At 44.6% G+C, this 57,671-nt stretch carries 44 protein-coding genes and 1 tRNA gene (2 of these 45 only partly in view); 22 read left to right on the forward strand and 23 right to left on the reverse strand.

Annotation, left to right across the window (positions count from 1 at the left end):
• The 8 genes from JZY04_RS07330 to JZY04_RS07365 all read left to right on the forward strand — a co-directional run.
• Window positions 1–325 carry the final stretch of a multidrug effflux MFS transporter gene (locus JZY04_RS07330; protein WP_122141580.1) on the forward strand. 869 nt of this gene lie to the left of the window's left edge, so 325 of the gene's 1,194 nt are visible here — the last part of the coding sequence; its start codon lies beyond the left edge, outside the window; the stop codon is at window positions 323–325.
• Between the two features lie 502 nt (window positions 326–827).
• On the forward strand, window positions 828–3,029 hold the full coding sequence (locus tag JZY04_RS07335; RefSeq protein WP_122141579.1) for a GH92 family glycosyl hydrolase: 2,202 nt from the start codon (window positions 828–830) through the stop codon (window positions 3,027–3,029).
• 14 nt (window positions 3,030–3,043) lie between these two features.
• Window positions 3,044–3,598, forward strand: coding sequence for an RNA polymerase sigma-70 factor (locus tag JZY04_RS07340; RefSeq protein ID WP_005775460.1), 555 nt, complete (start codon window positions 3,044–3,046; stop codon window positions 3,596–3,598).
• Between the two features lie 52 nt (window positions 3,599–3,650).
• A complete protein-coding gene (locus JZY04_RS07345) occupies window positions 3,651–4,649 on the forward strand; it encodes a FecR family protein (RefSeq protein WP_122141578.1) in 999 nt (332 codons plus the stop codon).
• Window positions 4,650–4,678: 29 nt separating this feature from the next.
• Window positions 4,679–6,946, forward strand: a complete 2,268-nt coding sequence (locus JZY04_RS07350; protein ID WP_005775458.1) for a GH92 family glycosyl hydrolase — start codon at window positions 4,679–4,681, stop codon at window positions 6,944–6,946.
• Window positions 6,947–7,283: 337 nt separating this feature from the next.
• Window positions 7,284–9,554, forward strand: coding sequence for a GH92 family glycosyl hydrolase (locus tag JZY04_RS07355; protein WP_122141577.1), 2,271 nt, complete (start codon window positions 7,284–7,286; stop codon window positions 9,552–9,554).
• 329 nt (window positions 9,555–9,883) lie between these two features.
• The gene (locus JZY04_RS07360; RefSeq protein ID WP_122141576.1) at window positions 9,884–13,300 is read left to right on the forward strand and encodes a SusC/RagA family TonB-linked outer membrane protein; all 3,417 of its coding nucleotides are present in this window, start codon (window positions 9,884–9,886) and stop codon (window positions 13,298–13,300) included.
• 21 nt (window positions 13,301–13,321) lie between these two features.
• The gene (locus JZY04_RS07365) at window positions 13,322–15,055 is read left to right on the forward strand and encodes a SusD/RagB family nutrient-binding outer membrane lipoprotein (protein ID WP_122141575.1); all 1,734 of its coding nucleotides are present in this window, start codon (window positions 13,322–13,324) and stop codon (window positions 15,053–15,055) included.
• 96 nt (window positions 15,056–15,151) lie between these two features.
• Here the strand turns inward: JZY04_RS07365 and JZY04_RS07370 are convergent, their stop codons facing one another.
• Window positions 15,152–16,570: an ATP-dependent RecD-like DNA helicase gene (locus tag JZY04_RS07370; protein WP_122141574.1), complete on the reverse strand. Its 1,419-nt coding sequence runs from the start codon at window positions 16,568–16,570 to the stop codon at window positions 15,152–15,154.
• 96 nt (window positions 16,571–16,666) lie between these two features.
• Between JZY04_RS07370 and JZY04_RS07375 the strand changes: the two genes are divergently transcribed.
• The 3 genes from JZY04_RS07375 to JZY04_RS07385 are packed head-to-tail and all read left to right on the forward strand — an operon-like array spanning window position 16,667 to window position 18,676.
• On the forward strand, window positions 16,667–17,350 hold the full coding sequence (locus JZY04_RS07375) for a hypothetical protein (RefSeq protein ID WP_122141573.1): 684 nt from the start codon (window positions 16,667–16,669) through the stop codon (window positions 17,348–17,350).
• A 7-nt stretch (window positions 17,351–17,357) separates the two neighbouring features.
• Complete coding sequence (locus JZY04_RS07380) at window positions 17,358–18,152, forward strand: DUF3822 family protein (RefSeq protein ID WP_122141572.1); 795 nt, start codon at window positions 17,358–17,360, stop codon at window positions 18,150–18,152.
• A complete protein-coding gene (locus tag JZY04_RS07385) occupies window positions 18,143–18,676 on the forward strand; it encodes an RsmD family RNA methyltransferase (RefSeq protein ID WP_122141571.1) in 534 nt (177 codons plus the stop codon). Before JZY04_RS07380 ends, JZY04_RS07385 begins: the two co-directional genes overlap by 10 nt.
• 17 nt (window positions 18,677–18,693) lie before the next feature.
• On the opposite strand, the gene cls is transcribed toward JZY04_RS07385, so the two are convergent.
• The 3 genes from cls to JZY04_RS07400 form a co-directional block, all read right to left on the reverse strand.
• Window positions 18,694–20,133: a cardiolipin synthase gene (cls, locus tag JZY04_RS07390; RefSeq protein WP_005810475.1), complete on the reverse strand. Its 1,440-nt coding sequence runs from the start codon at window positions 20,131–20,133 to the stop codon at window positions 18,694–18,696.
• Window positions 20,134–20,289: 156 nt separating this feature from the next.
• Entirely contained in the window at window positions 20,290–23,202 is a 2,913-nt protein-coding gene (locus JZY04_RS07395) for a TonB-dependent receptor (RefSeq protein WP_032529910.1), read from the reverse strand.
• A 72-nt stretch (window positions 23,203–23,274) separates the two neighbouring features.
• Entirely contained in the window at window positions 23,275–23,679 is a 405-nt protein-coding gene (locus JZY04_RS07400) for a hypothetical protein (protein WP_005810481.1), read from the reverse strand.
• Between the two features lie 136 nt (window positions 23,680–23,815).
• Here JZY04_RS07400 and aroB point away from each other — a divergent pair, with 136 nt between their 5' ends.
• The 3 genes from aroB to JZY04_RS07415 all read left to right on the forward strand — a co-directional run bounded on the left by aroB (window position 23,816) and on the right by JZY04_RS07415 (window position 26,790).
• Window positions 23,816–24,877 (forward strand): 3-dehydroquinate synthase, encoded by a 1,062-nt coding sequence (aroB, locus tag JZY04_RS07405; RefSeq protein ID WP_032537234.1) that lies wholly within the window; start codon window positions 23,816–23,818, stop codon window positions 24,875–24,877.
• A 445-nt stretch (window positions 24,878–25,322) separates the two neighbouring features.
• Window positions 25,323–25,396: transfer RNA gene (locus tag JZY04_RS07410), tRNA-Pro, on the forward strand.
• A gap of 305 nt (window positions 25,397–25,701) precedes the next feature.
• Window positions 25,702–26,790: an acyltransferase gene (locus tag JZY04_RS07415; protein ID WP_005775445.1), complete on the forward strand. Its 1,089-nt coding sequence runs from the start codon at window positions 25,702–25,704 to the stop codon at window positions 26,788–26,790.
• A 203-nt stretch (window positions 26,791–26,993) separates the two neighbouring features.
• Here JZY04_RS07415 and JZY04_RS07420 read toward each other — a convergent pair whose 3' ends face one another.
• From JZY04_RS07420 to JZY04_RS07445, 6 genes are all read right to left on the reverse strand, one after another.
• Window positions 26,994–28,574, reverse strand: a complete 1,581-nt coding sequence (locus tag JZY04_RS07420) for a hypothetical protein (RefSeq protein WP_122141570.1) — start codon at window positions 28,572–28,574, stop codon at window positions 26,994–26,996.
• Window positions 28,575–28,577: 3 nt separating this feature from the next.
• On the reverse strand, window positions 28,578–29,612 hold the full coding sequence (locus JZY04_RS07425; RefSeq protein ID WP_122141569.1) for an HlyD family secretion protein: 1,035 nt from the start codon (window positions 29,610–29,612) through the stop codon (window positions 28,578–28,580).
• 11 nt (window positions 29,613–29,623) lie between these two features.
• On the reverse strand, window positions 29,624–30,943 hold the full coding sequence (locus JZY04_RS07430; protein ID WP_122141568.1) for a TolC family protein: 1,320 nt from the start codon (window positions 30,941–30,943) through the stop codon (window positions 29,624–29,626).
• Window positions 30,944–31,272: 329 nt separating this feature from the next.
• Window positions 31,273–33,234: a family 20 glycosylhydrolase gene (locus JZY04_RS07435; protein ID WP_122141567.1), complete on the reverse strand. Its 1,962-nt coding sequence runs from the start codon at window positions 33,232–33,234 to the stop codon at window positions 31,273–31,275.
• A 277-nt stretch (window positions 33,235–33,511) separates the two neighbouring features.
• Window positions 33,512–34,681 carry a HAMP domain-containing sensor histidine kinase gene (locus tag JZY04_RS07440; RefSeq protein WP_122141566.1) on the reverse strand — a complete coding sequence of 390 codons (1,170 nt, stop codon included), beginning with the start codon at window positions 34,679–34,681 and terminating at the stop codon, window positions 33,512–33,514.
• Between the two features lie 11 nt (window positions 34,682–34,692).
• Window positions 34,693–35,568 carry an AraC family transcriptional regulator gene (locus JZY04_RS07445; RefSeq protein ID WP_122141565.1) on the reverse strand — a complete coding sequence of 292 codons (876 nt, stop codon included), beginning with the start codon at window positions 35,566–35,568 and terminating at the stop codon, window positions 34,693–34,695.
• 284 nt (window positions 35,569–35,852) lie between these two features.
• Between JZY04_RS07445 and aroA the strand changes: the two genes are divergently transcribed.
• Window positions 35,853–37,088, forward strand: coding sequence for a 3-phosphoshikimate 1-carboxyvinyltransferase (gene aroA, locus JZY04_RS07450; RefSeq protein WP_122141564.1), 1,236 nt, complete (start codon window positions 35,853–35,855; stop codon window positions 37,086–37,088).
• Between the two features lie 337 nt (window positions 37,089–37,425).
• Window positions 37,426–37,686 carry a hypothetical protein gene (locus JZY04_RS07455; RefSeq protein WP_122141562.1) on the forward strand — a complete coding sequence of 87 codons (261 nt, stop codon included), beginning with the start codon at window positions 37,426–37,428 and terminating at the stop codon, window positions 37,684–37,686.
• A gap of 54 nt (window positions 37,687–37,740) precedes the next feature.
• On the opposite strand, the gene JZY04_RS07460 is transcribed toward JZY04_RS07455, so the two are convergent.
• The 4 genes from JZY04_RS07460 to JZY04_RS07475 all read right to left on the reverse strand — a co-directional run bounded on the left by JZY04_RS07460 (window position 37,741) and on the right by JZY04_RS07475 (window position 43,100).
• Window positions 37,741–40,407: a kelch repeat-containing protein gene (locus JZY04_RS07460; RefSeq protein ID WP_181996235.1), complete on the reverse strand. Its 2,667-nt coding sequence runs from the start codon at window positions 40,405–40,407 to the stop codon at window positions 37,741–37,743.
• A gap of 80 nt (window positions 40,408–40,487) precedes the next feature.
• Window positions 40,488–40,679: a hypothetical protein gene (locus JZY04_RS07465; protein WP_122141560.1), complete on the reverse strand. Its 192-nt coding sequence runs from the start codon at window positions 40,677–40,679 to the stop codon at window positions 40,488–40,490.
• Window positions 40,680–40,918: 239 nt separating this feature from the next.
• The gene (locus JZY04_RS07470; RefSeq protein WP_122141682.1) at window positions 40,919–42,091 is read right to left on the reverse strand and encodes a hypothetical protein; all 1,173 of its coding nucleotides are present in this window, start codon (window positions 42,089–42,091) and stop codon (window positions 40,919–40,921) included.
• A gap of 7 nt (window positions 42,092–42,098) precedes the next feature.
• Entirely contained in the window at window positions 42,099–43,100 is a 1,002-nt protein-coding gene (locus JZY04_RS07475; protein WP_005775424.1) for a M28 family metallopeptidase, read from the reverse strand.
• A gap of 102 nt (window positions 43,101–43,202) precedes the next feature.
• On the opposite strand from JZY04_RS07475, the gene JZY04_RS07480 reads away from it, so the two are divergent.
• From JZY04_RS07480 to JZY04_RS07495, 4 genes are read left to right on the forward strand one after another with little or no spacing between them, the layout of a single operon-like run.
• Window positions 43,203–43,625 (forward strand): hypothetical protein, encoded by a 423-nt coding sequence (locus JZY04_RS07480; protein WP_005775423.1) that lies wholly within the window; start codon window positions 43,203–43,205, stop codon window positions 43,623–43,625.
• 38 nt (window positions 43,626–43,663) lie between these two features.
• Window positions 43,664–44,473, forward strand: coding sequence for a metal ABC transporter permease (locus JZY04_RS07485; protein WP_005810522.1), 810 nt, complete (start codon window positions 43,664–43,666; stop codon window positions 44,471–44,473).
• A gap of 15 nt (window positions 44,474–44,488) precedes the next feature.
• A complete protein-coding gene (gene tsaE / locus JZY04_RS07490) occupies window positions 44,489–44,908 on the forward strand; it encodes a tRNA (adenosine(37)-N6)-threonylcarbamoyltransferase complex ATPase subunit type 1 TsaE (protein ID WP_005775421.1) in 420 nt (139 codons plus the stop codon).
• Between the two features lie 11 nt (window positions 44,909–44,919).
• The gene (locus JZY04_RS07495) at window positions 44,920–45,144 is read left to right on the forward strand and encodes an immunity 17 family protein (protein ID WP_005775420.1); all 225 of its coding nucleotides are present in this window, start codon (window positions 44,920–44,922) and stop codon (window positions 45,142–45,144) included.
• Here JZY04_RS07495 and JZY04_RS07500 read toward each other — a convergent pair.
• The 6 genes from JZY04_RS07500 to JZY04_RS07525 all read right to left on the reverse strand — a co-directional run bounded on the left by JZY04_RS07500 (window position 45,136) and on the right by JZY04_RS07525 (window position 51,264).
• Entirely contained in the window at window positions 45,136–46,446 is a 1,311-nt protein-coding gene (locus JZY04_RS07500) for a DUF58 domain-containing protein (RefSeq protein ID WP_122141559.1), read from the reverse strand. The two genes, JZY04_RS07495 and JZY04_RS07500, sit on opposite strands and share 9 nt — an antisense overlap.
• Before the next feature lie 2 nt (window positions 46,447–46,448).
• The gene (locus tag JZY04_RS07505; RefSeq protein ID WP_122141681.1) at window positions 46,449–47,444 is read right to left on the reverse strand and encodes a MoxR family ATPase; all 996 of its coding nucleotides are present in this window, start codon (window positions 47,442–47,444) and stop codon (window positions 46,449–46,451) included.
• Between the two features lie 63 nt (window positions 47,445–47,507).
• Window positions 47,508–48,755, reverse strand: a complete 1,248-nt coding sequence (locus tag JZY04_RS07510; protein ID WP_122141558.1) for a DUF4350 domain-containing protein — start codon at window positions 48,753–48,755, stop codon at window positions 47,508–47,510.
• Window positions 48,752–49,375: a DUF4129 domain-containing protein gene (locus JZY04_RS07515; protein WP_022011034.1), complete on the reverse strand. Its 624-nt coding sequence runs from the start codon at window positions 49,373–49,375 to the stop codon at window positions 48,752–48,754. Before JZY04_RS07515 ends, JZY04_RS07510 begins: the two co-directional genes overlap by 4 nt.
• A gap of 13 nt (window positions 49,376–49,388) precedes the next feature.
• Window positions 49,389–50,321: a hypothetical protein gene (locus tag JZY04_RS07520; protein WP_032539599.1), complete on the reverse strand. Its 933-nt coding sequence runs from the start codon at window positions 50,319–50,321 to the stop codon at window positions 49,389–49,391.
• Entirely contained in the window at window positions 50,302–51,264 is a 963-nt protein-coding gene (locus JZY04_RS07525; RefSeq protein ID WP_005810533.1) for a stage II sporulation protein M, read from the reverse strand. Before JZY04_RS07525 ends, JZY04_RS07520 begins: the two co-directional genes overlap by 20 nt.
• Before the next feature lie 101 nt (window positions 51,265–51,365).
• Between JZY04_RS07525 and JZY04_RS07530 the strand changes: the two genes are divergently transcribed.
• Window positions 51,366–52,097: an RDD family protein gene (locus tag JZY04_RS07530; RefSeq protein ID WP_005775397.1), complete on the forward strand. Its 732-nt coding sequence runs from the start codon at window positions 51,366–51,368 to the stop codon at window positions 52,095–52,097.
• Window positions 52,098–52,327: 230 nt separating this feature from the next.
• Here JZY04_RS07530 and JZY04_RS07535 read toward each other — a convergent pair whose 3' ends face one another.
• From JZY04_RS07535 to dnaE, 3 genes are read right to left on the reverse strand one after another with little or no spacing between them, the layout of a single operon-like run.
• Window positions 52,328–52,663: a hypothetical protein gene (locus JZY04_RS07535; protein WP_005810535.1), complete on the reverse strand. Its 336-nt coding sequence runs from the start codon at window positions 52,661–52,663 to the stop codon at window positions 52,328–52,330.
• A 26-nt stretch (window positions 52,664–52,689) separates the two neighbouring features.
• Window positions 52,690–53,004 (reverse strand): thioredoxin, encoded by a 315-nt coding sequence (gene trxA / locus JZY04_RS07540; RefSeq protein WP_005775395.1) that lies wholly within the window; start codon window positions 53,002–53,004, stop codon window positions 52,690–52,692.
• 59 nt (window positions 53,005–53,063) lie between these two features.
• Window positions 53,064–56,858 carry a DNA polymerase III subunit alpha gene (gene dnaE / locus JZY04_RS07545; RefSeq protein ID WP_032530229.1) on the reverse strand — a complete coding sequence of 1,265 codons (3,795 nt, stop codon included), beginning with the start codon at window positions 56,856–56,858 and terminating at the stop codon, window positions 53,064–53,066.
• Between the two features lie 163 nt (window positions 56,859–57,021).
• On the opposite strand from dnaE, the gene JZY04_RS07550 reads away from it, so the two are divergent.
• On the forward strand, window positions 57,022–57,671 hold the 5' portion of the coding sequence (locus JZY04_RS07550) for a phosphatidylserine decarboxylase family protein (protein WP_122141557.1). Its footprint extends 37 nt past the window's final position; the window shows 650 of its 687 coding nt (coding positions 1–650); the start codon lies at window positions 57,022–57,024; the stop codon falls past the right edge of the window.

Below are 57,671 nucleotides of genomic sequence, written 5' to 3' on the forward strand. Positions count from 1 at the left end.
GCTGTCAATGGTGCTCTTGCCTCTGGGTTGTGATTTTTGGATCTACGAGTTATTGATCTTCGCTCTACTCTCCATGATTGGCATGACTTTTACGGCATCCAACACATTAGCTATGGAGTGTGAGCGACGGAATGCAGGCATTGCTTCGGCACTTTTGGGAGCCACCGGGTTTGCATTCGGAGGTATCGTATCGCCCCTGGTAAGTTTAGGAGATATGATGACCTCTACCGGAATATTGTTTTTAGCAGGTTCTGTTTGTACCTATGCGTGCACGCGATATGTATTGTCACGATCCGCTCAGCCCTCCGGACTGCTATATCATTGAAAGCTTTCACATTCAAATATCTCTTCCTGACAAACGTCAAAAGGAAGTTCCAAATCCAATACGACTTACAGAAGATAAAGTCGAAGCGTAGCATAAATTACAATTCACCTATAAACAGACCTTTAACTGCCCAAACATTAGTTTAAAAGCAAAAGGTCCTTCCTTTAAAACCAATGCCCCTTCGGTTTTAAACCAATGATTCCCTTCCTTTAAACCACCTATAGGAACTCTGCACAAATCACACTTATACATTCGATCGCCCAGGGGGAAGAAGTACTTTATCTATACATATCTATTTTCAAAACACAAAGAAGAGATAACCGAAACGGAAAATGTATTGTCTACACTCAGCAGTTTAAAATAGCAGTCCTCCTACCCCGTAATAACGAACCGAAAAACAAAAAGACGAATCAATCCACACACAAGTTCTTTCGTTTTACATTTATATTCTCTACCTTTGTACACTGAATCAATCAATTACTAAAATTCTAACCCAAGCCGCATGAAAGCATTTTTTCATTTATCATTTATTCTTTTATTCGTATTCACAGCCTGTACGTCTGCCCCCAAGCAGACAACCACTGATTACACACAATATGTAAACCCATTTATCGGAACAGACTTCACCGGTAACACATATCCCGGAGCGCAAGCACCCTTCGGCATGGTTCAGCTTAGTCCGGACAACGGACTGCCCGGCTGGGACCGCATTTCAGGATATTTCTATCCCGACAGCACAATTGCCGGGTTCGGCCATACCCATCTTTCGGGTACGGGAGCCGGAGACTTATATGACATTTCGTTTATGCCTGTCACCTTGCCCTACAAAGAAGCAGAAGCTCCGTTGGGCGTCTACTCCAAATTTTCCCATCAGGACGAAAGCGCCACGGCAGGATATTATCAGGTACTGCTGAAAGATTATGGAATCAATGTAGAATTGACAGCCACCGAACGGTGTGGCATTCAGCGTTACACTTTTCCCGAAGCGAAAGCCGCTATCTTCCTCAACCTGAAAAAGGCTATGAACTGGGACTTCACCAACGACTCTCACATAGAAGTAATAGATTCGGTGACTATTCAGGGATATCGCTTTTCCGACGGATGGGCACGAAATCAACACGTATACTTCCGCACCCGCTTCTCCAAGCCTTTTGCTGCCGTACAGATGGATACTACCGCCATTATGAAAGACGGTAAACGAATAGGTACCGCTACTGTAGCCCGTTTCGATTTTGACACGAAAGACGGTGAACAGATTCTTGTCAATACAGCACTGTCAGGCGTAAGCATGGAAGGTGCCGCCAAGAACCTGACAGCTGAAGTGCCTGAAAATGATTTTGAAAAATACCGTGAGGCTGCCCGTGACAACTGGAACAGGCAGCTCTCTAAAATAGAAATCAAAGGTGGCAACAAAGACGACCGGGTAAACTTCTACACTGCGATGTACCACAGTATGCTTGCCCCCACCATCTACAGCGATGTGGACGGTGCTTACTACGGACCGGATAAAAAGATACATCAAGCAGACGGATGGGTGAACTACAGCACTTTCTCACTGTGGGATACATATCGTGCCGCACATCCTCTGTTTACATATACCGAACCGGAACGAGTGAACGACATGGTGAAATCATTTCTTGCATTCTACGAACAGAACGGGCGTTTACCGGTCTGGAACTTTTATGGAAGTGAAACCGACATGATGATCGGTTATCATGCCGTTCCCGTAATTGTGGATGCTTATTTAAAAGGTATAGGCAATTTCGATCCCGAAAAAGCACTGGAAGCCTGTGTAGTTACCGCCAATCTGGACAACTATCGCGGAATAGGTGCTTACAAAAAACTGGGCTATGTCCCCTTCAATGAAAAAGACAGTTATAATGCCGAAAACTGGTCATTGTCTAAAACACTGGAATATGCCTACGATGATCACTGCATAGCCCGTATGGCAGAAAAACTGGGAAAGAAAGAGATTGCGGACGAATTTTATAAGCGGTCGCAGAATTATCGCAATGTGTATAACCCTGCCACCTCGTTTATGCAGCCACGTGATGACAAAGGAGAATTCCAGAAAGACTTTGAAGCAGACGCTTATACTCCTCACATCTGTGAAAGCAACGGCTGGCAATACTTCTGGTCAGTACAACACGATGTAGACGGACTGATCAGCCTGGTCGGAGGAAAAGAACGCTTTACCCAAAAGCTGGACAGCATGTTCACCTTCCATCCCTCGGCTGATGACGAACTTCCTCTGTTCAGCACCGGAATGATCGGACAATACGCACACGGCAATGAACCCAGCCACCACGTCATCTACTTATACAATGCAGTAGGTCAGCCTTGGAAGACTCAGGAGTATGTAGCCAAAGTGATGAACGAACTTTACCAGAACACTCCTGCCGGACTTTGTGGTAATGAAGACTGCGGGCAAATGTCTGCCTGGTATGTATTCAGCGCTATGGGATTCTATCCCGTCGATCCGATAAGCGGTAAATATGAGATAGGCACTCCCCTTTTCCCGGAAATACAAATGCACCTCGGCAACGGAAAAACATTCACTGTCAAAGCTCCCGCAGTCAACAAGGAAAACATTTATATCCTGTCAACCAAGTTGAATGGGAAGCCCTATGATAAGAGTTATATTACACATGAACAGATCATGAGTGGTGCAACCCTTGAATTTGAGATGGGAAAAAAGAGGTAATATGTACTAAAAAGATGGACGATACATTTGACATAACCTACAAAGCACTGTTTCGCAAATACTATCCGAACCTGATATTCTACGCCACCCGCCTGGTGGGTGACGAAGAAGCAGAAGACGTGGTTCAAGACGTATTTGTGGAACTGTGGAGACGAAAAGACTCCATGGTGATAGGTGACCAAATCCAGGCCTTCCTTTACCGGGCGGTATATACCCGGGCGCTGAATGTGCTGAAACATCGCAGTATAGAGGATGGATACTGCGCCGCTGTGGAAGAAATCAACCAGAAACGGGCTGAATTCTACCAACCGGACAACAACGAAGTTATTCGGCGAATAGAAGACCGTGAATTGCGGAACGAAATCTACGAAGCCATCAATGAACTGCCGGACAAATGTAAGGAGGTATTCAAACTGAGCTACCTGCACGAAATGAAAAATAAAGAGATAGCTGACGTAATGGGAGTATCTTTACGCACGGTAGAAGCCCACATGTACAAGGCGCTGAAGTTCTTACGCAGCCGTCTTAGCCATTTATGGCTTTTATTCCTATTATTTTTTATCAAATAGATAAGTGTTTTTAAAGAATTAGTTGTTTCTATTATATAATGAAAAAGAAAAGATGAATAATCTGAGCGAAGAAATATTGATGAGATATCTGACGGGCGAATGTTCTGACGAAGATTTTGCCAGAGTAAACGCTTGGATCAAGGAATCAGATGACAATGCCCGCCGACTTTTCCGGATGGAGGAGGTATATCATTTGGGCAGACACGACAGCTTCCCGGATCAGAAAAGAACAGCCCGGGCAGAAGCACGACTATGCAAAAAGCTGGCTCAGGAGGAGGCACATAGCCGCAAGGTTATCAGAATGCACCAATGGATGCGATATGCAGCCATCATCATACTGGCTTTGATGGTCGGTGCCGGAGGCGGATATTTATATTACCAGGCTGACCCCACCCGGGATATGATAACAGCTTCATCTACGGACGGAAAAGTAAAGGAAATAGTACTGCCCGATGGTAGTAAGGTATGGCTGAATCAGTCGGCAACGCTGAGATATCCACGGGAGTTCTCCGATACCGAAAGAGATGTATTCCTTGACGGAGAAGCCTACTTTGAAGTCACTAAAAACCGCCAATGTCCTTTCATCGTAGAAAGTGAAGCGATGCGCGTCAAAGTATTGGGCACAACTTTCAACTTCAAGTGTGACAAAAGCCACAAACTGGCGGAAGCGACATTAATCGAAGGAGAAATAGAGGTTAAAGGCAACAATGAGGAAGGAATGATCATCCTTTCGCCGGGACAAAAAGCCGAACTGAATAAAACAACCCGCCGACTGGTAGTGAAGCAGGTAGATGCCAAACTGGATGCCGTATGGCACAACGACCTGATTCCGTTTGAACAAGCCGATATCTTTGCTATCACCCGGACACTGGAACGTTTTTATGATGTGAAGATCATTCTCTCACCCGATATAAAGTCAGACAAAACTTATTCGGGTGTACTGAAAAAGAAAGATAATATAGAGTCTGTACTCCAATCGCTGGACAACTCTATACCAATCAGTTATAAGATCGTGGGAGATAATATTTTTATTTCTTCACGTAACAAGTGAACAACTAATTAAAATAAACATATAGTACCATGAGATTTAGAACATTCCTGGCGGGATGTTTAGGAGGCTTATTGTCTCTGAACTCCTGCACAAACTCGCCGGACATGACTGATTATGCAGCCTATGTCAACCCATTTATCGGTACCGGCGGACACGGCCACACTTTTCCGGGCGCTATCCTGCCCCATGGCATGATTTCACCCAGCCCCGACACCCGTATAGATGGGTGGGACGCTTGTTCGGGCTATTACTATGCAGACTCTACCATCAACGGATTTTCACACACCCACCTGAGCGGAACCGGTTGTTGTGACTATGGGGATGTGCTGCTGATGCCTACGGTAGGCGAACAAAAATATCTCCCAACAGGTTCACAGAGCCAGAAGATGGCTTATGCTTCCAGCTTTTCACACCAGAACGAGACTGCTGAACCGGGCTATTACTCCGTTTTCCTGGACACCTATCAGGTAAAGGCCGAACTAACTGCAACCAAACGGGCAGCCATCCACAGATACACTTTCCCAGAAAGTAGAGAAGCCGGATTCATCCTCGATTTTGACTATAGCCTGCAACGACAGACCAATAAAGAGATGGAGATAGAAGTCATCAGCCCTACCGAAATTTGTGGACGAAAGAAAACAATGTACTGGGCCTTCGACCAATACATCAACTTTTATGCAAAATTCTCAAAACCTTTCACTTACACACTGGTAACCGACTCGATGGCGCTTGACGAAGGAGGTAAATTACTGCCGACCTGCAAAGCACTGCTACACTTTAACACGGCAAAAGACGAACAAGTATTTGTAAAAGTCGGAATATCCGCCGTGGATATAGAAGGCGCACGCAAAAATGTGGAAGCAGAAATACCCGATTGGGACTTTGACGGAGTACGTAAGGAAGCACGCAAAGCATGGAACAAAACTTTGTCGAAGATAGATATCACCACGAATGACAAGGATGATAAGACCATTTTCTACACCGCACTTTATCACACTGCCGTCAGCCCAAACCTGTTTACAGATGTAGACGGACGCTATCTGGGCATGGACCTACAAGTACATCAAGGTGACACGCTTAATCCGATGTATACCATCTTCTCACTGTGGGATACTTTCCGTGCACTTCATCCGTTAATGACCATTATCGATCCGGACCTGAACAATGACTTTATACGTTCTCTGATCAAAAAGCAACAGGAAGGTGGGATTTTCCCGATGTGGGACATGGCTTCCAATTATACCGGTACAATGATTGGCTACCATGCTGTTCCTGTTATTGTAGATGCGTATATGAAAGGTGACCGCAACTTCGATATTCAGGAGGCTTATCGTGCGTGTGTGCGTGCGGCTGAATATGATACGACAGGAATCAAATGTCCTGCTCTGGTGCTGCCTCACTTGATGCCGAAAGCAAAATATTATAAAAACTCGATCGGTTACGTGCCATGCGACCGCGAAAACGAATCGGTTGCCAAAGCATTGGAATATGCTTATGATGACTGGTGCATTTCAATCTTTGCCGATGCACTGAATGACTATGACACCCGGGATAAATATGCCCGCTTTGCGAAAGCTTACGAATTCTACTTCGACCCGGAAACCCGTTTTATGCGGGGACTGGACAGTAAGGGGGAATGGCGCACTCCGTTCAATCCACGTTCATCTACTCACCGCAACGACGACTATTGCGAAGGAACTGCCTGGCAGTGGACCTGGTTTGTCCCCCACGATATCGAAGGTTTGGTGAAACTGATGGGAGGTGAAGATGCCTTTGTCGGCAAACTGGATTCTCTGTTTACCGCCGACTCCTCACTGGAGGGCGAAACGATCTCTTCGGATATCAGCGGACTGATCGGCCAATATGCACATGGAAATGAACCAAGCCATCACGTGATTCACATGTACAACTACGTGAACCGTCCATGGCGAACTCAGGAATTGGTGGACAGTGTATACCGCAGTCAATATGCCAATACCGTAGACGGACTATCGGGTAATGAAGATTGCGGCCAAATGTCCGCTTGGTATGTACTGAACTCCATGGGATTCTATCAAGTATGCCCCGGTAAACCGGTTTATTCCATAGGACGCCCTGCATTTGACAAAGCTGTAGTCAATCTGCCTGATGGAAAGAAATTTATAGTAATAGCCAAGAATAACTCTAAAAAGAATAAGTATATCAAAAGCATGAAGCTGAACGGGGAACCGCTGGAAAAGCCTTTCTTCACACATGATGACATTGTGGCGGGAAGTACACTGGAAATTGAGATGACAGATCGGCGACCGCAACCCTAATCTCTCTCAGGAAGAGGGAACAGAGAGGGTGTGTCAAAACTCACCACAGAGAACACAGAGTAGCACAGAGGTGATTTAAGTTACTGATTATTAGCAAAAAGACTCTGCGATACTCTGTGTTACTCCGTGGTGAAAAGAGTTTTAACACAGCCCCATGTAATCATAGTAGATAGAAATTACATAATATTCATTTAATAAAAAAGGTCCGGGGCTATATCAAAAGCCTTTTCACCACAGGGTCGCACGGAGTGTTCATATGAATCATCCATGACTTTGCTTTTGCTCTGTGTCTTCTGTGGCAAGATTTGACACGTCTCCGGGACCTCTTATTCACACCATGAAAAAAATTCTTTTGACCGCTTGCCTTGTAGCTTGCTCATTGATGGCTAAGGCCAAAGACTGGACCCAATATGTTAACCCCTTGATGGGAACACAGTCCTCTTTCGAGTTATCAACCGGGAACACTTATCCCGCCATTGCCCGCCCATGGGGAATGAATTTCTGGACACCACAAACCGGTAAGATGGGAGACGGATGGCAATATACGTACACAGCCAACAAAATCAAGGGATTCAAACAAACCCATCAGCCCAGTCCTTGGATCAACGATTACGGGCAGTTCTCCATCATGCCCATAACAGGCAAACCGGAGTTTGACGAAGAAAAACGTGCCAGTTGGTTCAGTCACAAAGGCGAGGTTGCCACTCCGGCCTATTATAAAGTATACTTGGCCGAACATGATGTCGTGACCGAAATGACCCCGACGGAGCGTGCAGTCCTGTTCCGCTTCACTTTCCCCGAAAACGAGCATTCGTACGTTGTTGTAGATGCGTTCGACAAGGGTTCTTACGTAAAAGTAATTCCGGAAGAAAATAAAATTATCGGCTATACCACCCGTAACAGTGGCGGAGTACCCGAGAACTTCAAAAATTACTTTGTCATCGAGTTCGATAAGCCTTTCTCTTACAAAGGCACTTTCGCTGATAAAAAACTGGAAGAAGGCAGTCTGGAACAGAAAGCCGATCATACCGGAGCTGTCATCGGTTTCCGCACCCGGAAAGGCGAGATCGTACATGCCCGCATAGCCTCTTCGTTCATCAGTTTCGAACAAGCTACTCAGAATCTGCAAGAGTTAGGCAACGACTCCTTTGAACAACTGGTACAGAAAGGGAATGATGCCTGGAATCATGTATTGGGCAAAATAGAAGTAGAAGGCGGCAATCTGGATCAGTACCGTACATTCTACTCCTGTCTTTACCGTTCTCTCCTATTTCCCCGTAAATTCTATGAACTGACAGCGGACGGTCAACCGATTCATTATAGTCCCTACAACGGTCAGGTGCTTCCCGGATATATGTACACCGATACCGGATTTTGGGATACATTCCGTTGTTTGTTCCCATTCCTGAACCTGATGTATCCTTCGGTAAACAAAGAGATACAGGAGGGACTCATCAACACGTACAAAGAAAGCGGCTTCTTCCCGGAATGGGCAAGTCCCGGACATAGAGGCTGCATGGTTGGCAATAATTCGGCATCAGTACTGGCAGATGCTTATCTGAAAGGAGTGAAGGTAGATGATGTGAAGACCCTGTACGAGGGATTGATTCACGGTACGAAAAACGTGCATCCGGAGGTCTCTTCTACCGGACGTCTGGGCTATCAATATTACAACAAACTGGGGTATGTCCCTTATGATGTGAAAATCAATGAGAACACCGCCCGTACATTGGAGTATGCCTATGATGACTGGTGTATCTATCAATTGGGTAAAGCATTGAACCGCCCCCAAAAAGAAATCGAACAGTTTGCCAAACGTGCCATGAATTACCGGAATGTATTCGACAAAGAAAGCAAACTGATGCGTGGCCGCAATGAAAACGGACAGTTCCAGTCACCGTTCTCTCCGCTGAAATGGGGTGATGCTTTTACAGAAGGCAACAGTTGGCATTATTCCTGGTCGGTATTTCATGACCCGCAAGGCCTGATCGATCTGATGGGAGGTAAAAAGATGTTTATCACAATGCTCGATTCCGTATTTGCCGTTCCGCCGGTGTTCGATGACAGTTATTACGGACAGGTGATTCATGAGATTCGTGAAATGACAGTGATGAATATGGGCAACTATGCGCATGGCAACCAACCGATACAACACATGATTTACCTGTATAACTATGCCGGACAACCTTGGAAAGCACAATACTGGCTTCGTCAGGTGATGGACCGCATGTATACTCCGGGACCTGACGGCTATTGTGGTGACGAGGACAACGGACAGACGTCTGCCTGGTACGTATTCTCCGCACTCGGATTTTATCCCGTATGTCCGGGTACAGACGAGTATGTCTTAGGAGCTCCCCTTTTTAAAAAGGCAACTCTGCATTTTGAGAACGGCAATAATCTCGTGATAGATGCACCGGATAACAGTAAAGAAAACCTGTACATTGAATCGCTCCATATGAATGGAAAGGAATCATCACGGAACTATTTGAAGCACGACGATTTGCTGAAAGGTGGAATCCTTGAGTTCAAGATGGGATCACAGCCTAATCTCAACAGAGGTATTAGCGAAGAAGACGCTCCGTATTCATTCTCAAAAGAGAAATAAGCAACTCCACTTGTCTTAGAGGCAGTCGATCCACCTCCATTTAAATGGTGGATCGACTCAACCCAATGGGAATGCCCCTACTCATTAGGCTGAATATCCTCCTACTCATTAAACTGAGTCGCCCCATCCCATAATAAAGGGGAGAAAAGCCCCCTTCGAAAGTCCCTCCTAAATAAATCTCAAAAAAGTTAGCAACTGAAGTAAGTGTTTCTTTCGGGATACTTGTTTTATTAACATCAAGGGCACAAAAGCCACTTGATTTATATTATAAATACCATGCTTAAACCTTGTATGTTTTTAAAGTTAACTAATTAACTTAATTATAGTCAATGAAAAACAAAACTCTGTTTCAAAGACCCAAGCTGCTCAAAGCATCGCTGGTTATTCTTTTGGCTGCTGCTCCTATTCAGTGGTCATTCGCACAATTCACATTTTCGACTCCCCGTACTACATTGGGGCAAGTGATCAAGACAGTGCAATCCCAATCTAAGTATCAATTCTTTTATGACGATCAATCGTCGAACATGCCGATTGAGAATCTGGAAGTAAAGAATGTAAGTCTGGAACAACTGCTGAACGCTGCACTTAAAGGCAAAAACCTGACATACAAAATCGAAGATAACATTGTTTATCTGTCTCAGGCTGCCAAACAGCAGGATCCGGCACAAACCCCGGTCAAACGGCAGGTCAGTGGTACAGTTGTAGATGCCAACGGCGAAGCACTGATCGGTGTAAACGTATCCGTAAAAGGTACCAGCACAGGAGCCATTACCGATTTGGAAGGTAAATACACCCTGACGGTCAACGATCCGAAAGCTGAAATCGTATTCTCCTATATCGGATACAAACAACAAGTACTGCCTGCAAAGGAAAGCATCCTGAACGTAACCATGAGTGAAGATACCCAGATGATCAGTGAAGTGGTTGTGACAGCTTTAGGTATCAAACGTGAAAAGAAAATGTTGGGATACGCCGTACAGGAAATCAAAGGTGACCAACTGAACCAGACCGGAGACCCTTCGGTTACCAGTGCATTGCAAGGTAAAGTAGCCGGTCTGCAAATGAACACGGCCGGTACAGGTCTTGGCGGTTCTACCAAGATCACGATTCGTGGTAACTCTTCTCTGGCTGACAACAACCAACCACTCTGGATTGTAGACGGTGTGCCGTTTAGCGATAACAATAACTCGGATGCTACTTACTACGGCGGTGTTGACCGCGGTGGTTCTTCCGTCGATATCAACCCCGAAGACATCGAATCGATTTCTGTACTGAAAGGTCCGAATGCCGCCGCTCTTTACGGTTCACGTGCCGGTAACGGTGTTATCTTGGTTACTACTAAGAAAGGCAGCAAGAAAGACGGTTTCGGAGTGCGCTATAGTGGTAACTTCACTTGGAGTCAAGTAGCCGAAACCCTCGAGATGCAGGATCGCTATGGACAGGGACACATTGTGACCCAGGACGAGAACAAGAATCCGCTATCTCAATATTACGCGAAATACGATCCGACAGACTCCTCAAGCTGGGGACCGGTATTGGACGGAAGCATGCAGAAAGCCTGGAACGGCGACACATACGCTTTCTCCAAATACGGAAACAAACTGAAAGATTATTTTGATACCGGCTTCGCACAGAACCACAATGTATCTGTAAGTAACGTTACAGACAAATCACATTTCCGCGCTTCTTTTGGTAGTTCAAACAACAAAGGCGTATTCCCGAACGAAAAACTGAACCGAATCAACCTTGACCTGAATGCCGGAATGGAAATGAACAAGTATCTTTCTATGGATGGAAAGATTTCACTTTCACGCACCAAAGCAGAAGACCGCCCCTATTTCGGTACATACGGAGCCATCGCTCAATTGATGGGTATTCCTAACAATATCCGTCTGGACGATCTGAAACAATACTCCACAGCCGACAATGCACACGTGAACTGGACAGGGCCTACTGCCGGTATCCGCAATCCTTATTACGTTCTGAACCAACGCCACAACTCTGACGAACGTTGGAGAGCCTTCGGTTACTATGGAATGAAAATCAACTTTACCGACTGGTTGCACCTATCCGCCAAGTATGCATTCGACTATTATCGTACCCGAATCGAAGAAACTAACGCAGGTGACGGTATCAACGGCGAAAGCAGTATCAAAGATATCACGGATGATGAAATGAACCGTGAAGAACAGAACTTCTTCGAATCGAACGCGGAAATTGTATTGATGGGTGACAAACAGTTGACGGACAATTTCCGTCTGGGCTTCACTGTAGGCGGTAACTTCATGTACCAGAACTACGAGTCACTGAATGCCGGTGTACGCAATATGCTAGATAAAGGACAGTGGATTTTCAATGCAGCCAATATGCTGAACACAGCGGGAGAAACGGGCCATGAACGTGCTACTAACTCTGTTTTCGGATCTCTACAACTCTCCTGGAAAGAGTATCTGTCACTGGACCTGACCGCCCGCAACGACTGGTCGTCCACACTGCCAAAGAAGAACAACTCTTTCTTCTATCCGTCTGCCAATTTGAGTTTCGTCGTGTCTGATTTTGTTCGTTCACTGGACAAGACATTACCAAGCTGGTTAACTTTTGCCAAAGTACGTCTGTCGGCAGCACAAGTAGGTAAGGATACAGATCCGTATCAATTGTACAACACCTACGGATTCAAGTTCGAAAAGGGTGAACTGATCCCAAGCAAATCGAACGTGAAGATGAACGACCAACTGAAACCGGAAATCTCTTCATCCTACGAAGCAGGTCTGGATATGAAGTTCCTCAACAACCGTCTGGGATTTGACTTTACCTATTATTACAGCCGTACAAAAAACCAGATCATGAAAGTACCTGCCGCAGCTCCTTGGAGTGGTGGGAAATGGGTAAACGCAGGTTTAATTACCAACAAAGGTTTCGAAATGATGATTTACTCGACACCGATACAACTGAAAGACTTCTCTTTCGACTTGAATGTCAATCTGGCCAAAAACGTATCGAACGTAGAGAAACTGGCTGAAGGTGTAGATTACATCTACTTCAACGGTGACTCAAACTTCCCGATCAACGTAGGTGCACGTCCGGGTCATAAACTGGGTGAAATTTATGCTAAGACCCTTTACAAACGTGACGAACAGGGCAACATCATCATCAACAAAGAAAACGGTCTGCCTATGACTACTACTGACGCTGACGAACGCCTGGCAAAACCCATCGGAAATATCCAACCCAACTTGCTGATGTCCGTATCTCCGTCATTCACCTACAAAGGCTTTACACTATCGGCCATGTTCGATATGAAGTTCGGCGGTGATATCATCTCTATTTCTGAAATGAACGCTACAGGCTCAGGTATGGCCAAACGTACCATGAATCGTGGTGAAAGCGACAACTTCATGATGATATTCCCCGGAGTATATGAAGACGGAACACCGAATACCCAAAAGATTTCAGCTTCCAACTATTACGGTGCTTTGAACGCGGAAGACTTTATCTATGACGCTTCTTTCATCAAACTGAAAGAATTGGCTATCGGCTATACATTCCCTAAAAGCATGTTGAAAAAGACACCGATCAACTCGCTGAATGTATCATTCGTGGCACGCAACCTGGCTTATCTGTTGAAACACACTCCGGGAACAAGTCCTGAAGGTGGTTACGATACGACCATGTTCTCACAGGCCATCGACTTCATGGCCGTACCTTATACCCGTACATTCGGATTCTCAGTTAACCTTGGTTTCTAATTTTATAAATAAAGATATAGTATGAAATTCAAAATATATAAATCACTTGCCATGTGCACCCTCCTCTTAGGACTGGCTGCATGTAATGATTTCGAAGAAATGAATACCGACCCCTATGCGCCGGTATACGATCCGGAAATAATCGGTGCCACCCCCGACGGAATCGATATTGACTACGAACTGACACCAAGCGCGCTGAAGAGCCTTCAAGGAACGGAAAGTGCCATCGGTTCAGTATTTGCCAACCTGACTTACGAAGGAGTGTATAACGACTACCAGGTTACTACCAATCTGACCCATGACATCTACGCCGCTTACTTTGCCAACAATGTCAGCGGATTCGTAACCAACTCACCTACCTACGGATATAACGACGGATGGTCCAAAAAACGTTGGGAACACTTCTACGATAATCGTACAGTAGAAGAGTACAGCCAGTTGATCAAAACATTCTGGTTCTGCGGAAAGGAACGCTATCATAACGCATTCTATATCACCCGCATCTACTACGCATTCTTGATCTCTATGCAAACAGACACTTATGGAGCCATTCCATTGGAATACTACGTAAAGGGTGCAATGCCTACAGACGAAAATGTGAAGTATATGGATCAGAAAGATGTATATGACGTTATCTTTAAGATGCTCGACCAAGCCATCACTGCACTCCATAACACCCCATCTGCCGCACAATACAGCTTGGGTGAAAACGATAAGTGCTTTGGAGGTGACAAAGACAAATGGCTTCGTTTTGCCAATACCCTTCGCTTACGATTGGCACTGCGTGTATCGAATGTAGATCCTCAACTGGCTAAAGAACAGGGTGAGAAAGCAATGACTGATCCTGCCGGATTGATGCAAAACGATGACGACAACATGAAGCAGACTCCCAAGTATTCATACATAACGGGTGGCAACGAAAACATCTACACACTTCTGTACAACTGGAGTGCCAACGTAGTGTTATCCAAAGAAATGGAAAGAGCTTACAAAGAACAATCCACCATTCTCGACCCGCGTTGCGAAATCTTGTGGTGGAGGCCGACTGCCCTTGAAAATCTTAATCTAACCGAACCCAAAGAGGATATGACGAAAGATTTCAATGGTTGTGAAAATGGTGAAACTTCATTGGGAGGTAGCTATACAACCACTTATTCTCCGAGTCGCGTATTCATCAAGCAAGACCAGAAGAAACTCGACCGTAAACATTGGTGGTGCTACGCACGTGAAATTGTATGGCTGGGTTACTCCGAGAGTTTATTCCTTCGGGCAGAAGCCGCTCTCCGCGGATGGGCAGGTGCAAATAGAACAGCTGAACAATTATATAAGGAAGGCATCGAAGCTTCCTTCAACTACTATCAGATTGGCGCTGACGAAGAAGGTCAGGAGAAGATCAACAAGTATATGGAAGGACTGAAAGGATTACAAGCTTTCAAGAGTGGTGACAGAGAAGCACAACTGGAGCAGATCATCACTCAGAAATGGATTGCCGTATATCCGAATGGTAATGAAGGGTGGGCAGAGTTCCGCCGTACAGACTATCCCCGCTACATGAAAACACCTAAAGGAGGCAACAACTCAGGGGGTGAAGTCGCAAACGGCAAGTTCATCAAACGCCTGAGATACCCGGACAGTGAAGTGTCCAACCCGAACCGTCCGAAAGATGTAGATACACAAGGAACTCGTTTATGGTGGGACGTAGCCGACACCAATGATGATGGAGGCAATTACGTTACTCCAAACAATTTCCGCTAAACAACGAGATTAATATTCATGCACTGACAATAGATTAGGTTACACAAGAGAAACAGGGAGCCCGAGATGGGTTCCCTGTTTTTATGTATACTCCTGTCACTCTATTTGTTCTTTCGGATAATTCACCAAATAGAGTGTCTTCGATGCACGTGTGAAAGCCGTATATAACCAGCGGAAATAATCCGGCGTCAGATATTCATCCGACATATACCCCTGATCGAGAAAAACATTCAGCCACTGCCCGCCCTGTGCCTTATGGCAAGTCACTGCATAAGCATACTTTACCTGCAAAGCATTGTAATGCGGATCTGCTTTCATCTTTTTCATTCGCTCCCGCTTGACAGTAATATCCGCATAGTCCTCAAGTACGGAATAAAAAAGCCGGTCATTTTCTGTTTTGGGCAAGGCAGGGGCATCCGAATGGAGTGTATCCAGCAACAAGTTTGCTTCAATTTCAAAATCATTATAATCCGGAAATGAAAGAACCACTTCGGCAAACCGAAAACCATACAGTTCACGAGTACGTCTCACCCGGCGAACCACGGCAATCTCTCCGTTCGCTATGAAATCCATTTCTTTATACCTCTCAGTCCAGTAATAATTATTCTTCGCTATCATTAGCAAATCACCCGTATTCAGTTCATCTTCCCGGTAAAGAATCTGGGCACGTATACCTTTATTATATATATTGGCCCGCTTATTGGAACGACATACCACAATCGTCTCGTCCATGCCATCTTTTTCGTAACATCCGGTCAGGGTCTCAATCAGCTCGTCACCGGGCACTACCTTTATATCCGGAAATCCACTCACTTTTATCTTAGGCAACGAGTAACACTCCTCTTCAGCAATTAACCGGCGTATTTGGGTTGCATTCCATAATATACCAGATGCCTGTACCTGACGCACCACTTGTGTCAGATCGACCTCTGTCACATTCAGTCCGTATCCTTTCAATGCCTCTGTAACAAGTGCAGGACTTTGCTCTTCCCCTACCGGAGGCAGCTGGGCTGTATCTCCCATCAACAGCAAACGGCATCCTGCACCGGAATAAACAAACTCGACCAGATCATCTAAAAGCCGCCCCGTACCAAACATAGATCCCGACAAGCCTTCATTCGAAATCATGGAAGCTTCATCTACAATATATAATGTATGAGTGGTAAGATTATCATTGATTGAAAAATTACTTACTTCATTCGAAAATGCCTGCTGTCTGTATATCTTTTTATGAATGGTAAAAGCCGGATGTCCCGCGTAAGCAGAAAATACCTTAGCTGCCCTCCCCGTAGGCGCCAGCAATACCGATTTCTGTTGTAACTTATCCATCGCTTTCACCAAGGCTCCGACAAGAGAAGTCTTTCCGGTTCCTGCATATCCACGAAGCACAAAAACCGTCTCATTAGCCGTAGAAAGTAGAAACTCTGAAAGAGATTTTACAGCTATTTCTTGCTCAAAAGTTGGCTGATAAGAAAAATTTTCCTTAATTTGCCGCTCTAAATAGTTATTTATCATTTTTGTACGAGAAAAAAGTTACAAGAACTATCGTTAATTAGATTTATTTATTTTATTTTTGCGCTACGAATATAAACTAAAAAAAACATATTTATCATGAAAACAGTATTTAATATCGTACTAGGTCTATGCGTAATTGCTTTGGTTTACATTTGCTATGCCAGCATCATGGGTCCTATCAACTTCGAAAATGCTAAAAAGCACAGAGACAAAGCAGTTGTTGCCCGCTTGATCGATATTCGTAAAGCTCAGGCAGAATATCGTAATATCTACAAGCAGTACACTGCAAGCTTTGACACACTGATCGATTTCGTTAAGACACAAAAAATACCTTTCGTATCTAAAGAAGGTGTATTGAGCGACAAACAACTGGAAGACGGTATGACTGAAAAGAAAGCTATGGCTATAATCAACAAGGCTAAAAAGACTAACAACTGGAAAGAAGTTGAAGCTGCCGGTTTGATGGGCTTTAAACGTGATACAATATGGGTTGCCGTAACAGATACCATTTATGATAAATCATTCAATGCAGACTCTTTGAGATACGTTCCGTTTGGTGGCGGTGCACAGTTTGAAATGTACACCAGAAACGATACAACTAAATCAGGAGCTCCTATCTTCCTGTTCCAGGCTAACACTCCGTATGATGTATACCTCAACGGACTTGACAAGCAACAAATTGCAAACTTGAAAGACGTTCAGGTTAAACTGGGTAAATATCCAGGCTTGATGGTAGGTTCTATTGACACTCCGAACAACGGCGCAGGTAACTGGGAATAATCCGAATATGCCCGATAGAGCAATTGCAGAAACGATTGACTTTAGTAAATCGGAACAATATACATTGTCCATCCGTCTTAGTACGGATGGATTTTCTTTTTCTATCTACAATCCGATTCACGATAGTTCGCTCTCTTTCTTTGAGAAAGAGGTCGAGCCTTCATTATCTCTTACAGCCAACCTAAAAAAGGCTTTTCGTGAATTGAACTTTCTGAATCATACTTACAAACGGGTAAACATCCTGATAGCGGACAAACGTTTCACACTAATCCCCCTTGAACTGTTTGAGGATGATCAGTCCGAAATGGTATTCTACCACAACCACACTCCCAAAGAAAATGAAACGGTAAAATACAATATTTTAAAAAAGAATAATGCCGTAGTCATCTTCGGTATGGACAAAAGCACTTATCAATTCTTGTCCGATCACTACCCTGAGGCAAGATTTTATTCACAGGCAGCCCCATTAGCAGAATATTTTTCAGCAAAAAGCAGATTAGGCAACAGTAAAAAGATATATGCCTCTATCCGCCACAATGCCATCGACTTTTTCTGTTACGAACGCGGACATCTGCTTCTTGCCAATTCATTTGAATGTCGCAAAACAGATGACCGAATCTACTATCTCCTCTATCTTTGGAAACAACTGAATTTCGACCAGGAGCGAGACGAACTTCACCTGACAGGTGTATTTGACGATAAAGAAAAACTGACGCAGGAGTTACGTAAATACATTCAACAAGTATTCATAATGAACCCTGCAAGCAATATTGACATGCAAGCCTTATTAACATGCGAGTAATCAGCGGAATATATAAAAGAAGAAGATTTGATGTGCCCAGAACATTCAAAGCACGTCCCACAACAGATTTTGCCAAAGAAAATCTGTTTAACGTTTTATCCAACTACATGGACTTCGAAGACGGCATTGTTGCCCTTGACCTCTTTGCCGGTACAGGCAGCATCAGCATTGAACTGGTGTCGCGCGGTTGCGACCGTGTCATCAGTGTAGAGAAAGATGGTGCCCATCATGCTTTTATCAGTAAAATAATGGAGGAAGTGCAGACGGATAAATGCCTGCCTATACGTGGAGATGTATTCAAATTCATTAATGGCAGTCATGAGCAATTCGACTTTATTTTTGCCGACCCTCCTTATGAACTGAAAGAACTGGAAACAATCCCGGATCTGGTTTTCGAAAACAATATGTTGAAAGAAAACGGACTTTTTGTCCTGGAGCATGGCAAAAAGAATAACTTTGAGGATAATCCCCATTTCATTGAAAGAAGAGTATACGGTAGTGTAAACTTCTCTTTTTTCAGATAAACTGCAGAAGATACACTTTACAGCAAAGGAGCGAGCAAACGGACTACAGACTCCATCGCTTTCTGCCTCCAGGAACGCTTCTCCCAGTTCTTCAAGAAGATCTGGGTACTTTCCCGTTGATCCTGTAAAAAGATCTCCCGCATTTGTAGGGCAGTCTCCATATCGTACATAAAGGCATTTACTTCAAAATTGTGTTCGAAACTGCGAAAATCGAGATTGGTAGACCCCACGGTTGAAAGCATATCATCTGAAACCATCAATTTGGAATGCAGGAATCCCTTTTTATAAAAATAGACCTTGACTCCTGCCCGCAAAGCATCTGCCAGATAAGAACAGGAACCTAAGTGCGTCACTCGGTTGTCTGCATGTTCAGGCAACATCAACCGAACATCTACCCCGGCTAATGCCGCAGTCTGCATAGCAACCAGTATCTGTTCGGTAGGCAGGAAGTAAGGAGTCTGCATATAGAAATATTTCTTGGCACCGGATATGGCAACCGTCAATCCCTGCATGATTTCTTTCCAAGGTCCAATCGGTTCACTCGTTACAATCTGTACCAAAGAGTTGCCACAGGCCTCTATCTTAGGAAAATAACGTGAAGCCGTAATCAAGGTACGATCTACAAAATACCAATCCAGCAAAAAGGCAGTCTGCAGACCATGTACGGCCTTTCCTTCAAGCATTATATGCGTATCCCGCCAAATTCCCCAAGAGAAACCGCGCATATAACGTTCGGCAAGATTCATTCCTCCTACAAATCCGATACGACCGTCTATCACTACAATCTTTCGGTGATTACGATAGTTGACCTTACTCGTAAATAGGGGAAAACGTACTTTCAGAAAACTCCGCACCTCAATTCCGGCATCACGCATCTCTTCAAAAAATCTATGAGGAACGTGCCAGCACCCTACATCATCATAAATCACACGTACCTCAACTCCCTCGCGTGCCTTCTCTATCAATACATCACGCACCAGACGCCCCACCGGATCATCTTCAAAGATATAATATTCCATATGAATATGGAATCTGGCCTTTTGCAGCTCTCGCAATAAAGCCTGAAGTTTAGAATATCCGCCAGTATAAATATCCACCCGGTTTCCTTCGAACGGAAAGGCCTGGTTCGTGTTCTGAAACAGTTGTATCAGACGGGCATATTCTTTCGGCGTTTCACAGCAGTTCTGTGCCAGATACTCTGCCATCGGCTTTTTGAGCAATCGATTGTAACTTTTCTTACCGATAATCTTCTCACGCCGCTGGCTACGCCCGAAAAAGAAATAGAAAACCAACCCTACAACCGGAAGGAACATAAGGATCAGAATCCATGCCATTGTCTTTACCGGATTACGATTGTCGAGAATCACGATGACAATCGTACCGATAATAGCCCCGAAATAAATAATATCAAAAGCAACGGTAGCTATTACGCTTGCTATGTAGTTCCAATCTATCATATTCACCCTCCGCGTATTATACAAACAACAAATGTATGGAAAATATCGGATACGAACAACAACTGTCCCGATTCAAAACGACAATCCCTCCGAACAGATGCAAAATTAAAGAGATTTTGCAATCTATCCGGAGGGAGTTATCAGGTCAGTCTTTTATTAAAAATGAGGACGTCCGCCTCCAAAACCGCCGGGACCTCTGCCGGGTCCGCCAAATCCTCTACGTCCGCCGCTATTCATCATCTTTTCACGGGCCGCTTTACTACCAAAGATATTCAGCCGATAAATGAAGTGTACCATACAGTAACTATTGATACCATTATATTCGGATACCGAACGCATATCGGCTGTCAACGAACGGCTGATGTTGCTCTGCTGCCTAAGGATATCATATACTTCAAAACTGATAGTACCTGCACCTTTCAGCAACGACTGCGCAAGTTGTGCATTCCAGATCAGTTCATTACGATTCATACTCGAATCACGATAACCACGACGGCTTTGATTAGTGATGTTAGTAGCCAAGGTCATCTTCCAGGGCATCGTTATATTGGTACTTGCTCCATAAGAATATGTATAAGGTTCCTGATTATTCTCCGGACGGAGTTTATTACGTTCTGCTGTATAATTGATTGAACCATTCAACGAAAACTCGAACCAGTCATTACGATAAGAGCCTGTAACCCTCTCGCCCAACATCAAACCGGTACTTGTATTTCTATCATTGTTTTTCGTATCCTGATTGTAGAGGAACGCTACATTATTCTGATAGTTGATGTTGGTAAAAGTATTAATCGTATACTTCTTATTCCTCAAAGCTGTATTGAAACCGAACAAACCAAAAGCATTCCAGTTACCGTTAATATTTTCCGGACGCGTAATCAAACCACCGGTTTCTTCATTATAACGAGTACTATTGCTGATACTGTTCTGTGTAGCAGTAAAGCTGAAATGGGTCATAATTCCACGCTGTTTCTCTGCATTGTATGTATTGTAGAATAAACGCATCGTATGTGCAAAAGAAGGTTTCAACCCGGGATTACCCATACGGATATTCAATGGGTTTGAGTTGTCGGTTATAGGTAACAGATTCTCCATAGTAGGTTGACTGCTACGTCCCCGGTAGGTAAAGCGCAACTGACTCACCTTTGAGAAACGGAAGCGCAAATCCATATTCGGTGCAAAGTTAAACACAGTACGTGTCGTATCAATCATATAGTCTCCCTTTTTATAGGACAAAGTGGAATTCTGCGGCTGGAAAGACATACCTACATTCAACTGATACTTCTGACGAATGAAGCGTAAACCCACTGAAGCATCATGGTTATAGTAACGATATTCGGCATTCTTACTCAAGCTGTCCACTGCATGAGCTTCGTATCCGGAAGGAAGAGTCCCCCCGATAGTCCAATCGGGATAATCCAGTAAATCGAACGTGGTCTTGTCACTTTTACTGTATTTGTACTGGAACTGGTAGCTGAATTGTAAGAAAGTAGCCTTTGCAATCGGTTCGCTATAAGTCACTTGTGCCGTATAGTTATAATTGTGTGTAGGAGTTGTAATATACTGATTACGATACAAGATGGAGTCACCCCCCAAATGATTCAACAATTGGTAATAACGTGTTTCGGATTGCGTATATTGGTCGTTATCATTATCACCATAACCGAAAACCCCACGGAAAGTCAGGTTACGTCCTTTATTATTCAATTTCCGGTTAACCTGCAAAGTGGCATTTCCCGACAGACTATTCCCCTTGGACAGCGAAGCACTGTTGGTAGCATTTACACGGATATCTTTCAGCGGATCATCGGAAAGATTGTCAAAATTCAGATAATCATTCGGATTTGCCACCAGATTGAAAGGATCTTCATTAAAGGTTCCCGACTCCGAGAGAGAAGCATTGTTGGTTCTTCCATAAGAAAAATTCGGGCGAAAAATAATATTTGTCAGCGTATCCGGTTTCCACTCCATACGGAAGTCGGCATTCACGTTTGTCCCCTTATTCCGGTTCTTATTATTCGAATTAGAATATGAATTGCCATTCTGAAGGAAGCGTTCGGAAGAGTTGATACTCGAAATATCTCCATCCTGGAAATTATAACGTACACTACCTCCCAGTTCAATCTTGTTGGTCTGAGTGGCAAAGGTAGCTCCTAACATTTTAGTGGCATTCAAGCCATTGTTGCTCCGCCAGCGCGGCCCTCCACCTCCACCGGAGAAACCCTGGTCGTTTACATTGTTTGCCGAACCAATAATCGAAAACTGAGTATTATCAATAAAGCGGTTCAGCATCATTCGTCCGGTATAACGGTCCTTAGTACCGGCTCCCAGATCTGCATTGCCAAACCATCCCTGATTCATTCCTTTCTTCACGGTCAGGTCAAGCACCGTTTCCTCTTCGCCATCGTCAATACCCGTCACACGTGCCAAATCTGATTTTTTATCATAAGTTTTCAACTTATCGACCATGTCTACAGGAAGATTCTTTAAACCGGTTTTTACGTCTCCACCAAAGAATTCCTTACCGTCGACCATAATTTTTTTCAGTTCTTTCCCATTGATTTTGACATTACCATCATCATCTATTTCAGCACCCGGAAGCTTCTTAACCAACTCCTCCAACATAGCACCCTCAGGCGTACGATAAGCACTGGAATTATACATCAACGTATCTTCTACTACCGTCACCTGCGGAGCTTCGGCCACCACAACTGCTTCTTTAAGCATAACAGCATCGGTTGCCAATTCGATATTTCCCATCTTTTTGGCAGGAACATTAGCCGTTAACTGAACGGGGATAACTTTTGTGATGTATCCGATAAAAGATACTTTAAGCAGATATTTTCCCGGTTTCTGCTTGGATAAAGAGAAGTAGCCTTGTGCTGAAGTGGTCATACCCGCTACCTGAGCACTGTCGGGGAGAGATAATAACTGCACGGCAGCGAGTTCGACCGGTTCTTTCGTACCGGCCTCTATTACACGGCCCGATACGGTTACAATTTTGTTTTGCGCATAAGTGGATAGGGTAACTGTCAGCAGCAACACCATCCAGATCAATAGTTTCTTCATTTGCCTGTAGGTTGAATAATAACAATCGTTTGTTTGACAACCTTTAAGGCAAAAGGTTTAATTTAAACACGATTATCTTTTAAAGATTTTATCGACTTGTGCCTTTTTCATACCAAACTCAAGACAGAGCACATTGATAATGAGGAAAATAAGAAAGGAAGAAGTATCAACTGTCATGATATCTCCCGTTGCTACCCGATAAAGCATCCCCCCAAATAAAAAAAGTACTGTCAAAAAGATGGCGTTACGAGTCGCCTTGTTCCGTATAATCTCCGTTTCACGCCCTTCATTACGCGATAAAGCAAAGAGAATCATCACTGCTCCCAACATCATCAGCAGCTTGGTGCATTCCTTATAGAATAACAGGTTACTGTCTGTCACCATTCCTTGCATCACTAACAGGAACGGAATGAATAACGATACAAAAAGAATCACATATCCTAACGGACGGCAGAATACAGGTAATAATGCTTTCATTTTATCTAAAATTAATGTCACAAAGATAGCTTTTTCTCATAAACGAAACTCTATGTTTTACATTTTTAAGTGCTAAGTTTCAATATTTATCTCCGAACCCCTATCTTTGCAGTATATAAAAAAACATCGAACCATTATGAGTAAACAAGAAGTCATTCTTTGCGAGAATCTGGAAAGCAGTATAGGACGTGCCGTCGAAAACTGCCCACACGACCGCCTGTTCATTCTCACCGACGATCATACTCACCGTCTCTGTCTGTCACAACTGATGAATCTGCCGTTCCTGAAAGATGCGGTTGAAATCACTATCGGAGCCGAAGACGTTCATAAAACACTTGAAACACTGGCCTCCGTTTGGCAAGTGTTAAGTGAAAAAGGTGCTACCCGCCACTCACTCCTTATCAATCTCGGAGGTGGAATGGTGACTGACTTAGGCGGATTTGCCGCTGCCACATTCAAACGCGGCATCGCTTACATCAATATTCCCACTACCCTGCTGGCGATGGTAGACGCTTCTGTAGGCGGAAAAACCGGAATCAATTTTAACGGGTTGAAAAACGAGATAGGTGCCTTTGCACCGGCATCCAGTGTATTAATCGAAACAGAGTTCCTCCGTACACTCGATGCACACAATTTCTTTTCCGGCTATGCCGAAATGCTGAAACACGGACTGATCAGTAACACTGCTCACTGGGCGGAACTACTCGCATTCGATACGGAAAAGATGGACTATGGATACCTGAAAGAGTTGGTGGGACGTTCCGTACAAGTAAAAGAAGATATAGTAGAGCAAGACCCGTTTGAACACGGTATCCGCAAAGCGTTGAATTTGGGACATACCGTAGGACATGCTTTTGAAAGCCTGGCTCTTGCCGAGAACCGTCCGGTCCTCCACGGGTACGCCGTAGCCTGGGGAATTGTTTGCGAACTCTATCTGTCACATTTAAAAACCGGTTTTCCGAAAGACAAGATGCGTCAGACCATCCAATTCATAAAAGATAATTATGGCGCTTTCACATTCGACTGCAAACAGTACGAACGTCTATACGGATTCATGCAACATGATAAGAAAAACAATGCAGGTGTCATAAACTTCACGCTTCTGAAAGAAATCGGCGATATCAGTATCAACCAGACAACGGACAAAGATACTATTTTCGAAATGTTCGACTTCTATCGGGAGTGCATGGGTATGTAAAGCAGGCATCGTGACAGAGGTATCCACTTCCGAGCATGAATAAATGAAGTACCACATAAGAAGCATAAGACGAATCGGCAGGTTGCGAAAATCACAACTAATACGAATGACCACCCGCCTTAACAATCCCAAGGGGTATCAGGACATGTTAGTATAATGCATTATTAACTAATCATTTAAATGGATAGTGATCTGTTCCCCAAACCTTTGTTTTAACACAATGTTAAAACAAAGGTTTGGTTGATAAAAGACTTGTTCTCTAACGTCAAGGAACAAATCTTTTGCAAAGAAGAGTTTTATTATCTCATATTCAGATTAACAATGTTAATGGATCGTTTCACCCAAAGACTCTACTCTCTGAGCATGAAAAATGCTATAAAGGAGAAATAAATCATCCGAATATTTTGCTTATTAAAAATAAAATTCTACTTTTGCACTCGCAATTCGGGATGTAGCTCAGCCCGGTAGAGTACGCGTCTGGGGGGCGTGTGGTCGCAAGTTCGAATCTTGTCATCCCGACGAATTGAATGAAATAAGGAGTTAAGAATCAAACTTAACTCCTTTTCTTTTTATCTGATAGTTTGATTCCCATTTTCACCGTTACAACACCTACACTGCAAATAGAGAAAAAGCAGAACGTTGAATATTCAATGCAATTCCCCTGATTATTTCCACATATTACTCAGTATCTCAAGTTTTTTTCTATCTTTGCCCCAAATAAAACAGCATCCGGAAAATAAACGGGGTATGTCCACTATAAATGGATACTTCGCATAAAAACACAAAATAAAAATCGTCTTATTAACAAGAAAACTCAAACAAAAATGAAACGCATTGTTTTTTTAGATTATGTACGCGTATTCGCGTGCTTCCTCGTTATGATCGTACACGCCAGTGAAAATTTCTACGGTGCCGCCGGATCCACAGATATGGCCGGACCACAGTCTTATCTACCCAGTGAAGCAGACCGGCTATGGGTAGCTGTCTACGATGGCTTTTCACGCATGGCCGTGCCGCTGTTCATGATTGTCTCAGCCTTTCTTCTTGCGCCGATGAAAGAAGGACAGACCACATGGCAATTCTACCGCCAACGCTTCATCCGCATCGTACCACCATTTTTCATCTTCATGATACTATACAGTACCCTGCCAATGTTATGGGGGCAGCTAAATGAAGAAACCTCCTTAAAAGATCTGTCACGGATATTCCTGAACTTCCCGACACTGGCCGGACACCTGTGGTTCATGTACCCTCTGATCAGCCTTTACTTATTCATACCCATAATATCGCCATGGCTGAAAAAAGCCACGGCAAAAGAAGAACGTTTCTTCATCGGATTGTTCTTATTATCAACATGTATACCCTATCTAAACCGTTGGTGCGGTGAAGTATGGGGACAATGTTTTTGGAACGAATACCACATGTTGTGGTACTTCTCAGGTTACTTGGGCTATCTTGTACTGGCACATTACATACATGTCCATCTCACTTGGAACCGTTCCAAACGTCTCACTGTAGGAATTATTTCAATGGTCGCCGGAGCAATATTAACCATCTACTCTTTCTATGTCCAAGCCATACCCGGAGAAATTCTCCCTACACCCGAAATAGAAATAGGATGGGCTTTCTGCACAATCAACTGTGTACTTCTCACAGCGGGTACATTCCTTCTTTTTACATGTATAAACAGTCAAAAAGCCCCACGGCTCATTACAGAAATATCGAAACTCAGCTATGGCATGTATCTTATGCACATATTCTGGCTCGGGTTATGGGCTACAGTGTTCAAACATACACTGGCACTTCCTACTGTCGCTGCCATACCATGTATCGCTGTCAGTACATTCATCTGCTGCTTCGTAACTGCAAAGATCATCTCATTCATCCCGGGCAGTAAATGGATAATAGGATAAATATCCGCTATCGGAACTGTTATAAAATGGAATATTGCAAATACCATAGGATACTGAATCAGATAACTAATAATCAGAGATATACGATCCTCTGAATCAGATCAGATTTTTAATATAGAAACAAATAACAGTGAGCCCCTGTCCAGTATATTCCGGACAGGGGCTCAACTCTGAATATATAAAGATAAAAAGTATAAATGCCCCTATCGTTTAACAGCCCTCAATTCGTGCTTGATATAACGACGTATCACCCGGTATCTGGGATGCAAGGCATGGAGCGGACGAACAGAATTATGACTGATCCAAAACAGCATCAGGCAAAACAGACTGATCAGCGTAAGCCATCCGTACAGCTCTTTCATGGAAACCATCAGGGCCTGTTGTTGTAAGATCCCGGATAGTTGCCCTAAAGGGATGTGGCTTGCCTGTGGATGAACTGCATCCAGTTCACTGCCCAGCAACATCGTATTCTTCTTCATCACCACACTCAAGGCTCGCTCGAGAACGGCCGCACCGAGTGCTCCACCAAAACTGGCACTGACAAACGCCTGGACAGACACCGCTTCAAAAAAGTTCTGAAACGGCACACGTGAAAGTGCTGTAATAAAACAAATGGCAATGATCACATATCCGAAACTACGCAAAAAAAGAGGAAGCATCAAAACCTCCTTGGACAAGCCGTAGTCGATAGTAAAATAAAACATCATCAAATAACCGGTGATAGCAAGAAATGCAATGACGGTCATCGTCCGATAACACCATTTGCGGCGGGAAAAGGAATAAAACGTAAAAACACTGCCTACAACCGTTCCCAATAATAACATCCAATTGAGCGAAATCACATTCAAAGAATCATAACCAAGCACAACTTCCATATAGATATGTTCAAACAAATGCGAAGGTGCCAATAAGATATCGACAACAATGTAAAGCAGAAATGTGAGATAAACCGCTTTAAACCGCCAGGTAGCCAACGCAATGAACGGATGACGAATGAAAGAAGCCCGCCACAGGTTCAATAACAGGACTGTTATTCCTCCCACGGTTGCCACCCGAATGTAGACTGACTCATACCAATCGTAATGTTCGCCATACACACAGACAAAGATTATGCATAAAATCACAATCCCCCACATCAAAGCGCCCAGCCAGTCAATGCCGAAGAGAGGTAACTTTGGCATCGAACGGTAATTGCGGAACAGAATCATAGTCGCTATCATCACAAGCAGCAATAAAGCAATAATCAACCAATGCATATATTCCCATTTAATCCAGAAAGCAGTATAAACGGTTATCAGTCCTGACAGTTGAAGACAGCCCTGCACCAACAGATAGATATAACAGAAGAAGACAGAAAGATCTCTCTGAGGGGTAAGCCAAAGCTGGATGGTAGAGTTACATTCAAAGGTAGCCCACATCCTGAAAATTCCACCAAAGAAACAAACCGTCACCAATAGCGGTACACTGCGGGTATACATACATATCAGATTACACAAAATAATGGCAATACCACATGTCAGGAAAGTGGTTTTCGAGGGAAAACGGAACTTCAGACGGAACATGATGGCAAACGTCAGCGACATCCCTACCAGAGAAGCATAACCCGCCATCATAATATCTTCCTGCATCAATGCCGTCGAGCCGACCATCTCACTGACTGCGGCCAGATAGACACCTCCGGAGAACTGGAAGATGATAACAAAGAGGATTACAATCCACGGCCTCAGCTTCTCCGGTACAAAATCACGCATTGCCGGAATGGCAAAAGGAGTTATTTCATGCATACTTTAATAGTTTACCACACATTCCACATTCATTCCGGCACGCAGGCGCTTCATATCTTCGGGTTTGTTTCCGTCCGAAAACTCGATACGTACGGGAATACGCTGCTCTACCTTCACAAAATTGCCTGCAGAATTATCCTGCGGAAGAAGAGAGAAACTTGCCCCCGTTGCCTGCGAAACAGATTTTACCACCCCTTTAAACACGACTCCGGGAATAGCATCTACTTCAATATCGACCGGATAACCTTCATCAATATGGGTTGTTTGGGTTTCCTTATAGTTAGCAACCACCCATTTATCGTTTTCGTCTACCAGATTGACCAATGTTTGTCCGGGCTGTACCAATACACCTTCCCGAATCTCTTTTCGTCCGGTAGTTCCGTCGCAAGGAGCCGTAATCACTGTATACGAAAGGTTTAACCTGGCTATTTCCAGAGCTGCTTCTGCCAGTTTTATACCGGCTTCGGTCTGTTCCAGACGTTCCGTCTGCTCCTGCTTGACGAGTGCTGTCGACTTTTTCTGACGAAGTAACAGTTCGTAACGTGCTTTCGATGCTTCAAAATTTGTTTTCACCGCATCGTATTGCTGACGGGTAACGGCATCTCGTTCCAACAAGTTCTGATAACGTTTATATTCGCGTCCGGCATTATCCATACGTATTTTAGCCTCCTGAATGCTGGCATCGGATACGGAAATATTGTTCTGGATGGTATGGATGGACGAAGTCATCACGGTCTTACCCGATAAGGCATTCTGATAATCAGCCTCTGCCTGTGCCAGTCTGAAACGAAACTCGGCATCTTCTATCAAGGCCAGTGTATCACCTTTATGCACCGTCTGATACTCCGTAAAATAGATTTTCCTGATGAAACCCTGTACCCGGCAGTTGACAGGTACGATGTGTTGACGCACCTGTGCATTGTCCGTAAACTCCACGTTTCCCCAATGGATAAAACGAGAGCAGACCCAACCGAGAGCCAGAAGCAACACGATAATAACAGAGATATTAAACGCCAGTTTTTTAGTTTTCTTATTCATAACGATTGATTTTAGATAGTTCCGGAGATATACAGAAGTTTATAATAATTAAATACAATATTGATCTGTGCATTTACCAGTTGCACCTCGGCAGCAAGTTTTGAGTTACTGGCATCCAGCATATCGGTGATCAGTGCCATATCATTTTTATAACGGTCACGGATAACGGCATAGTTCAGATTGGCGAGTTCCACACTTTTCCGCTGGGTATTCAGTTCCACATAAGTTTCCAGATATTTCACCTGTCCTGCATTGACGGCCAGTTCGGTTTGCTCTTTGGCATCTTCATACTGCTCTGTACTCCGCCGGATGGCAAACTTATCCCGGGCAACGGCCTTGTCAGCCTTAAACAGAGAAGAGAAATTATACTTCAACCCCACTCCTACATACCAATAGTTAAGGTTCTTATTGATGGGAGGCACTTCGATGGTAATAGGTCCATCCAGTTTGTTACCGGCAAACAGAGCAACCTTCGGGATCCGTTCCGATCGGGTAATCTTCTGCTGATGCCTGCTCATTTGCACTGCAAGCGACATCTGTTTCAATACGGGAGAGTTCGCGTAAGCGGCAGTAGTCCAGTTCTCTTTAGCTTCAACAGGCAGAGCTTTCGAAAGAATGGTAGTGTCCGGCTGTATACTGACATTTTCCGGCAGCCCCAGGCTGGTGGTCAAATTGTTATTCAGGATGGAGATTGTATTTTCAATCTGTGTACGGGTCAATTCCAGATTGGCCAACAACAACTCGTACCGGGTGATGTCGTTTTTCAGAACGACTCCTTCAGCCTCCTTCGCGTGGAGTTCCCCGATGACCTGTTTAGTCTGTTCAATGTTCTTCTCATATACCTGTAACATGTTCTGTTGTTTGAACAGGTCGAGATAATACCCAATCAGCAGAAAGCGCACCTTATCGCGGCTTGTATCCAGATTCAGACGGGCCATCTCTTCCTGCAAACGGGCAATGGCAATACTATTTGTGATGGCTCCTCCCGCATATACCACTTGCGTGGCTTCTATTGCAAAATTATTGCCATAATGCGGCATTGACGCATTGGACCCATTCGAAAAATTACGGTCTGTCAGCAATGCATCTCCCAGATAGCTGAATGACAAAGAAGCCTCAATCTCGGGCAGACGGGCATTTTTAGCAACCCTCACGCCTTCGTGTGCTTCACTGATACCGGTTGCGCACGGACGCAACGATTTACTGTTCTGGTCGGCAAGCGAAAACATCTCTTCAATGGACATGGTTTGTCGTGCCGCTTCCTGAGCATACACGCTCAAGGGACATAATGACGCATAGAGCATCATTATGAACAAAGTGAATTTGTTCATACGTTGTTACTTATGAATTTTAAGAAATAATAAAATGTAAAGAGGAAAAATCAGGTAAAGGGACTTACCTAATCCGAATTTTCTCTTCCCCACTGATGGAAGAGTGCAAGTTTGGTTAGTATACCTTGAAAGGACTCAAAACGGGGCTTTCTGTGTTTCTGTTTCATTCGTCTCGTGGAACTTTATGCTCCATCCGGGGGACAAAGTTACAAAAAAACAAGATTCAGGTGGCAACGGAAGAGGTTATTTTTTTCATACAGCCTCTCCGAAAACCAAGAGAGGGAGCCAAGCACGCAGCCAAACTCCCTCTCTTTATTCAGATTAATGTCTTATTTCTTATAGACTTTCAGATTCGTAATCTTGCTATCAAACTTCCCGGCTTTCTCTAATGGGAAAACCAAAGTACGGACATAATTCATAGAATCCTTTCCGGCATTATAGTAAAGTTTCTGAGTATTCATTTCCTCTACCACCTGACCGTTGATAAGCAAGCGGGTCGACTTATTATCACCACTGATACCGATGGTTGCTTTCTCACCTTTGTGAATACGGTGACTAAATGTATTCAAATAACCGTCACGGGCAAAACCTAACATACCACGGATCGGATCGGAAAGATAAAATACGGCATCGGGCGAACGGAACAGTTCTGTACCCTTTGCTTCGTCGGCTCCGTCAATATCGAATGTCACCAGATAGTCGTATCCGATTTCGCGATGGGGTGTCTTGCTACCCGGAGCAACAGAGGCCTGCTCGTATACCAACCCTGGTGCTGTACCGATACGCCCGAGTTGGTTCACACCCGGAGCCTCACTGATGGCATTACGTTGTTTGTCGAAGTCGGCATAAGGAACAGACGTATCTTTTCCTGTCCACATCTTCACAGCCAAAGTCTGCAAAGCCGGATAAACGCGGTGGTGAATATCTTTTGTCGAGATACCGTTGCCTACATGGTCGTTCCATACGGCAAACATACCACCCAGGACAGAAGGATCTTTCTCCGGGAAAACTGCTTTGCCGATGTGTACAGGAGTCCAGTTCTCATACAGATACTTCGTGTTCAGGTAGTCATAATAGTATCCGGCAGCCGGAACGATGTATACCAGCCCATCAGGAATACTGATCAGCTTATATCCCTGTTCGATCATATCTTTCGGATTGGCATAGCCATTGTACCAGGCACTCATGATCACATTCTCCGATTTCACCGGTGTATCACCTTTGGCATGTGTCAGCGCTCCCCATACGCAAGCCTGTTTGCCAAAACTCTCTACATAACGGATATAGTGGTCGGTGAAAGCACGGAACTTCTCTACCACATCTTTCTTTTTATTAGAATATTCGTCAGTACCGATATGCACTTTCTTTCCACGGAATACCGGTTCGTCTCCTTCCAGATACTCCTTAAAGAGACCATCCATAAACTTATAAGTTTTAGGATTGAACAAGTCGAGGTGATCCATGCCATATTCTTTGCTGCCGATCTCCGGTTTATAATGTGTAAAGGCAAGAGTATGTGCCGGAGCATCGATCTCGGGAATGATCTCTACATAAAGATTCTCGGCCAGCTTTTGCAAGTCGATAAATTCACGTTTGGTGTAATATCCGTCTTCGGCAGTCAGTCCGGGATACGTATCCGACTCCAGACGGAACGCAGCATAAGTCTTCGACCAATCATGTTCAAAGTACTGTTTAAAGCCATTATCATTCAGGTGAATCTGCAAAGTATTCATCTTGTAATAAGCCATGATCTTCACATAGTCCTGAAGGAAAGCAAGAGGAATAAACTTACGTCCGCAGTCTATCATGAAGCCACGCACGGCATAGTCGGGAAAATCGCGCAAAGTTCCTTTCGGGAACCGGTGGTTTTCACTTTGTTCCGCAATCTGGAGCAAAGTACGGGTTCCCCAATATACGCCTATGCTTTCGGGAGCAGTCAGCAAGATCCGGTCGGTTACTTTTACCGTATAACCTTCTTTACCCAACTTTTTATCTGCGCGGATGGCAAGGATCACGTCGCCGGCTCCGCCTTTGCCCTGTACCACTTCGGGTTTATAGCCAAACATTGTTTCACAATCATCGGCCAGCATACGGGCTATGCGCAACAGTTCCGGCTGATTGGCGGGACAGACAATCTTTGTAGCTTCGGTAGGCACAAACGCTCCTTCGGCACCTTTCCACTCTTTCAGTTCGGGAATCACAAAAGGTTTGGGATTAACAACTGCACTGATGCCGGGACAAACCAGGCATAGTGCCACAAGAATCATAAAGAATCGGTTAACAAGTTTCATATCGTGTCGTTATAAAAGGGTTAATTCAACCGGACATCCGATTGCGGAACCAAAAGTAATGTAAATCTATCGATTGTACAACATTCTGTTCAAAATAAAAGAAAGTTGGCACCCCGGCAGACAAAATTACATATCCGCTGAAGTGCCAACGCGGGGTCTTTGTTTCCGCTGAAACGGTGACCTCATCACAAACAAAACAAACATCAAGCTGATGGCAAACACCAACTTGCTACAGAAGTCCTTTTCAGGGAACCTCACGGTCTCTCATCCGTAGATCTTAAATAAGTTTACCGGACAAATCGGGGAGAGTAAACCAGAAAGTCGATCCTTCTCCGACCTTTGAGTCCACCCCAATTGTTCCGTGCAATCGGTCGACAATGATTTTACAAAGGGGCAATCCGAGTCCCAGCCCCTGCACAAAGTCGTCAAGTTTCACAAAACGTTCAAATATAAATTCCTTTTTCTCTTCGGGAATACCACATCCGGTATCCGTCACGTAAAACCAGATCCGTCCTTCCTCTTTCTTCCGATAACCTAAGCGGACCGTTCCTTTCAACGTGAACTTTATGGCGTTACACAGCAGATGCTCCAATATCTGTATCAACCGGCCCCGGTCTGTGTAAATATGCCCTCCGAGTTGCTCTCCGTCCCAAGCCAACACGAGGTTACGTGATTCCGCCTTGGGCCTGTATATCTGTTCAATCTCCTCCATCAACGGGTCGAGGAGAACATCCGAACCGGCCATATTCATCACACCCGACTCAATGTTAGAGAGGTCGATCACATCGTTCATCAACCGCAAAAGATGTTCCGTATTGCTTTGTATCAAGCCGATATATTCCTGCCGCTCCTTCTCATCGTCCACAATGGAAAGAAGGGATGCAAAACCGACAATCGCATTCAAGGGAGTACGTATCTCGTGGTTCATGTTCGCAATCAATGCCGACTTCAGCCGATTTGCTTCTTCCGCCCTTTCCTTGGCGGCTGTCAGCTCTTCTTCCAAGGCCTTCCGTTTGGAAATCGACATCAGCGAGCCTTCTACCGTCAGCAACTTGCCATTCCCGTCGTACTTACCGGGGATGGCATGCATCTCCAACCACTCCAACACCAGTCCTTCTTTCTTTTTGGCCCAGAAACGGAGTTCAATAACTACTTTCTTGGCTTTGCCATCCAGCAATTCGCGACAGGCCCTGACCACACGGGGGCGGTCTTCCTTGTATATGCCCTCGTAAACACGCGTAATAGAAACCGGGAACAAATCATTATGAATAATCTCCCACCCTTCGGGATCGTCCGACGGACGGGCATCAAACCAGACCATACGTTCCGCCAGTTCCCATTTCCATGGGAAAACCTCTGCAACCCCAAGCGTCATCAGCAGCTTGCGGTTCACTTCATTCAGCATCTGCTGAGTCCGCAACAGTTCGGTTTGTTCTTTTTGTTTCATTTATGCGTTATTTATTGATACATACGATATTCTGTGAGTGTCATCCCGGTATGCTTCCTGAAAAAGCGTCCCAATGACGACTGGTTCGCAAAATTTGTCTTGATGGATATCTCCTGTATATTCATGGTAGAGTTCTTCAGCATGGCTTTGATCTCTAAAATGGTATACTCTACAATCCAGTCTTTCGCCGTCTTTCCGCTTGCTTCTTTTATCACCATCGACAGATATTTGGAGGTGATACACAATTTGTCGGCATAAAAGGCGACATCTTTATGTTCTCTGTAATGCTGCATTATCAAACAAAAGAACTCATGTGCCAACTTGCTTTTACCCAAGTCCGACTCTCCTTTCACCAGATGGGACTTGCCATAATAGTCGTTGTAGATGTCCAGATAAAAAATCCTCAACAACAGCAGTACGGACTCTCTCCTGAAAAAGTGGGTAGGATCTTTGGCCCGTTCTGAGAGCGATTCATAAAAACGCTTGAACCGCCCGATCTCTTCTCCGGTCAGTTCGTACCAGTAATGGCTCCTCATATAAACATAGAAAAGAGGAGAAAAGCGACTGAACCCACTCAACGTATCATCAAAAAGCGCACGGGAGAGCACGACTATATCACAAAGAAAATCACTGCTCAACTCGGTTATCGAAACCAATTGCCCAGGCAGAATAACTGCCAGCTCGTTCTTCGTAAGAATGTGGATATTGTCAAAGATACAAACCTTAGCGGTCCCTCTCAAACATAAAATAATCATTCCGGCTTCAGTATAGGAAGGAGCAGAGGTCACACGAATGTGCTTCATATTCTCACAAACCATGAGTTCATCCCCCAATAAAGTCGTGGCATAACTATCTGTTATCAATTTCTCACTATCCCTGTTTGGCATCAGAATTCTTTCATTGTTGATACAAAAGTAAAATAACTATGCTAACCCCGTTACCGCACAAGACTTTTGGTATCACAATACGGAAATATGGGGGCTCTTCTTGACATTTTTTTATAAACAAAATGTCTATAAGACTATAAACAACCTATTCCGCATCTGTTTGTTCGCCCTGTTAATGTATATTGGATTCCGTTCATATCTTTAATATTTTAAGAAAGGGATAGGGACGGAAAAGAATAGATTTCCTATTTTTGCAACCAAATATAACTATAGCAACAAAGATCATGCGTTATCTACTCTCAGCGCCTTCGCACATAAAGGCCACCATCCAGCTTCCGGCGTCAAAAAGTATCAGCAACCGTGCGCTTATCATCCATGCACTGTCGAAGGGCAATGACGCGCTTTCGAACTTGTCCGACTGTGACGATACGAGGGTCATGGTCAAGGCTCTGACAGAGGGAGGGGAAGTAATCGACATCCTTGCCGCCGGAACGGCCATGCGCTTCCTGACAGCCTATCTGAGCAGTACGCCGGGCACTCACATCATCACCGGGACGGAACGGATGCAGCAGCGCCCCATACAGATATTGGTGAACGCCTTACGGGAACTGGGAGCCAGTATCGAATATACCCGCAACGAGGGTTTCCCGCCCCTGCGGATTGAAGGGGCACCACTGGCCGGCAACGAAATTACATTGAAGGGCAACGTGAGTTCACAATACATTTCGGCCTTGCTGATGATCGGGCCGATCCTGAAAAACGGTTTGCAGCTCCGGCTGACAGGTGAGGTCGTCTCGCGCCCGTATATCAACCTGACCCTGCAACTGATGAAGGACTTCGGTGCATCGGCCCGGTGGACGTCGGACCAAAGCATCTCGGTCGAGCCACAGCCTTACCGCTGCGTCCCGTTTACTGTAGAGAGCGACTGGAGCGCAGCCTCTTACTGGTATCAGATGGCTGTCTTGTCTTCCGAAGCGGATATTGAACTGACCGGACTGTTCCGCCACAGCTATCAGGGGGACAGCCGGGGAGCGGAGGTATTTGCCCGGCTGGGAATAGAAACCGAATATACGGAAGAAGGCATACGGCTGAGGAAAAACGGCAGCTGTGTCAAACGGCTGGATGAAGATTTCGTCGACATCCCGGATCTGGCGCAGACGTTTGTCGTAACTTGTGCACTACTGGATGTCCCTTTCCGGTTCACCGGGCTGCAAAGCCTCAAAATCAAAGAGACAGACCGCATCGAAGCTCTTAAAGCGGAAATGAAGAAACTGGGGTATGTGTTACACGACGAGGACGACAGCATTCTGTACTGGAACGGCGAACGCATAGAGCCGCAGGTATGTCCCGTCATAAAGACGTATGAAGATCACCGCATGGCCATGGCTTTTGCCCCGGCAGCGATTCATTATCCGACAATACAGATCGATGAGCCACAGGTCGTATCCAAGTCATATCCCGGATATTGGGACGATTTGCGCAAAGCCGGTTTTATGATCGAGGCGCATGCAGCAGAGTAATACTAAATATTTATTATTTAATGAAGAGCATTCCCATCTCCGGACACAGAATCCTCTAAGTTAAAATATACACAAAGATAGCATAAAGAAACACCGAGCTATCAGAAAGACAGTAAAAAGCCTTTTTCACTGACTGTACCCTTTACAAAAAAGGAGCAACCGGAAGAAACATGCAGGCAAAACCGGGCAAATGGAGGTGAAAAGCCGGGCTTTTTCTCCTCGAGAGCCTTGATTGGGAGTGAAAAGAGCCGGGCTTTTCCGAAAAAGAAGTAAGCATTTGGTCGAAAAGAAGTAAGCATTCCCGGAAAATGCTTACTTCTTTTTCAAATATCTCTATATGTTTTGGCCGATAACATATATTGTTACGGAGACAGAGGGTCTACGGGAACTATTTTACTTCTGGTTGGATGACCGGGAGAAGGCTTCACGAAGTATCGAAAGGACAGGTATTCCACCATTAAGCGGACAGGCGGTACGGGATGGCATCGCTTACGTTTCTCCACTGATTGAAAACAGGCAGAATTACTGCCGGAAAGATAAACAGACAAACGAAATGGCGGCGTTTTTTCACCCCCGCCTTGTCCAATGGCCGAAATAACGAAAACCGGGAGGCTTTCGTTAGCATTTTGACAAATTGGCAACGGGACAATACTTAAACTTTGATGTCGGCGAAAGCAATGCTGTATTCCTCGTTCATCATCCGCTTATAATCTTTTGTAAACGCGGCATAACGCCTGATGGCCTCCTCCGGGTTATTCTGTTTCCGAAGGGCGCAAACCGTGTAGGCAAGTGCCATATCCGACAAAGGATCGGCTATGAAAAGGATGTTACAAAGACGGATGACGATACTGAACCGGGCATCTTTGTAAGCAAGTTCCAGCTGTTCGGGCAGCAGAGAATGAATCAGAGATTCCACCTTTTGTTTATAATAATCGAAGAGATCGGATTCGACAGTAGATATGAACTTGCCCCGCAGAAGTATTTCCAACCATTCGGCACGGATGGCACCGGGACTCTCCTTCTTTTTCTTTTCGGGAGAAGTAAGAGCAATCAGACGGATATAATCGCAATAGAACTCTTCACCAAACACCAGGCAGAAGTATCCGTTGCGGAATACAAGCTCGATACCGTCTACATCCTGCAATATCTTTCTCAGATGATTCATGGCTACTCCCTTCAGGTTCTTCACGTTACTATCGGGTTTGTCCGGCCAGAATATCTTATTCATATCCGATGAAAGCACCCCTCTCTTCCCCACACTGTTCAACAGAATATATAAAAAGAGAACACGCAGCTTAGGACTGAGCATATAAGTTATATCACGCCCGGCATTGTCGAGTATGGTAAACATACCAAAAAGAAAAATCGCATTCTTATCGGGCGGCAATACAGCCGGCAACTCATCCCACTCAGAAGGTTCTTTTCCAAGTTCGGATTCCTCGATCTCAGGCAGCTCCATAACCGAAAGTTCCGGGGCACTCTGCCCTCTTTCGGGAAGAACCCCGGCAGATGTTTCCTCCGGGGATGCCGCATTCCGTTTCCGCCTGTAACGTATGATTCCCCATACACAGCCCATCAAGAGCAATACCCCGCCAACGATTCCCCCGGTCAGCCTGTTGTTCAGAGTGGTCCGCATCCGGCTGTAATATTCCACATCGGCCAGAGTCACCGGCGGAGCAGCCAGAGAATAGAGGCGGGTAGTCACCTGACCGTGCTTCTCGAACTCCTGAACAGAGCAGTAGAACTCGCCGAGTTCTTCATTGAAATAAAGATTAGCATTGGTGGCAATCTCTTCCGAAACAATGGGAATGCTGTCTCCTACCACTTCACACTCTCCGTCACGGACGGACAAACGGTACAGTTGCAAAGTGGAATTGGGCAGATATTCCGGATACCCCAACAAGAACAGGTATTTTTCATCGGCAGAGAGTATCATATTGCGGGGGACCACCCGGTTGACCGCCGGTGCTTTCACTTCCCAGAGTTTCCGTACCGAACGGGTGTTCATATCCACCCGGTACAGATCGTACAGATAGTTGCGTCCCACATTCTGATCACCGGCTTCATTGCCCATGCCTCCATAAAGGTAAACCCGTTTGTAATCGCGGCTGACGGCCATACCGGAAAAATAGCGGGGAGTTACCCGGTCGCCTGAGAAAGTCAGTGTATCCCAGCGGCAAGTTTTCAGGTCGTATGCAAGAAACGTATTGCTATACCTGCGGCTTCCGTAACCGCCAAACAGAAAGAATTTCTTTTCGGCCGGATGAAAGAATCCGCTATGATGATGGAGTTGCTGACAAAGATAATCGGTACTGGCGGAACGCCACTCGTTGGTGGAAAGATCGAGTGCCGCCACCATGGCATCACCGTGCGAGTCGGCTACTTCGTAGGTATACAGTTCGCGGGAAGCCTCATCCAGGAAGTTCATACCCAGACGAAGCTGAACCGGCAAAGGATTCTTATAAGGCACCTGTGACAATTCGTGGGTATAGAGGTTGAACGTAGACAGAGAATCCTGATTAAAGAAAAGAATCTCCTGATGTGTTTTGTCAAAGTTCAGACCGGAGGGTGTGGAAGAGTAATCCGTAAAAAGCTCTTTCCAATAGTAGGACTGATTGATAAGCCACATGGGGTTGGTAACCCGTCCCACAACATGTCCCCGGCTATCGTGTACATCTTCTCCGCTACTCTCGTTCAAAGGGAATATCATGATCTCTTCTCCGTCGGTAAGCGACAGGTTACGGATGGCATACGAAGCCACGTCCAGAATGTATTCACATTTACCGAAATAAATATGCGGAGAGAAGCCGCCTTTCTCCAATCCCAGATTAGAGATCTCTTTGCTTTGGCTGCCAACGGTTATCCGGGCCTGGTCTTTGTGTATGTCCAGCGCAATGGAGACGGGCAACCAACGATGGTCATAATCTTCTTTATTCAGTTCAAAAGTACAAAAGATACGTTTGCCGTCTTCGTTAAAAGAAAAAGAACAGCGGTCACCGGATTTATGAAGATAGGTGAAGCTATAGGTCTTTCCGGCATCCCGGTCTTCCAGATAAAGGATATAACCGGGACTCTCCACATTCCGTACCAGATAGTCAAAAGAGATGCAGAAGGTGTTGGTAAAGGTACGCTGATGTTCCTCGCGCAGGACAGAATAAGTGGCACGCTCACTGATCCGCTTCTCATTTCCATAGAAAAGAAGTCCCTGCGGGAAACAATCGGCTATACAAAGCCATATCATTCCGATAGCAAACAAACATCTCAACCTTCTCATATACTGTTCTTCGATAAATGCGTCATCCGTTCCATAGTGCAACAAAAATACGAAAAATAATAGAAATGACAAACGTATACCGGGGGATTAGTGCCCCCGGGAGTAAGAGTAAGGCAGATCCGTCTTCAGGGTACCACGGCGGAGATCGGGACTGCTACGGCAGGATAGGTGTTCCCATGCGAAAAGGCATAAGTAGACTCTGTCCCCATCAGGGGATTTACATAATCGACAGGACTGAAAGGTACTTTTTGTTGTGTACACGAAGCCAGCAAAAGGGCTGCACTAACGATAAAGGTAATCGAAATATTCTTCCTCATAGCTCAGAAATTGAATTTTAAACGAGGCTGTGTCGAAACTCTTTTCACCACAGAGTATCACAGAGTTTTTTTTCACTAATAATCAGTAACTTAAAAACACCTCTGTGTTACTCTGTGTCCTCTGTGGTGAGTTATGACACACCCTCTTGCATTTAATTTATGCTGCGAAGCTAATGAGGAAGGGTTAGAAGGAGGGTTAATTCCCGGTTAACCCTCCAGAGAAAAATCATTAACCGGGATTATTTTCTTCTTACAACCTGCAAATTGGATTGTCGTGCATAACCGATCCGGAAATTCAGGGGCTTGGGATCGCCCAACTGATAAGCATCTCGCAACTCCGGCTGAGAATATTGCGAGAAAGCTGAGATAGGTTTATAAAAGGTACCGTACAAAGTAACCGTCCACATCTCCGGGTCGAAACAGGACAACGGGATGGAAGAGTCGTCTTGTATTACGGCAGATGATTTCCTGAGAATCGTTTCACGTATACGGGAAAAAGAAGGCTCATGCATCAGGTACGAAGCCGACTTGACGAATGTTGCGGTAGCCTCCGTATCAAAACGGTCCATAAATGCCTGTAAAGGCTTATTGGCTTGCAACCCCTCGTTACTGATATCGGTACAGAAATAATAAAGAGTCTGTAACCGGGAAGTGCCCGGACGGAAAAAACAAACTTCCATTCCCGTACAATCTCCATTCCGGATGGTATCTCCTTTCCTGACTTCAATAAGATCCCCGGCTTCTGATAACCGGACTTCCTTAATACTGACTATCTTCCTGTTTCCCCTGGCCATCAACAACGAATAGATGGGAACTACCCCGTCAATGGTATCATTGGCCAACTCTTTGTCCATATCATTAAAAAAACTCAGGTTGAGTACATCCGACACAGCGTTTTGATACAAACGGTAGGTTTCGGCAGAAGGGTGTTTCACCTTCGGCGCACTACCGGCGGGTTCCAACCCGATCAGCACATAAGTATCCATTTCAGGAAAGAATGCATTGGCAAACAGAAAGTCAGGCCCCCCAAACGGATAGAACAGTGTATGGCAACGGGCGTTGATATCTTCCAGTTCCGTCTGTGAGAAAGCTACCACGCGGGGAGCCGTCTGCTGGAAAACGTTCCATATCTGATCCATGTAACGGGCATGGTTCTTCCATTCTTTCGTCTGGGTCAGGGCATAAAGCTTCCCGCTTTCTTTATCAACCGGCAAGCCGGCAAGCACACAAGACGCGTCATTCAAGACTTTATCGGGAATCAACTTCACTGAGTCATTGGACGCAATAGCCGTTCTGGAAGTTTTTTTACCTGTATTGCCGGAAGGAGCCGTTCCTTGGCAACAAGTAAGCAAACACCCCAACATAAAAGAGAGCAATCCGATTCTTACACAATTAGTTAGTTTAGTTTTCATTTCATTCTTAATAATCCTTTTCGTTTGCCAGATTCCAGACATTAAGGAAAGAGGCTTTAGATATTTCAACCACTTTATCCCAATTCAGGCGGTCGGCATGATCGGAAGGTTGATGGTAATCGGGATGTCCATCCGTATGATACCAGATGATGGGAATACCGACTTTGGCAAACGATCCGTTGTCACTTCCTCCCACCGGTTTGTCCCAAGGACGATAATTGGGTTCCAACTGTAAACCGTACTTTTTAATGTCTTCCTTCAACCAGCGGCCGAAAGAAGGGTTGGCCTCGGTATAGAAATAAACCACATGCTTAGGCTGTTGGGGATTATTGTTACGGCCAATCATATCAAAATTCAGATATCCTTTTATCTGCTTGATGAACGGACACTCCTGCACAAAGTATTTCGATCCGAGGAGTCCCTTCTCCTCTCCGTCCCAAAAGGCAAAGATCACATTCCGTTCCGGCTGCTGACCACTTGCCACAAAAGCCTTGGCTATTTGCAGTACGGCCGATACTCCGGAAGCGTTATCATCGGCACCATTGTAAATCTGGTCGCCGTCCAGGGCAGGATCAATACCCAAATGGTCAAAATGCGCACCGACAATCACATACTCATCCGTCTTCTTTCCGGGAATCATACCCAATACATTATTCATTGACAGTTTCTGATGTACCACTTGTTTCAGTTTGGCTATCGAGTCCGGATGCACTTCCAGACGTCCCTTCTGCTGGCGTTCCTTGCGATAAGCATCGAACGGCTGATAATAGCTTTCACCCAACGGGCGGACTCCCATCTCTTTCAGTAGGGAAACGATGTACCGGGCAGCCACACGCGAACCGTGGAATCCGGCTTCACGTCCCTGTAATTCATCATCGGCCAAAAAGCCGATATAAGCCTCGGCAGCCTGACGGTTAATACTTTTCAGCCCCTTTTCGACCGGGGTCTGGGCACACAAAGTAGTGGCGACACACCACATAAAGACAGTAATCAGGTGTTTTCTTTTCATGATCGGGATGTTTCTGTTTTAGTTCATTTAGCACATTGCAAGGACAAATATACGGAATAATACAAATTAATAAGTACCTTTGCGAAAATTTGATTCGTAATTATGTGGATACTTATAGTTGGTCTGGTGTTGCTCGCCATCGTGGCAATGATTGCCGGGTATATCCGCAACAAAAGGCTGCAAAAGAAAATAGATAACGGGGAACTGGACAGCTTCCCGGAAGTAAAGGAAGTCGACGTAGAGTGTTGCGGACAGCATGAAGTTTGTGAACGGGACAGTTTGCTGGCTGCCGTCAGTAAGCAAATAGAGTATTACGACGACGAAGAACTGGATACATTTATCGGCAGGGCCCCCGAAGAATATACACCGGAAGAAGCTGATAAATTCCGTGATGTCTTTTATACCATGCAAGACACCGATGTAGCCGGATGGGTACGCAGCCTGCAACTGAGAGGAATCAGCCTTCCCGATGAAATAAAAGATGAAGTCTTTCTGGTAGTAGGCGAACGGAGGATACATCCTTAACCCGCCCGTCTGCCTCACGTTCCTAACAGCTGAACCGTATGGATTTACTACAATATACCTTTTTTCAACACGCTCTCCTGGGAAGTCTTCTGGCAAGCATTGCCTGTGGCATTATCGGTACGTATATCGTCACTCGCCGCCTGGTATTTATCAGCGGAGGTATCACCCATGCCTCATTCGGCGGCATTGGACTGGGACTGTATACCGGCCTCTCTCCCATTCTTTCGGCAGCCGTCTTTTCCGTCTTATCGGCTTTCGGAGTAGAGTGGCTCAGCAAACGAAAAGACATGCGTGAAGATTCGGCCATTGCCATGTTCTGGACACTGGGTATGGCATTGGGAATCATGTTCAGTTTTCTGTCCCCGGGTTTCGCTCCCGATCTTTCGGCCTACCTGTTTGGCAATATCCTCACCATTACACAGACCGACTTGCTGATGCTGGGTATTCTTGCCATCCTGCTAATCCTGTTCTTCACCTTGTTCATCCACCCGATTATATACATCGCTTTCGACCGTGAGTTTGCCCGTTCACAAGGAATCCCGGTAGTAGTATTGGAATATATCCTGATGATGTTCATCGCCCTTACCATCGTTTCCTGTCTGCGCATGGTGGGGATTGTACTGGCTATTTCGTTGCTGACCATCCCACAAATGACGGCCAATCTGTTTACCAACAAGTTTAAACGCATCATCTGGCTGTCGATTGCCATCGGTTACCTGAGTTGCCTGGGAGGTCTGCTGATCTCTTACCGCCTGAATGTGCCTTCGGGAGCATCCATCATTTTCTTCTCTATTCTTATCTACATTGCATGTAAAATAGGAAAGAGCCTTTTCAGAAAGAAACAATAAAAACAACATATAAGTATGGAAATCAAGATTCAATCACTGGAACAGATTCACGAAGCTGCCCGCGAGTTCATCTCTGCCATGGGCGATAACACAGTCTTTGCACTCTATGGAAAGATGGGGGCAGGTAAAACGACTTTCGTCAAGGCACTTTGCGAAGAGCTTGGGGTGTCGGATGTTATCACTTCCCCAACTTTTGCCATTGTTAACGAATACCGTTCGGACGAAGGCGGAGAACTGATTTATCACTTCGACTTCTACCGGATCAAAAAGTTGAGCGAAGTATATGACATGGGGTATGAAGATTATTTCTACAGTGGTGCACTTTGTTTCATCGAATGGCCGGAACTGGTAGAAGAACTGTTGCCGGGAGACGCCGTAAAGGTTACCATCGAGGAACTTGAGGATGGAACAAGAAAAATAGTGATTAACGACTAATCATCCGAGCAATGGCCCCTCAATATTTTGTTCAGGGAATATTTGCCATCGCAGGGCTTACCGCCCTGCTGGCATCTATACTCAACTGGAACTGGTTTTTCACTGCCCAAAATGCACAACTGATTGTACGGAATGTAGGCAGAAAACGCGCCCGGCTGTTTTACGGACTGCTGGGGATCATCATGATAGGTATGGCTGTCTTCTTCTTCCTCAATACGCAACCTGTATCAGAGTAACTGACGGGATTTCATTTCCAGATATTTGTTGATCACATCAATTGACAATTTATCAGGAGTTGTAAGCAGCGAATAAATGCCATGCTGCTTCAAAGTAGACACAATCAGTCGTTTCTCAAACGCAAACTTCTCTGCGATAACATGTTGGTAATACCCTTCGGTTGTCTCCGGTTTCCCGGCAATATATTCTTTCAGGTCGGCATCCTCAAAGAATACAACCAACACTCTGTGTTGTCTGGCCAGTTGTTGCAGGTAAACCAGTTGCCGGTTCAGGCTGGTCATGTTACTGAAATTGGTATAGAGCATCAGAAAGCTGCGTTTATTCACATGCTTCCCTAAATGCACACAAAGGGCGGAAAAGTCCGTTTCACCAAACGTTGTTTCCTGTTTATAGAGATTCTCAAGAAGAGTCTGCATTTGTCCGACTTGCTTGGAAGCAGGGACGAACGTATCAAAATGCTCGTTGAACGTCACCAACCCGGCTTTATCGTCTTTTCGCATGGCTACGTACGAAAGCACCAAAGAGGCGTTGATGGCATAGTCCAGCAACGTCATACCACGAAAAGCCTGCTGCATCACACGCCCTTTATCAATCACGCTGTATATCTGCTGACTGCGCTCGTCCTGATAAACATTGACCATCAACTGATGGCGGCGTGCACTGGCCTTCCAGTTTATAGTACGGTAATCATCTCCTTTTACGTATTCTTTGATCTGTTCGAATTCCGTCTGATGTCCTGCCCGACGAATACGCTTGATGCCTAATTCGGTCAGATTATCACTTATCGCCAGCAATTCATATTGATGAAGCATCAGGTAAGAAGGGTATACTTTGACGGTTTCGGACTTACCACACGTAAACCTTCGGGATATTAATCCGATCCGGGTGGTTGAGAAGACACGAATAGATCCGAAACCGTATTCTCCCCTATGGGTCGGACGTAGTTGATATGTCACTGTCTTCCCTTCGTTAGGCTGAAGAGACAGTTCAAAATGAACGTCTCTCTGTTGAAATATGACGGGCACTTCATCGATCACTACCAGATTCACGGGATAGGGATAACGGCTTTCGATACGTAAACTGACATCATTATCATCTCCGTTAGAGAAACGCCCGGCGCATTGACGGAAGGCCCGGATACCGTTGGTACGATACAACAGATACCCGTCGAAGGCCAGGGCGAGCAATAGCGCAACCAACCCTAACTGCCCGATGATAAACATAGAGCTGAACAGATATCCGCCACCTAACAACAGGATGACGACAAGGACGAATATGTAAAAACGTTTGGTCAGGAACATAATTATTTAGGTACTTCCACTTTATCAATCAAGCGCTGGGTTACCTTGACTGGCGAATATCCTTCCATTTCGGCTTCTGCCGTCAGAATCAGGCGATGCTGCAAAACGTAGGGAGCCACAAACTTAATGTCTTCCGGAGTCACAAAATCACGCCCCTGCAAAAGTGCATAAGCTTTGGCAGACTGCAACATAGCTACTGAAGCACGGGGAGAGGCTCCCAAATAAACAGCTTTACTGGTACGGGTCTGTTGGGCAATCAAAGCAATGTACTGAAGCAGAGTCTGATCCACGAATACCTTTCCCATCAGCCGGCGAAGAGAAAGCAGCTCCTCACTGGTAATCACCGGCTTTATCTCCTCTAATTTCACCAATGCAGCATTGGTATGGTGGCGTTCCAGAATGCTGACTTCTTCTTCAAGCGACGGATAATCCATGGTAATCTTCATCAGGAAACGGTCAAGCTGGGCCTCGGGTAACTTATAGGTTCCTTCCTGCTCCACAGGATTCTGTGTAGCCAGAATGGTATAAAGTTCTCCCATCCGGTAAGTCGTTCCGTCAATGCTGGCTTGACGTTCTTCCATTACTTCAAAAAGGGCAGACTGGGTTTTGGCAGGAGCACGATTGATTTCATCCACTAATATAACATTAGCAAAGACAGGTCCCCGATGAAAATCAAATTCATTGGTTTTCATATTGAAGACGGTCGTACCCAGAACATCACTCGGCATCAGGTCGGGAGTAAACTGTACACGGCTGAAATCAGCATCTATCAGGCGCGCAGTAAGACGGGCAAGTAAGGTCTTGGCTACTCCCGGCACTCCTTCTATCAAAATGTGACCGTTAGCAAGAATAGCCGTCAACACCAGGTCGACAGTACGTTCCTGCCCCACAATAACGGAAGCAATCTGACTTTTCAGTTCCTGTATCTTCTCTGAAAAAAGAGTCAAATCGGTACGCGGAGCTTCTTCTCCATGCATATCATTCATGTTTTCTTCCATATTCTTTTTATTTATCAAATTCATATTTCTTTTCTTTCCAATTATTCTTCCTCCGCCAAAGGATCAAGATCGAGGCTTTTCTATCTCATTCATTCCATCAATCAGGTCTTTCATCAATGTCTCTCCGGCCTCCTGTTCCCCACGTACCACAGGACGAAGTTTACGGAAAAGATTCCGGACTTTCACCTCTTCATTTCCCGTCTTCCGCGCAATCCGGCTGCACAAGACATCATCATTACTGTCATCTTCTACATCCACCTGTATGTTCCGCCGCAAGCTCTCGGCAAAATAAGTGAACTTTTTACGTACAAGATCTGCATGATTCTTTTTTTGATAATAAAGTATGCCAATCAACTCCGTAAACTCAAGGTTACGGTTGGCCGGCTCACGAATCACCGGAATGGCCCTTTGCCTCCTACGGGCAGTAAACACCATGAACAGCACCAATACTGACATTGTCAGATAGAGTGCCCACTTCAGAGGACGTTGGGAAAGAAAGTAGCGGAAAGGAGATTCTTCAATCTGCGCACCGGCACCATAAGCCTCGGTACGAATTACGGGCAACCCTTTCAGATGTGAAAGCAAACGGAAAAGATAGGCTGCATTATCGCCATCGAGCATCCCATAGTTAGTGAACAGTAAAGGCGTGGTGACCAAGACAATCTCTCCCCTCCCGAACGGACGGCTGATAGCCACAGGCGGAAAGCAATCCGGTAAACTGTCATTGAACATCTGCATAGAATCGATCCGGCTCGTAGCCAACGGCAGAGACAACGAATCATACTTCGTGAAATAAATACCGCATAAATGCGGATAAAAACGGAAAGTACGCTTATCATATACCGCCGAATCACCAATCCAGAACACACTGTCACGTTCCAACAGATCGGCTGCATATTCTTTTAACCGCCTCGGATTGAAATAAGCATACGAATTATTGAATCCCAATGTATCAGCCAGTAACGGACTAAAAGAGGAACTGGCTATCAATATCTTGTTTCCCCTACAGGCCAGATCGAGTAAAGCACTGACATCCGCCTTCACCAAATCCAGATGCTGAGTAACGACAAGAATACTTTTCCGGGGGCTGCTGTCAGCAGCAAACTGATAGAATGTCTTGCGCGAAAGTGAATATCCATCCGGAAGCGAAGACTTTAAAACATCATCAAATACAGCCCCTCCCAATGGCTGGTGATCATGTTGCCCGAAAGTCGGGTTCCAGACAAATTTCTTCGGCAGATGATACTCAACCACAAACATGATCAGCAAAAAGAGAACTATCCCAATGATAAACCAGCGGCTACCTCTCATTCGATACCTCCTTTCCGTATCTCGGTTTGCAAGGACAACAATTCCTCAAACAATGGCTCGGATGCAGCAAAATTGCCATAACGCACCCTCAGGAAACCATTTGTCAAACGCCTGAAAGAGCTGCGAAGTGCTTCCTGTTTTACCTCATAAATATATTCTGTAGGAGTTTTATAGGGCTGCCAGTCTATCCGCCCCTCATCACTCAATAGTTTCAAGGTTTGCAAATAAAGCAAACGAATGGATTCCCGGTAATCTTTACGTTCCATGGCACGCTTTATCTCAGAGTCAAAATCAACCCCGTAAATAGTATCTTCATGGACACTATAGTTCACAGGCCCCCTGCGTGAACGCATAAAAAGCTCGGGACGTTTTTTATAAACAAACCAAAGGATCAACAACAAGATCAGAATGGCAATGACAACCAGAATAATACCGGAATACTCCTCCGCAAAACGACTTCCGAAAATGGCGCGCAGTAACTTAGAAAGCTGCATACTGAGCCAGCCGAAGACATCAATCTCAGGTGTTATCAGCTCCCGGTTGTAGTCATAAGCCGGATTGGACTGCCAAAAGGCAACTCTTGCGGTATCACAGACCAGAGTATCAGCTTGCAAAGTCATCCAAAGAGTTTAATCAAAGTTGCTCAAATTTATCTATCTCGCTTTCTACCGAAATACTGTCTACCACTTCACTGGCATGCCCATATTGATATACTATACCAATTAAAGAAAATATCATAGAAAGATAGGCTCCAAAAGTTTGGATAATGGCCAGCAGATAGACCATAAAACTATATCCGGCGGAAATAGTTAACTCATTCTGTGTATCGCTCAACATAAAGAAGTATTTCACAATAGTAGCAATGTACCACGGAGTCGTAGTAACTCCCTGCAATACACTGGAGATCAATCCCATGACCAAGGAAACGCCAAAAACACCTCCCCATGTGGCAAACCCCAGACGGAAAGTTTTCTGGAAAGCAGCAAAGATGCCGATCTCCTCAAATAAGTAAATTGGAGTAAACAAGGCCAAAGGCACTGCACAGGCAATCAGCAGCGGAATAGTAAGCAAAAGCGTGAATGGAGAAGCTGCAACCAGAATCCCTATAACAATACTCACTGCTATAATCAGAACTATATAAAACAGTACCATAACCAGCAGACGTTTTATATTCCTGAACAGAAAAGGCTTCAGATCGGCAAAAGTCACACCCGCCAAACGTTCTTCACGCTGATTATAAATCTGCATCAATCCGTAAACAATGGAAGTCAGTAAAATAGATCCTACCAAATAACAAAGAAACATCAATCCGTAATTGACCCAAAATTGTGCACCTATCGCTTCCAGAGGATTGGCTCCGGTCTCTTTGGCAGCTGCAAAGCCCATTGTTCCCCCCATGATTCCATTCATGCTGATAGCCTGAATCAGACATAATGGCAGAATTAAATAGGTACTGAACTTCAACATCGGCTTCCAGTTCTCTTTTATAAAGTCCATGGTGGCATTGAGTTTGTCACCAAAAGGACGCTTCACATATAAAGCAATTTTAGGTTTTTGTGATTCCATGATTTTTTCTATTTGGTAAATAAATATAGTAATAGATGATAAATGCCAGTGATAAAAGAATAATGCTCAACCGTAGAAAGTCAGGCAATTCAGTATGGCGTGTGATAAAACCCTCAATGAATCCGGCCATAACAAAGACAGGAACCGTACCCACTATAATCTTTAGTCCTTTCTTGGCTCCACGCATAAAAGACTCTTTGCGGGAGTAAGTCCCGGGAAACAGCCATCCGTTTCCCAATGCCAATCCCGCGGCACCGGCTACGATAATAGCCCAGATTTCCAAAGTCCCATGCAGCCAGACAGCAAGCATCGATTCTCCCAACAGGCCATGCTCAAAAAAGAAGGTCTGAAAGGCCCCGAGCATTACTCCGTTATTAAAAAGTAACCATCCTGTCCCAAAACTGGTAAGCAACCCCATAGCAAAGACATTGAAAGAAACCATGATATTATTCAAAGTAATGCCCAAAAACATAGGAACTTCATCCGAACCGTTGTATACAGCCATCGGTTCACCACGCGCTATGTTATCGAGCGTCATATCCACATAACCATTCCCCAGAATCAGACGGACGAAGTTATCATCATTCGCTGCTGAAACAATACCCACCAATACACTGGCCAAAAAGATCAGAGCCGAAATCAACAGCTCTTTACGAGCATGGTACATCGTTTGTGGAACCTCTTGTGTCCAGAAAGTAAAAATACGGGTCCATTTCTCCTTCTTATTGCGATAAAGCACATTATGGAGGGCCGAAGCCAGGTTATTCAGATAAATAGTAATGCGGGAAGACGGATAATGAGTTTGCGCAAATGCCAGATCGGCAGTAAGTTCCGTATAAGCATCGGCAAGACGGTCGGGAGTCAGTTTATCTGCCTGCTCCACCACCTTCTCTGTCTCTTTCCATTTTTCAATGTTCCGACGTATAAACGTTACCTCTTTCATTTAACTCGTTGAATTCCGGATAAGTTTTGTCCGAAACCGGAAGCAAAAGTAAGAGAATTATGATATATTTGCAACCGAAACTAAAAAATGTTTAACCAGAAATGGCAGAATCGACTATCATCACGGGACAATTCGTACGAATCAGTCAGGTACCCGCCAGCCTCGGCGAACGGATACTGGCTCGTATCATCGATTATTTTCTGCTGTTTATCTACATTCTTGCCACTTCTTATGTATTGGGGAAACTCAATATACACGCTTTTTCCGGAAGTACTTTTTTCTTGTTGTTCCTGTTTATCTATCTGCCCGTACTATGTTACTCGTTACTTTGCGAAGTTTTTAACCAAGGACAAAGTATCGGAAAAAAGGTCATGAATATACGTGTGGTAAAAGCAGACGGTACGACACCCAGCCTGAGCGCGTATCTGTTAAGGTGGTTGCTCTATGGGATAGACGTAACTATTACCGGAGGATTGGGAGTACTGGTCATACTATTAACCAAAAACAGCCAACGTTTAGGTGATCTTGCGGCAGGAACAATGGTAATTAAAGAGAAAAATTACCGCAAAATACAAGTAAGCCTTGATGAGTTCGATTATCTGACCAAAGGATATCACCCCAGTTTTCCATTAGCCGCCGATCTGTCCTTGGAGCAAATAAATGTGATCAGTAAGGCGTTAGAACTGCATCATAAGGACCGGGCAAGGCATATCTCACAACTGGCACCCAAAGTTCGTGCACTGCTTTCTGTAGACCAAACAGACGTAAATGATGAAAAGTTTCTTCAAACCGTTGTAAGAGACTACCAATACTATGCGTTAGAAGAAATTTAGTAGATCTTATTTCGTAAAAACAGAGTAAGCCGGACTTTTATTCATCCTATTTTCAGGTAGATATCCGGACCCCTATACACATCCGATACTTCCGAGGGCCGAAAAACCAAATGTATTTTTAGCAGGAGGAGAAGAACCAAGACAAAGTAAACTATCACACATACATGCAACAAAAAAGCGTGCAGAAGTGTTTCTGCACGCTCTTTATCTTTTGGTTTACGAAGACTGGCTTATTCCACCTGTCCCAGAGAATTTCCGTATTCCATTTCTCCCTGTACCACAAACAAGATTTCTTCCGGGTCGTATTCACCCACTTCATCTTTCTTGGCTTCTTGCACGATATATTCCACTACCTGCTCCAGATCGATGTCTACATAACCGTCAGCATCGGGCTGAGCATCAAGGATTCCGCTTTCAGAGTAATACTCATCGATCAGATCGAGGAAATAATATAACTCGTCTTCTGAGAATTTATCCTTCAACTCCTGAGGCAAATAGTTCCGGATGAACTCGATGGTCTTTTCATCATCGGCATCACTTAACAAAAAATCGTCTTCCAGTCCCATAAACAAATATTTTTAATGAAAGTATATTATAATAATTTCTCAACTTTCTCTACGAATGCAGGTTTAGCTACGGCACCGACTTGTTTATCCACTAATGCTCCGTCTTTGAAGAAAAGAACCGTAGGAATGTTACGAATACCGAATTCTGCAGGAAGATCAGAGTTTTCATCTACATCACACTTACCCATAATCACTCTTCCTTCATATTCTTTAGCTAACTCGTCGATGATAGGACCTACCATCTTACAAGGCCCGCACCAGGGAGCCCAAAAGTCAATAACAACCGGTGTTCCTTTTGCAAGGATTTCCTTAAAGTTGTTGTCAGTAATCTCTAAAGCCATTTCTTTAATTATTAATTGTTAGTTATTAAGTATCCATCACTGTTATGGGGCAAAGATAATCAATTTATATGAAACGCAAGTTCGGGACGTTCCTTTAAATAGGAAATTAATTCTCTACCTACCGAAAGTTTAACGGGACGAGAAATCAAGTCTACATACATCTTTCCATCCGTATCTGTTACCTTAAAATAAAGTTCTGTATTTCCCGGAGACTCTTTCGTCAAAGTGGCAAGTTCCGTAACCAAGTTCGAATTAAGTTCGGCAAGCGGAATCAGAATTGTGATCTTCTCTACCAGTTGTTCCTTGACGTCGGGCAGCAATTCCATCGAAGTAATCTTAATATCAAGTTCATCGGGACGCCACTGTTTAGGCTGGCAACGAGCTTTGATAAACAGAAAAGTCCCTTCACCTAAATAGCCTTGAAAAGTAACCCAATCGTTTCCGAAGAAAGGTATCTCGGCAGAACCGGAGTAATCTTCTATTTTGGCTATGCCATAAGGATTACCATTCTTACTTATACCTCGACGCACGCTGGTAACAATACCTCCCATCGTTATTTCTCTTCCTGCCAAAGCAGCTTTATCATCAAGTTCGATCATACGGGTATTGCATACATGTTCCAACACAATGGCATATTCATCAAGCGGATGAGCCGACAAGTAGATACCGACCAATTCTCTTTCTTTATTTAACCTCTCCAAATCATTCCAACGTTCTGCCGGAAGAATTTCGGGAGTAGCTATGTCAATCACATTGTCTCCTCCGAATAATGAATTAACGGCAGCAGCTTTATCCGCCTGATAACGGTTACCATAACGCATCAATGTTTCAAGAAAAGTTTCGCCTTTGGCATTCACCGCAAAATACTGTTCACGTTTCAGCTCAGGAAAACTATCGAATCCGCCCGCAAGAGCCAGACACTCCATGTTCTTCTTATTACAAGCATTCAGATTGACACGCTGAACAAAGTCGAAGATGCCTTTAAAAGGACCATTTTCCCTTCGTTCCTCCATGATGCTTTGCACAGCAGCTTCACCTACTCCCTTTACAGCCCCCAGCCCGAAGCGGATATTTCCATTCCGGTTTGCCGTAAACTTCAGGTTACTTTCGTTCACATCCGGACCAAGCGTCTGCACTCCCATTGCTTTGCACTCGTCCATCAGTTTGGTGATATCAGTGATATTCGACAAACTTCGGCTCATGACAGCTGCCATATATTCAGCCGGATAGTTAGCCTTCAGGTATGCTGTCTGGTATGCAACCCAGGAATAACAGGTAGCATGTGATTTATTGAACGCATACGAAGCAAACTTCTCCCAGTCCGCCCAGATTTTCTCAAGTACCTTTGGATCATGACCGTTTTTCCTTCCACCTTCAACAAACTTAGGTTTCATGTGATCCAGCTTATCACGCAGTTTCTTACCCATCGCTTTACGGAGGGCATCCGACTCCCCACGGGTAAAATCGGCTAAAAGGCGTGACAGAAGCATGACCTGTTCCTGATAAACCGTAATTCCATACGTATCCTTCAAATATTTTTCCATGACAGGAATATCATATTCAATAGGCTTACGTCCATGTTTACGGTCGATAAAGTCAGGAATATAGTCCATTGGACCCGGACGATAAAGGGCATTCATCGCGATCAGATCCTCAAATGTAGATGGCTGCAACTCACGTAAGTATTTCTGCATACCGGCAGATTCAAACTGGAATGTACCGATAGTCCGTCCATCACTATAAAGTTTATAAGTTGCAGGATCCTCAATTGAAATAGAATCAATATCCAGTTCCATGCCTTTACTCAGACGGATGTTTTCGACGGCTTCTTTGATAATAGACAAAGTCTTCAGCCCCAGAAAGTCCATCTTAATCAGTCCGGTATCTTCAATCACCGAACCTTCATATTGGGTAACCAGCATCTTTTCGCCGGTCTCCTTATCATCAGCCGTACTGACCGGCACCCAGTCAGTAATATCATCACGGCAAATAATGGTACCACAGGCATGTACACCGGTTCCCCGCACGTTTCCCTCAAGCATTTTGGCATATTTCATCGTATCCCTTACCAATGGATCAGGTGACGCTTCGGCAGCCTGCAATTCGGGCACATATTCTATGGCATTCTTTAAGTTCAGTTTTTTATCAGGAATTTTATCAGGAACCAGTTTGGCCAAACGATCCGATTCGGCAAGCGGAAGCTTTTGTACACGCGCAACATCTTTGATAGCCAGCTTTGTTGCCATAGTACCATATGTAATGATATGTGCTACCTTCTCCTGCCCATACTTCTCCGTCACCCAACGAAGCACTTCGCCACGACCATCGTCATCGAAGTCAATATCAATATCCGGCAATGAAATACGGTCGGGATTCAGAAAACGCTCAAACAGCAAATCGTATTTAATAGGGTCTATTTTGGTGATCTGCAAACAATAGGCCACGGCTGACCCAGCAGCCGAACCACGTCCCGGTCCAATGGATACCCCCATATTACGTCCGGCAGCAATGAAGTCCTGCACAATGAGGAAGTAGCCCGGAAAACCCATCGTCTTCATAATATGTAACTCAAAGACCAAGCGTTCCTTTACTTCCGGTGACAACGGATCGCCATAAAACTTCTTGGCTCCATCGAAAGTCAACTTCTTCAGGTAATCGGCCTCCAGCTTGATACGATACAGTTTATCATATCCCCCCAAACGTTTTATTTTATCTTTAGCTGCTTCTTCACTCAACACCACATTGCCATTTTCGTCTTGGGTGAATTCATCAAAAAGATCCTTTTCCGTATATTTTTGCCGATACCCTTCTTCTGTTCCGAAATCCTCCGGAATAGCAAAAGTAGGCATAATCGGTGCATGATCGATCGAATAATATTCTACCTTATCCAGAATTTCTAAAGTATTACTTAATGCTTCAGGCACGTCGGCAAAGAGCTCGTTCATCTCTGCTTTCGTTTTCATCCATTCCTGCTTAGTGTAATACATCCGGTTGGGATCATCAAGGTCTTTTCCCGTACTCAGACAGATTAGCCGGTCATGGGCTTCAGCATGCTCTTCGTTGACAAAATGAACGTCATTTGTACAAATCAACTTGACATTATACTTTTTGGCGTATTCTATCAAATGCTTATTCACATTCACCTGCAATGGATATGCTTCATGATTAGCTTTCGGCACCGTTGCTTTATGACGCTGCATTTCCAAATAATAATCGTCCCCAAACAGATTCTTATACCATTGAATAGCTTCCTCTGCTTCCGCCAACAATCCCTGAGTTATCTTTTTAGGAACTTCACCCCCCAAACATGCCGAACAGATAATCAAGCCCTCATGATATTTCTCCAATTCATTCCTGTCTGTACGGGGGCGCATATAATAGCCTTTGGTCCATGCACGTGAAACCAATTTGATCAGGTTATGATACCCCTTCTCGTTTTTGGCGAGCACAATCAGGTGGTACCCGCTTTGATCGGGTTTTCCTTCCTTTTTATCCATAGTCCGGCGTGCCACGTACATTTCGCAACCGATAATGGGCTTGAACAACCGCCCCTCCGCCTCCACTATTTTAGCTTTACAATCAGCAATCTCAGCCTCTTTATCCGCACAGTCCACTTCACCGGCCTCAATGGCTGCAATCCGTTTCTTCAGGTCCTTGATTTCTCCTTTCGGCCCCCCGTTTTTCTTATTCACATAGTTCGTAAACTCTTTGATGGCGAACATGTTTCCATGGTCCGTAACGGCAATACCTTTCATTCCATCCTTTATGGCCTTATCGACAAGTGCACTGACACTGGCTTGGCCATCCAGAAGAGAATATTGCGTATGGACGTGTAAATGAACGAAATCCTGCATAGTTATAGGTTGATAATTTGAAGCCATAAAATTACAATGTCTGTAGCTACTAACAAAGATAAACTCCAAAAAGTTATCAACATAAGTCATTTCTATCTGCAAATGCTTGCTGGATTTTTAAAATAAGTATACTTTTGCGGATAATTATCATTAAATAGCGCAAATGGGTCGACTTAAAAAATTAAAAAAGATAAGAATTCACCGTGAAGGAACACATATTTTATGGGGTAGCTTTTTTCTGCTACTAATTATAAATGCAGCCCTTTACTGGGGAATTGATTGTAAAATACCATTCTACTTGATGGCTCTGGTCAGTGTTATAGTCTATCTGTTGATGGTTAACTTTTTCCGTTGCCCGATCCGCCTGTTCGGACAAGATACTGAAAGGATCGTAGTTGCACCGGCCGATGGGAAAATCGTAGTTATTGAAGAGGTAGACGAACATGAATACTTTCATGACCGCCGGATCATGGTATCCATTTTCATGAGCATTCTAAACGTACATGCCAATTGGTACCCGGTGGATGGAGTCGTCAAAAAAGTCTCTCACGAAAACGGCAAGTTCATGAAAGCATGGCTTCCGAAAGCCAGCACAGAAAACGAGCGTTCAATGGTTGTTATTGAAACTCCCGAGGGTGTAGAGGTCATGGCACGGCAAATAGCCGGTGCAATGGCACGCCGCATCGTAACATATGCCGAGTCGGGTGAGGAATGTTATATTGACGAACATTTGGGCTTTATTAAATTTGGTTCCCGTGTAGATGTATATCTGCCATTGGGCACTGAGATTTGTGTTAGTATGGGACAATTGAC

The organism is Bacteroides sp. 11BF (genome assembly GCF_019633765.1).
GTDB lineage: Bacteria > Bacteroidota > Bacteroidia > Bacteroidales > Bacteroidaceae > Bacteroides > Bacteroides hominis.

Excerpts from the sequence above, each read along its gene's own strand:
- JZY04_RS07350 (WP_005775458.1), top strand. The coding sequence starts at position 4,679 with ATGAGATTTAGAACATTCCTGGCGGGATGTTTAGGAGGCTTATTGTCT.
- JZY04_RS07340 (WP_005775460.1), top strand. The coding sequence starts at position 3,044 with ATGGACGATACATTTGACATAACCTACAAAGCACTGTTTCGCAAATAC.
- JZY04_RS07480 (WP_005775423.1), top strand. The coding sequence starts at position 43,203 with ATGTGGATACTTATAGTTGGTCTGGTGTTGCTCGCCATCGTGGCAATG.
- JZY04_RS07485 (WP_005810522.1), top strand. The coding sequence starts at position 43,664 with ATGGATTTACTACAATATACCTTTTTTCAACACGCTCTCCTGGGAAGT.
- JZY04_RS07370 (WP_122141574.1), bottom strand. The coding sequence starts at position 16,570 with ATGATAAATAACTATTTAGAGCGGCAAATTAAGGAAAATTTTTCTTAT.
- JZY04_RS07510 (WP_122141558.1), bottom strand. The coding sequence starts at position 48,755 with ATGAGAGGTAGCCGCTGGTTTATCATTGGGATAGTTCTCTTTTTGCTG.
- JZY04_RS07505 (WP_122141681.1), bottom strand. The coding sequence starts at position 47,444 with ATGGAAGAAAACATGAATGATATGCATGGAGAAGAAGCTCCGCGTACC.
- JZY04_RS07495 (WP_005775420.1), top strand. The coding sequence starts at position 44,920 with ATGGCCCCTCAATATTTTGTTCAGGGAATATTTGCCATCGCAGGGCTT.
- JZY04_RS07420 (WP_122141570.1), bottom strand. The coding sequence starts at position 28,574 with ATGCATGAAATAACTCCTTTTGCCATTCCGGCAATGCGTGATTTTGTA.
- JZY04_RS07435 (WP_122141567.1), bottom strand. The coding sequence starts at position 33,234 with ATGAAACTTGTTAACCGATTCTTTATGATTCTTGTGGCACTATGCCTG.
- JZY04_RS07500 (WP_122141559.1), bottom strand. The coding sequence starts at position 46,446 with ATGTTCCTGACCAAACGTTTTTACATATTCGTCCTTGTCGTCATCCTG.
- JZY04_RS07415 (WP_005775445.1), top strand. The coding sequence starts at position 25,702 with ATGAAACGCATTGTTTTTTTAGATTATGTACGCGTATTCGCGTGCTTC.
- JZY04_RS07535 (WP_005810535.1), bottom strand. The coding sequence starts at position 52,663 with ATGGGACTGGAAGACGATTTTTTGTTAAGTGATGCCGATGATGAAAAG.
- JZY04_RS07525 (WP_005810533.1), bottom strand. The coding sequence starts at position 51,264 with ATGAAAGAGGTAACGTTTATACGTCGGAACATTGAAAAATGGAAAGAG.
- JZY04_RS07475 (WP_005775424.1), bottom strand. The coding sequence starts at position 43,100 with ATGAAAAGAAAACACCTGATTACTGTCTTTATGTGGTGTGTCGCCACT.
- JZY04_RS07365 (WP_122141575.1), top strand. The coding sequence starts at position 13,322 with ATGAAATTCAAAATATATAAATCACTTGCCATGTGCACCCTCCTCTTA.
- JZY04_RS07335 (WP_122141579.1), top strand. The coding sequence starts at position 828 with ATGAAAGCATTTTTTCATTTATCATTTATTCTTTTATTCGTATTCACA.
- JZY04_RS07395 (WP_032529910.1), bottom strand. The coding sequence starts at position 23,202 with ATGAAGAAACTATTGATCTGGATGGTGTTGCTGCTGACAGTTACCCTA.
- JZY04_RS07355 (WP_122141577.1), top strand. The coding sequence starts at position 7,284 with ATGAAAAAAATTCTTTTGACCGCTTGCCTTGTAGCTTGCTCATTGATG.
- JZY04_RS07400 (WP_005810481.1), bottom strand. The coding sequence starts at position 23,679 with ATGAAAGCATTATTACCTGTATTCTGCCGTCCGTTAGGATATGTGATT.
- JZY04_RS07530 (WP_005775397.1), top strand. The coding sequence starts at position 51,366 with ATGGCAGAATCGACTATCATCACGGGACAATTCGTACGAATCAGTCAG.
- aroA (WP_122141564.1), top strand. The coding sequence starts at position 35,853 with ATGCGTTATCTACTCTCAGCGCCTTCGCACATAAAGGCCACCATCCAG.
- JZY04_RS07380 (WP_122141572.1), top strand. The coding sequence starts at position 17,358 with ATGCCCGATAGAGCAATTGCAGAAACGATTGACTTTAGTAAATCGGAA.
- JZY04_RS07360 (WP_122141576.1), top strand. The coding sequence starts at position 9,884 with ATGAAAAACAAAACTCTGTTTCAAAGACCCAAGCTGCTCAAAGCATCG.
- JZY04_RS07465 (WP_122141560.1), bottom strand. The coding sequence starts at position 40,679 with ATGAGGAAGAATATTTCGATTACCTTTATCGTTAGTGCAGCCCTTTTG.
- JZY04_RS07515 (WP_022011034.1), bottom strand. The coding sequence starts at position 49,375 with ATGACTTTGCAAGCTGATACTCTGGTCTGTGATACCGCAAGAGTTGCC.
- JZY04_RS07470 (WP_122141682.1), bottom strand. The coding sequence starts at position 42,091 with ATGAAAACTAAACTAACTAATTGTGTAAGAATCGGATTGCTCTCTTTT.
- JZY04_RS07455 (WP_122141562.1), top strand. The coding sequence starts at position 37,426 with ATGTTTTGGCCGATAACATATATTGTTACGGAGACAGAGGGTCTACGG.
- tsaE (WP_005775421.1), top strand. The coding sequence starts at position 44,489 with ATGGAAATCAAGATTCAATCACTGGAACAGATTCACGAAGCTGCCCGC.
- dnaE (WP_032530229.1), bottom strand. The coding sequence starts at position 56,858 with ATGCAGGATTTCGTTCATTTACACGTCCATACGCAATATTCTCTTCTG.
- JZY04_RS07375 (WP_122141573.1), top strand. The coding sequence starts at position 16,667 with ATGAAAACAGTATTTAATATCGTACTAGGTCTATGCGTAATTGCTTTG.
- JZY04_RS07385 (WP_122141571.1), top strand. The coding sequence starts at position 18,143 with ATGCGAGTAATCAGCGGAATATATAAAAGAAGAAGATTTGATGTGCCC.
- JZY04_RS07430 (WP_122141568.1), bottom strand. The coding sequence starts at position 30,943 with ATGAACAAATTCACTTTGTTCATAATGATGCTCTATGCGTCATTATGT.
- JZY04_RS07425 (WP_122141569.1), bottom strand. The coding sequence starts at position 29,612 with ATGAATAAGAAAACTAAAAAACTGGCGTTTAATATCTCTGTTATTATC.
- JZY04_RS07440 (WP_122141566.1), bottom strand. The coding sequence starts at position 34,681 with ATGAAACAAAAAGAACAAACCGAACTGTTGCGGACTCAGCAGATGCTG.
- JZY04_RS07445 (WP_122141565.1), bottom strand. The coding sequence starts at position 35,568 with ATGCCAAACAGGGATAGTGAGAAATTGATAACAGATAGTTATGCCACG.
- JZY04_RS07520 (WP_032539599.1), bottom strand. The coding sequence starts at position 50,321 with ATGGAATCACAAAAACCTAAAATTGCTTTATATGTGAAGCGTCCTTTT.
- aroB (WP_032537234.1), top strand. The coding sequence starts at position 23,816 with ATGAGTAAACAAGAAGTCATTCTTTGCGAGAATCTGGAAAGCAGTATA.
- cls (WP_005810475.1), bottom strand. The coding sequence starts at position 20,133 with ATGATAGATTGGAACTACATAGCAAGCGTAATAGCTACCGTTGCTTTT.
- JZY04_RS07345 (WP_122141578.1), top strand. The coding sequence starts at position 3,651 with ATGAATAATCTGAGCGAAGAAATATTGATGAGATATCTGACGGGCGAA.
- trxA (WP_005775395.1), bottom strand. The coding sequence starts at position 53,004 with ATGGCTTTAGAGATTACTGACAACAACTTTAAGGAAATCCTTGCAAAA.